The organism is Streptomyces sp. NPDC030840, from assembly GCF_055572015.1.
In genome coordinates, this window is sequence record NZ_JBVIEE010000001.1 from 1 (window position 1) to 56756 (window position 56756).

Below are 56756 nucleotides of genomic sequence, written 5' to 3' on the forward strand. Positions count from 1 at the left end.
GCCGAACTTCTTGCCGCTGTCGTGATCTACGTAGATCAGGATGTTGGGGGTGGTAGTGGACGGGATGATCCCTCCCTGGGGCCCTCCGCCGAAGAGCTCCTTCATCTCGGCGCGCGTGGTCACCAGCCCGGGCTTGATCGAAGATAAGTCCATACTCTGACGTTAGCTGATCGCTCTGACATCAGATGCGGTCAACTAGCTTGCGTTGATGGCGGCATACGACCAGACGTCAGCTGGCAGCTCATGCTCCAGACGCCATGTGATCGCCATCGGCTTGCTGCCCTTGTGGCTGTCGTAGGTGGCGGGTCCCAGAAGCATCCATGGCTGAGACTTCCCGGTGTCGGTGCTCTTGTAGCGGCGCATGAACAGCAGGATGTGGCTGCCTTGTTGCGCGTGGTGCTGGTAGCGCAGCCCCGTCGGTGAGTTCGCCGCGGTCGAGTTCTGAGACTCCCAGTGGAAGAGCGTGGGGCTCAGCGCGTAGTCCTTGTATCGGACGGTGGGCGAGAAGTCCTTCTCGTTCTTCTCCAAGGTCACAAGGAGGGCATCCGTTTGGATGTCGTCGACCCACTGGACGCCCTGGGCGAAGGACCTGGGCATCTGGCCACCGAAACGGGCCACTCCGAGGGCTGCCAGAATCTCCGAGCGGTTGTAGGAGCTGTGGATCTTCAACGGGATGTGGCCGTGGGTGCCTGACAGAGGGATCGGGAAGTGGTCGGCCTGCTCGATGACGTACGAGAGCACCTGCCGGAGTTCATCGCGGACTGCGTGGTGGGCACGGAGCGATTCAAGACCTTGCTGAAAGTTGGTAAATCCGCCAGCGTTGTCCCACAAGTTGAAGAAGAGCATGCGCGCGTATACCTGATCGGCGGGAGCTAGCGCTTCGTAGGGTGGCACGTCGTCTGCGAGGAGCCGCAGGTACGCGCTGGCGCGTTCGGGGTCGTCGACGTGAAGGAAGGCGTGGACGCGCTTGAGAAGGGCCGCTTCTCCATCAGGGACAGCGCCGTTGATGATGCCCGCCCTGCGGAGGACAGCCGTCCAGGAGTTGTCACTCTTGTACAGCTCTTTGATCTCCCTACGGCTCTCACGCAGATAGTCCGCTAGCCGGGGAGTGTCGTAGGCCTTGACTTCGGACACCAAGGTCTTGATGTTCGCGCTCAGTTGGGTACGGATGTTGTCGAGCACGAGGTCCTTGGCTTTTCCTTCCAGGATGATCTGGCATCCGGAGGGAAGCAGCGGGAAGTCATGCTCAAGGTGATCGACGAGTCGGTTCCTGGAGAGGTTCGTCAGGGCTCGGAACTGCTCCTCGAAGCGGAACTCCGCTCGGTGCTGGCCGATGAAATCAAGGACAGTGAGCACGGGTTTGTTCTCAGTGCGACGCAGCCCTCGGCCCAGCTGCTGGAGGAAGACCGTGGCGCTGTTGGTAGGACGCAACAGGAGGAGTGTGTCGACGTCCGGGATGTCAAGGCCTTCGTTGAACAGGTCCACGGAGAAGATGACTTGCAGCTTTCCGTCACGTAGGTCCTTGAGCGCCTGGTCCCGAACTGCGGGTGGCGAATCACTGTCGAGGGCGGTCGCTTGGAAGCCGGCCTGTCGGAAGAAGTCCGCCATGAAATGGGCGTGCGCCTTGGTCACACAGAAGCCCAGCGCGCGCATGGCTCCGGGCTGAGAGACCTTGTCGCGGATCTGCTTGACCACAATGCGGGCTCGCGCGTGGTTGCCGGTGTAGAGGTTGCCGAGTTCCTGGTCTGCGTACGTGCCCTTCTGCCAGCCGAGGCTCGTCAGGTCTGTGCCGTCTGGAATACCGAAGTAGTGGAAGGGGCACAGCAGATCGTTTTCGAGGGCCTCCCAGAGCCGCATCTCAGCCGCGATGCGTCCTTCGAAGAACTCGTCCTGCACATTGAGCCCGTCCATCCGCTCGGGAGTTGCAGTCAGGCCGAGTAGTTCCTTGGGCTTGAAGTGCTCGATGACCCGACGGTAGGTGGCGGCCGTGGCGTGATGGAACTCGTCGATGACGATGATGTCGAAGTGATCCGGGGCCAGCTGTTCCAGGCGCTGCATGTTCAGCGACTGGACGCTGGCGAAAACGTGATTCCCATCGCGCGGGTCCTCACCTCCGTAGAGCAGCTCGCCGAACGAGGCGTCGACCAGCACCTCCTGGTACGTGCGCAGCGACTGCTTGAGGATCTCCTTGCGGTGCGCTACGAACAGCAACTTCGGACGCCCGCTTCCGAGCTTCTTGCTCAAGTTGCGGTAGTCAAGTGCTGCCATCACGGTCTTTCCCGTACCAGTCGCCGCGACGAGTAGGTTGCGGTGGCGCCCCCGGATCTCTCGCTCGACCTGAAGGCGTTCCAACATGTCTCGCTGATAGGGGAAGGGATGTACCTCCAGTCCCGAAAGGTTGATCTTCAGGTCAGCAGTGGAGGAGGTAGAACCGCCTGCCTGGGCCAAGGCTCGGTCTAGGCGGTCACCATGGTGGTCGGGGTCGTAGGTCTCGAAGGCGGAATCGTTCCAGTACGCGTCGAACGTCGCTTCGAACTTGTCCAGCACTGCCGGCGTTGCGATCGACGACAGCCGTACGTTCCACTCCAGGCCGTCGAGAAGTGCAGCCTTCGAAAGATTTGAGCTGCCGACGTAGGCGGTATCGAAGCCCGTGTTGCGCCTGAACAGCCAGGCCTTGGCATGCAGGCGAGTGGAACGAGTTTCGTAGTTGACCTTGACGGTGGCACCGAAGTCGCGGGCGAGGCGGTCGAGCGCATGGCGATCGGTGGCGCCGATGTAGGTCGTCGTAATGACGCGGATTGGCACGCCCCGTTCCTTCGCGGCGCGCAAGGAGTCCTCCAGGACCCGTATGCCGTACCACTTCACGAACGCGCACAGCAGATCGATGCGGTCTGCGGTCGCGAGTTCCGCCCTGAGTTCCGCGCCGAGGCTGAGGTCTTCGGGAGAGTTCGTGATGAGCGATGTCTCGGACAGCGGTGTCAGCGGGCGCAGGGCGTACACACCTTGAGCCTCCTGCTGAGCGAGCGCCAGGAGCTGTCGAGGGCCTTCCACGATGGTGCTGACGGCCTCGGCTTCCCCGGGACCCGGGGCACTGGCAGCCAAGGACGCAAGGATGCGGTTCGCGACCAAGACTCGGTTTTCGGGCGGTAGCTGGCTCAGCCTTTTGCCAACGGCTTCGCCGATGTGACGAGCCAGCACATGGGGGGCGGATTCGGGAGTGACCTCTACGTCGATGGCCTTCCAGCCCGCGGCCTCGAATCGCTCCAGTTCAACATGCACATCGTGCGTGATCAGCTTCTCGTAGACACCCGCGATCGGCTGCGACGGGCCCCCTGGTTCTGCCACGACTGCTCCCCTGATCCCTCGTGGTTCTCGTACACGATCACTCGTGCCGATAGGGATCTGTTGTAACAGCAGCCGCTGACATAGGGAGGCTCTGCGCTGAAGTGATCGCTATCGGCCAGGCGTCCTTCTGGCGGATGAACTGGCGCGCCACAGGGTGAAGTGAGCGGTCAAGTCAGGACGATCGGATTGGTGAGTGCGGCCACGTGCCCGTTGGGATGGCGGACCTCGATGCGGACGAACGCCGCGTCGCCCGCTGTCGTGTCCCACCGGACCGCACCCGTCCCGTCACTGGGCAGAGGCACGCGGTGGACCTTTCCTCGATCGGTGTGGAAGCTGACGGTACCCATGGGCACGCCTTGTACTGCCGCCCGCGTTTCGACCCGCGCGTCACGGGTCGCGAGCCGTTCTCCCACCCCGGCCACGCGACCGTCGGCATGGGCGGTGAACGACACGTGGACATCCGCCGACTCGGCGATCCAGCTGCGACCGGCACGGATTCCGGCCAGGATCGCCTTCGTGCTCAGTTCCTCCGCGAAGACCACCGTGTGGGGGATGCCGATCTGTCCCTCCAAGTGGGTGTCGCTGTTGCCCATCGCCGGCCGCCAGGACCCCGTGGGGATGTCGGCCGCGAGACTCCGCCCCCAGTCCGCCAGAGCGGCCTCGTTGTCGGCGTTCCACGGTCGGTCCGAGGTCCACAGTCCGTTCCAGACCTCCACCACGTCGAAACCCCGGAACGGGAACATGAAGTCGCCCGACGGATAGGGCGCGTGCGGGTGCGCCGCCACGCACAGACCCCCGACCCGATGGACCTGGTCCAGGCACTGATCGATCAGTCCGTCCCTGACCTGGTAGTTCCAGTCGACGACCTGTCCGGGGTTGGTGCCGAGCGCGAGCCAGTGCCCGGTCTTCGTGGTCACTTCCTCACCGAGAATGATCAGGAAGTCATCGGCGGCCAGATGCCCCCACGCGCCGGGAACCGCAGCTGAGTTGTGCTCCGTCGTCGCGATGAAGTCGAGCCCGGCGGCGCGCGCCCGAACGGCCAGCTCCTCGGGAGTGAGTTCGCCGTCCGAGTGGACGGAGTGGACATGGCAGTCCCCGCGGTACCAGGCCGCCCCGCGGCCGACTGCCCGCGTCGGCGGGAAGCTCTGCCTCGACAAGGTTCCCTCCAACAGAGTCCTGCCGATCCAACGCGCTGGCAGATCAACCGGTTCCGTCGCGCCACAGGGCACCATCTCGGCCGAGACCTCAGATCAAGAAACGATCAGTAGGTCACAACCGCCGGCGGCAGCCGGACCGGCGGGGCAGCGGGGCAGCGGTGGGATGGCCGCCTCGGCCCGCATGCCCTGGATCAGCAGCGTGGTGAAGCGCCGTGAGGCGGCCACCGCGGCGGCCGACGAGGCCCAACGGGGCTCAACGGGGTGCAACAGAGTCCAACGGGGCTCCTGGGCCGGCAGCCCGCGCCACCTCACGTGGAGCCGCACAGTCATGGGACCGCATGGCCGTGGAGCCGCATAGCCGTGGGACTGCGGACCCGCACAGCCGCATGCCGCGGAGCCGTAGGCCCGACTACGCCCCGTGGCACCCCTCATAGACCCGCCCCGAGCCGCACCAGCACACCGTCCCCCGCTGGGGAGGCCACGTCACCGCCCGGCCCCGTGCCGCCAGCGTCGTTGCGTACTGCGGGAGCAGGGTGGTGTCGGCGGGGGACGCGCCCTCCGATGCCGCGAACGCCTCGTACGACGGGACCGTCCCCGTCACGATGCCCAGGTTCGGGGTGCCCGAGCTCGCCAGTTCGCGCAGGGAGCCCTCTATCGTCGCCAGGTGCTCCTCGTGCGACGGGTACTCCTCGGCCAGCGTCGGGTACGCCGTCACCAGTTCCGCCAGCTCACCCGTCGGCCAGTGGAGGACCGCCACCGGGAACGGGCGGGAGAGGGCCTGCCGGTAGGCGCCCAGCTCCGCGTGCAGCCGTGAGATCTCCGCTTCGAGTTCCGCCGGGTTGTCCGAGCCCAGGGACCAGACGCGCTTGGGGTCGTGGAGTTCGTCGAGGGAGACAGGGGACGAGTGGAGGGAGTCCGCGAGGGTGTCCCAGTCGTCGTGGGGGACGCCGAGCATGCGGCGTACCCGGTGGCGGCCGAAGAGGAGGGGGTGCGTCGAGTACGGGGGGTCCGTCACGCCGGAGAGGAGGAGGGTCGCGCCCTCCGTGAAAGTCTCCTGCGCCGCCTCCAGCTCGTCGTGGGCCTCCAGGGCCTCCGCCGCGATGACCCACGTGGCCGGGTCGCGGGGGGACGCGGTGCGCAGGCCCTCGATGATGGCCCTCGCCTCCGCCTCGTGGCCGTACTCCCAGAGGTTGGACGCCTTGAGGGCGCGCACGAGGTGGGGGTTCTCGAGGGAGTCGGGGGACGACAGCAGGCGGTCGTAGAGTGCCGACGCGGCGGCGCGCGCGCCGGACAGTTCGAGGTGGGCCGCGGCCTGCAGGAGCAGGTGTTCGGCGTCCTCGGGGTAGAGGCCGGCCGTCCGCTCCAGGCGGGCCGCTTCGGCGTGGTGGTCGACGTTCTCGGCAGCGGTGTCGGGGCGCATGGGGGACACCGTACTGCCGTTGGTTGACGAGCAGCAGATATTCCCAGGCCAGAAGGTGTGCGTGCCTGGCCTTCTTACGCTCGCGAGCTCCCCGGGCCGGTGTGTGGAGTTGGTGGAGTCGGCCCCGGGGAGCGTGGCGCACTCCAGATCCGCCTGTTTCAGCGAGGCGGGGCGCAGCTTCTCTCCTGACCGGCCCCGCCTTCTTCCCGGATCACGTATGCGGCGACACGCTCGGGTCTGTCACGTCGCCGCGGGAAGCAGGGGGAAGCAGGGGGGAAGCAGAGGGGAAGCAGGGGATGCGCGCGTGCGTTGTGCTGTCGCATGAGCCTGCGCTTCTCACTGATGGGTCCGGTACGAGCCTGGCGCGACGACGAGGAGATCCACCTGGGGCCGCGCCAACAGCGGGCGGTGCTGGCGGCGTTGCTGTTGAACAACGGCATCCGGCTGAGCAACGACCAGCTGATCGGCATGGTCTGGGACGACCCGACGCCGAGCGCGGTGATGGCGCTGCGGACGTACATGTACAAGATCCGCAAGGCGCTTCCGGAGCTGAACCTGATGTCCAGAGACGGCGGGTACACGGTCCGCGCGGAGATCGTCGACGACTGCCGCGGCGAGCCCTTGGAGGGCCTCCGGAGTGCCTACTTCGACGCGCAACGGGTACGGCTCGGCGACTACCTGCTCAAGAGGCGGGAGGACTGCCTCGAACGCGAGCTCGACGTGCTGGAGCTGCAGAAGCACGTCGCCGCCTTCCCGCTCAGGGAACGACCGCGAGCCCTCCTGATGCGCGCGCTCTACCTGGAGGGCAGGCAGGGCGAAGCACTTGACCACTTCCACCAGGCGCGCGCGCACCTCAACGAGGAGCTCGGCCTTGAACCAGGGCCGGAGCTGCGCAGGGTCCACGCGCAGATCCTGGGCGGCGACCTCGCCCCGCCGCGCAGGCCGGAGCAGCTGCTGCCGGACCTGATCGACTTCACCGGCCGCGCCGAGGAGATCGCGCAGGCTCTCCGGACCCTGCCGGGCACCGTGGGCATCACCGGTATGCGGGGCAGCGGCAAGACCGCGCTGGCCACCCGGATCGGCCACCTCGTCAGGGGCCGCTTCCCGGACGGGCAGATCTTCGTCAGGGGCAGCGACGTCGCGGGCGAGCTGCTGCGCGCGGTCGGTGTGGAGAACCCCGTCGGCGACAGAGCGGCGCTGTGGCGGGAGAAGGCGCGCGGCAAGCGGTTCCTGGTCGTGGTCGACGACGTGCGGGACGCGGCGAGCGTACGCGATCTCGCCACGCCCGGATCGGCGTTGATCCTCACGAGCGTCCGCCGGTTGAACGAGCTGCCGGGGGTGACCTGGCTGACGATCGCCGGGCTGGCCGAGCCGGAGGCGCGGGAGTTCTTCCGCAGGACCATCGGCCCGGTGCGCGCGGACGCGGAACCCGAGCAGGCCGAGATACTGCTGGAACGCCTTTCGCGACTGCCGAACCCGATCAGGGTGATCGGGGGCCAGCTCAGCTCGCGTCCTCACTGGACGATCGAGATGTTTCTGCGGCAGATGGAGCGGGAGAGCAAGCTCGCCGACGCGATCCCGTCCGACTGCACCGCGATGCTGGCCCCGCTGATCGCGGCCGACAAGCAGCTCAGCGAGCCGGAACGACACATGCTCATGTGCTTCGCGCGCCAGGACACCGAGGTGATCGACATCCACAGGGCGGCGGAGATGTCCGGGGCCGACCCCGGTGAGATCGAGCTGGTGCTGGAGTCGCTCTCGGGCGTGCACCTGATCGAGCCGCTCGTACTCGGCCGCTACCGGCTACCGCAGTTCGTGCGCTTCTACTTCCGGCTGCGCACAGCCGCGCTGACCAGCTGATTGCTGTCCCGCGGGGCGGGGCGGGGCGGTGCGAAGAGGCTGCCGGGACGACGAGCACTCGTCCCCGGCGCGACGTCCGGCATCGGTCGCGCGGTGGCGGTGAAGCCGGCAGGTGCGGGTGCGACCGTCCCGCAGGGCGGTGCGGTGCACGCCCTCACCGGGGCGATCGGCAGGGCGGACGGCGGCTTCCTCGCGACCTGACCAGGCGGTATATACGGAATTTATGTGCTGACGATCTGGCGCGGCCAAGTTGTGCGACATGTCAACCAAGGAACTTCAGGACAAGAAGGCACTCGTCACCGGCGCCACGTCGGGCATCGGCCGCGCGATCGCGGTCAAGCTCGCGGAGGCGGGTGCCACCGTCTACGTGACCGGGCGCAGGGCCGAGCTCGGCAAGGAGACCGTCGAGCTGATCGAACAGGCGGGCGGGACGGGTCACTTCGTCGTCGCGGACGTCGCGGACATCGACGACGTCCGGGGGCTCGCCGAGGAGGTCGGCGAGGTGGACGTGCTCGTGAACAACGCGGGTATCTTCCCGTTCTCGACGACCCCCGAGCAGTCGCTCGACAGCTACGAGCAGGTGTTCGACATCAACGTCCGTGCGTCCTACTTCCTGACGGCCGCGCTCGTGCCGGCCATGGTGGCCAGGAAGAAGGGCGCGATCGTCAACGTGTCGTCGGTCGCCGCGCAGATCGGCACCCCGGTCGGCTCCGTCTACAACGCGTCCAAGGCCGCGATGGACGCGCTGACCCGGTCGTGGGCCGTCGAGTTCGGCGCGGCGGGCGTTCGCGTCAACTCCGTGGCGCCCGGCCCGATCCGGACCGACATGGCCGTCGACACGGTGGGCGAGATGTTCGAGGCGTTCAGCCAGAACACACCGCTCACCCGTGCCGGCGAGCCTGACGAGATCGCCGAGGCCGTGGTGTTCCTGGCCTCCGACAAGGCCAGCTACATCACCGGCGCGGTGCTCACCGCCGACGGCGGCTTGGTCGCGACCTGAGTCGGCACCGTGCGGTGCTCATGGCTGTTCTGTTGCTCCGGGGGCCGTGAACCCCGCCGGCTCGCGGAAACCGAAGGTTCTTCAGCATGAACCCAGGTCCGCGTGAACCCAGGTGCGCGAACTGCCGACGCGGCGGGTGATCGGGCGGGACGTACTCGGACACGACCTGAGAGACCAAGGTCGTGTCCGAGCACCAACCGGGCCAGGGCCGTGGCTGTGGCCGTGGCCGTGAAGACAGCCGCCGGCCAGTCGGCGACGCCTACAGCACCACCCCGTCCACCTGCAGCGTCTGCACCGCCCCCGCCGCGAACGGCACCGCCACCGTCTTGCCGCTCAGGCGGGTGTCCGAGTAGGAGCGGTAGCGGTCGCTGCCGCTGGACGTGTGGGTGTTCCAGCGCGGGACGAGGCCGCCCGAGCCGCCGGTCACCGTGGAGAAGCGGGAGAGGTCGAAGGTCAGGGTCTGGGCCGAGGTCGACTTGTTCACCGCCACGATCACCAGGCGGCGGGACGAGGCGCTGTAGGCCGCCACCGCGTAGTCCACGCCGGTGTTCAGGATCGTCATCCCGGGGCGGATGTGACGGCTGAACTGGGCCATCACGTAGTACTTGGTCTGGATCGTGGTCGGCTGGAGCGTGCTCGCGTCGTAGGCGATCATCGCCCAGCCCGCCGTCGGGTCCATCACCTGCCAGTAGACCCACGCGGTCGGGTGCAGCCAGCGGAAGTCCAGGCAGAGGTTGGAGGCCAGGGTGAGGCCCGTGCCGTCGCCGTCACCCGTCTCGGAGTTCCAGAGTTTCTTGCCCGACGTCGTCACCACGTCCGTGTAGAGCAGGTCGCGGCGGCCGCCCGAGCCCTGGTAGCCGTGCACGTTGACCTGGTTGACCAGGGCCTTGGTGGAGGAGTTGAAGGAACTCCAGGTGCTGCGCGCCGTGTCGTAGTTCGTCTCGTCCGAGGCCGCGATGCGGACGCCGGTCAGGCCGCGCTTGTCCAGTTCGCTGCGCATGTAGGGGAGTACGGCCGCCTGGACCGCCGGGTCCATGTGGCAGCCCTCCTGGGTGCCCGTGGCGGTCCACCAGGTGGAGGCCGGTTCGTTGAAGGGGTCGACCGTCGCGAAGTTCACGCCCCAGTTGTTCCTGGCGTAGAGAGCCACGGCGGCGAGGTGTGAGGCGTGCTGGCGGTAGTTCCAGGACTGGAGGTTGTTGCCGCCGCCGGAGGCGCCCGACGGGTTGTGGTTGAGGCACATCCACCACATGGGGGAGTTGGCGAAAAGCTCGGTCGTCGCGCCGCGCGCCACCGCCTTGGTCAGCATGGACCGTTGCGTCGCGTCCGCCGTCCAGTCCCAGGCCGAGGAGGCGGGGTCCTCGTTGTTCCAGTCCTGCCAGTAGCCCTCGATCTGCTTGAAGGCGGGGATGTTGGGCGAGGCGACCATGGTCTCGCCGCCCACGCTGTTCCAGCTGCACGCGCCGAGGTTGTAGCGGGCGATGTTCATGCCCAGGCCGGGCAGCGATGTGCCGTTGTACGTCACCGAGTTGGTGGTGAAGAAGAGGTCGGCGAAGTCGGTACGGGTGCCGAAGACGTTCGCCCACCAGGCGAGGGAGGTGCCCCAGCCCTCCCAGGTGCCGTACGTCGTCCCGGGGTTGACCGCGATCGTCGCGTCGGCGCGCGCGACGCCCGTACCCAGGGCGCCGCCGAGGACCGCACCGCCCGCGGCGGCCAGCAGGGCCCTGCGGCGGAAGGCGGACGGGCGCCGCCCCGGGCCGGGGGTGGTGTCGTGGGTGCCGTTCGGCTGGTGTGCGTGGTCCTGGCCTTCGGGTCCGGGTCTGTGTGATGCGGTCATGTCAGCTCCGAGGGGCGCGGCGCGGGTGCCGGGAGGTGGTCAGGGTGGCCATGGGGGCATGCGGTGGTGGTCGGGGGAGGTGGTCAGGGGGTGGCCATGGGGGGTGACGGCAGAGCGCCCGGGGAGAGGCGCGTCTGCCGTTCTCCGGAAGAGTCGGGGGTGACAGGTGGTGTTGTCGAGAGGTGCGACAGCGCTTTCTCGGGATTCTCACGGCGTTTCTTCCAATGGTTATGAGAAGGGGGGATAAAAGGCGCCCGCCCTGCTGCCGCTCTGGTGAGTTGGAGGAAGGCGCCCTATCGTGCGGCCCCCGGCAAAGGAGGCGTACGCATGCGGGCTCCCGCCGTCGTCCACCACGGCACCCGGCGCCGCCGTGCCGCGTACCGCCGCCTGCTGTGGACCTCCGCCGAACTCGCCGTCACCCTCGGGGCCGTCCTGCTCCTCCTCGTCGCCCACCAGCTGTGGTGGACCAACCAGCGGGCCCGCGAGGGCGCCGAGCGCCAGGTCGAGGCGCTGGAACGGGAGTGGGGGCAGGGAACGGGTGACGACGACGGTGAGGGCGGTGGCGACGGCGGTGGTGATGCCGGTGGTGGGCCGGGCGCCGACACGCGGGCCGCCCCCGAGCCGGGGCCCCCGGCCGGCGCCGGGGCCGGCGACCGGCGTACGAGCACCGGCCGCGCCCCCACCCGCCCCGGCCTCAGCCAGGCCTACGCCGTCCTCACCATCCCCCGCCTCGGCCTCCGCGTCCCCGTCGCCGAGGGCATCAGCAAGCGGAACGTGCTCAACAAGGGCTACGCCGGCCACTACCCGCGCACGGCCCAGCCGGGCCAGGCCGGGAACTTCGCCCTCGCCGGGCACCGCAACACCCACGGCGAGCCCTTCCGGTACATCAACCGGCTCCGGCGCGGGGACGAGGTGCGCGTCGAGACGCGGGCGGCCGTCTACACGTACGCCGTCGACAGGACGCTCGCGCGCACCACGCCCGGCGACGGCGGTGTCCTGCGGCCCGTCCCGCGCAGCGACGTGAAGCCGTCGTACGGGTACGGCGACCCCGGCCACTACCTCACCCTCACCACCTGCACGCCCGAGTACTCGTCCAGGTACCGCCTTGTCGTGTGGGGGAAGCTGCGCTCCCTGCACGCGAGATGAGGACGTGATGTATATGTGTAGGAACGACCGTGCGGGAACATTCGTGCGGCTACATCCGTGCGGATCGGTCCGCACGGGTACATCTGTACGAGCAGGGCGACCGGAAGGGGGAGCTGACGGTGATCCGTAGCTGGACCACCCTGCGTCCCGCCGCTGCCCTCCTGCTGCTCCTCTTCGAGGTCGCCGTCCTCGACGCGGGCAGCCTCTCCGCCGCCGTCGCCTTCGCCGCGACCGCCGCGGCCGGTTCCGCGCTCGTCGCCTGCGCGCTGATCGCCTCGCGCTGTGCGCCCGCCGTGCCGCCCACCCGCGTACGGACGGCCATCCGCGACCGTGAGCGCCGTACGGCGTTCCTGCCCCAGCGAGATCCCGACGCCTCGGGGCGTACGCGGCCCAGGGCGCCCGGACGGGCCCTCCTGACGGCCGCGTAGGGCACGCACGCCTCTCTCTTCTCCGGGTCCCGCACCTGTCTGTACCTGCCGCGGGTCCCGTGGCCGCGTGCCCCCGCGGCTCGTCATGCCGAAGTCCTCAGGCCCGAGGCATCAAGCCACACGGCCACCTCCCGGCACGACGAGACCCACGGAGGGCTCACCCACCCATGTCCGCTGTCATCGCACTCTTCGCCGACCTGGTCGGCCGGCTCGCCGACCTGCTCCAGCCGCTCTTCCACGGCACCGCTGCGGCCGCCGCCATCGTCCTGTTCACCGCGCTCGTACGACTCCTCGTCCTTCCCCTCTCCCGGGCCGCGGCGCGCGGGCAGCGGGCGCGGGCCGCGCTGCAGCCGCGGATCGCCGAACTGCGGAAGAAGCACGGGAAGAACCCGGAGAGGTTCCAGAAGGCCCTGATGGAACTGCACGCCAAGGAGAAGGTGTCACCGCTCTCCGGCTGCCTGCCCAGCCTGTGCCAGGCGCCGGCGTTCTTCCTGCTCTACCACCTGTTCTCGAACACGACGATCGGCGGTGAGGCGAACGAACTGCTCACCCACGCGCTGTTCGCCGCGCCCCTCGGTGAGCGGTGGGCGGACGCGCTCCACGACGGGGGCGTCCTCGGGGCGGCGGGGCTCGTGTACGTGGGGCTGTTCGTGATCGTCACGGTGGTCGCCGTGTTCAACTTCCGGCGGTCGAAGCGGATGATGGCGAGCGCGTCCGCGTCGGCGGTGACCGCCTCGGGGGAGCAGGTGCCCGGGGTCGCCTCGGTCATGAAGGTCATGCCGTTCGTCTCCTTCATGACCCTCGTCACCGTGGCGGTGGTGCCGCTGGCCGCCGCGCTGTACGTGGTGACCAGCACGACGTGGAGCGCGGTGGAGCGGGCGGTGCTGTACCGGGACGTGTCGGCCCCCGCCGCGGTGCTGTAGGGCTCCTGCGAGGGCAAGGAACGCTGGGGGAAGGGCGAGGCCGGTCCAGTCCGTGAACCGGGTATTGCGGACCGCTCGCCGACCGCGGAGGATCGACCAGTCATCCGATGACTGCACCCCGGGAGATTGTGATCATGAAGCTGCTGCGAGTCGGTACGGCGGGGTCGGAGCGGCCCGCGCTGCTCGATGCCGAGGGGGCCCTGCGGGACCTGTCGGCGGTGATCCAGGACATCGACGGGGCGCTGCTCGCGGACGACGAGGCGCTCGGCCGGATCCGTACGGCGGCCGAGTCCGGCGAACTGCCCGTGCTGGACGCCTCCGGGCTGCGCGTGGGCCCGCCGCTCGCCCGGATCGGCAAGATCGTCTGCATCGGGCTGAACTACCACGACCACGCCCGCGAGACGGGGGCCGAGCCGCCCGCCGAGCCGGTGATCTTCTTCAAGGCGGCGGACACGGTCGTCGGGCCGTACGACACGGTGCTCGTGCCGCGCGGATCCACCAAGACCGACTGGGAGGTCGAACTCGCGGTCGTCATCGGGCGCACCGCCCGCTACGTGGGCTCGGCCCAGGAGGCGCTCGCGCATGTCGCCGGGTACGCGGTGGCGCACGACGTCTCCGAGCGCGAGTTCCAGATCGAGCGCGGTGGCACCTGGGACAAGGGCAAGAACTGCGAGACGTTCAACCCGCTGGGGCCCTGGCTGGTCACCGCCGACGAGGTGCCCGACCCGCAGAACCTGTCGCTGAAGCTGTGGGTGAACGGCGACCTGAAGCAGAACGGCACGACCGCCGAGCAGATCTTCCCGGTCGCGGAAGTCGTGCGGTACGTCAGCCAGTTCATGACCCTGTACCCGGGCGACGTGATCAACACGGGGACGCCGGCGGGGGTGGCGATGGGCGAGCCCGAGCCGAAGCCGTATCTGCGGGCGGGGGATGTGGTGGAGCTGGAGATCGAGGGGCTGGGGAGGCAGAGGCAGGAGTTCAAGGGTGCCTGAGGCACGCCCGCACATCCCGCGACACGCCTCCTGCCCCGCCCCCGCCCGGGCAGCAACCCGGCTCCGGCACGGCCCAACGCAGCCCGCTCCTACGATGAAGCCGCCGCGTTCCTCGACCAGGTCCTGGACCCGCCGCAGGGACTCCTCGCATCGATCGAAGAGTTCTTCGAAGCGGCAGCCATGACGGCCAGGCGTCCGAACGGCACGACGGCTTCGATCCCACCACCGCTACAGCGACGACGAGTCCCCGCTCGACCACGGCGTCCGGGACCCCGGCGGGCCCACTGGACCGTCGGCCGGCGACTCGGCCGGCATGCCGTGCTCGGCGGACCCGACCACCAGCAGCTGTACGTCCTCAACCGGCAGCGCCGCCCGGGCCGGTTCCTGGTCGTCCCGCCCACCCCTGACGGCTTCGAGCCCCACCACTTCCGCCGTGTGGACGAACCAGGCGGCATCGCTGTCCCGGGCGACCCAGCGCGCGCCGCCGCCGATGTCGTACGAGGAGGCCGGTGCCCAGCTGGGACCAGCCGTCGGGCGCCTCGTCGATCAAGTGTCGGCTCAGGGCTTCCAGGTCACCGGCGAAGCGGTACTGGTGGGCGCCGAGGAGGAGGGGGAGATGGTGGCTGGGGTAGCCGTCCCAGTGGACGTGGACGCCGGCATACCCGGTGTCGGTGAGGCGGGCGATGAAGGAACGGGTACCGCATCCCGTCGCTGACCGCCCGTTCCGCCCTGCCGGGAGAACCTCCTGCACTCCATGTCCTCTGCCAAGCCCACGGCCGTCATCGCCACCCGGCTGCGGCCCGACCGGCTCGGCTACCTGACCGCCCTGCATGAAAGCCTCGGCCGACAGAGCGTGCCGTGGGAGTGTTCTTCGCGCTCAGCATGTCTCATGAGACATGTGGGCGGCAGCGCTGCCGCTGCCGTCGCCATGGTCTTCAAGCTCGTCAAGTCCGCCCAGCAGCGGCGGCGGGCAGTGAACGCGCCCCACCTCGTCGCACTCGTCCGAGCCGGAGCCCGCTTCGAACGCGGCCAGTTCCTCGTACGAGCCGAGCACAGCGCCGCCTGAGCCAAGCGTCAGCCAGCGGCGCTACGCTGCTGTGTCGTGAAGGAGACGCGCCTCGACACTGCTCGGATACGGGCGGCTCGCCGGGTAATCGACCCGATCTTCCTCGACACGCCGCTGTACCGCTGCGAGGCGCTGGAGCCCGACCTCGGGTGCACGGTGAGCGTCAAACTCGAAACGGCGAACCCGGTCCGTAGCTTCAAGGCCCGCGGCACCGAGGTCGTCGCGAGCCTGCTCGCCGACCATGGCCCGCGAGCCGTGGTGTGCGCCAGCGCGGGCAACCTTGGCCAAGCTCTCGCTTGGTCCGGTCGCGGCCGGGGGCTCGACGTCACCGTCGTGGCATCCCGCTTCGCGACTGCGGCCAAGCTCGATCGCATCCGCGCACTGGACGCCAGGCTGGAGCTGGTGGACGGCGACCACGAGATGGCGCGCGAGCGGGCCGCGGCCATCGCGCGCTGCGACGGCATCCGGCTGCTGGAGGACAGCCTGGACATCGAGACCTGCGAGGGCGCGGCGACCATCGGCCTGGAACTGGCGGACTCCGCGCCGTCGTTCGACGCCGTCCTGATCGCTCTCGGCGGCGGGGCGCTGGCCACCGGCGTGGGCCACGTGGTGAAGGCGTTGGCGCCCGGAGTCGAGGTGATCTGCGTCCAGCCGCTGGGCGCACCGGCGATGACACACTCGTGGCGCCGGCGGCGCGTCGTCACCACCGACTCGACCAACACCATCGCTGACGGCGTCGCCGGCAGGCGTCCCATCCCGGCCGTCCTGGACGACCTCCTCCTGGTCGCCGACGACGCCGTCCTGGTCCAGGAGGCGTCGATCACCGCCGGTATGCGGATGCTCCTCGACCACGCCGGCCTCGTCGTCGAACCGTCGGCCGCGCTCGGCATCGCGGCGATCCTCGAAGACCGCGACCGCTTCGCCGGCCGACACGTGGTCACCGTAGTGTGCGGCAGCAACGTCGATGTAGACGTCTATCACCGCTGGGTCGGTGCGGCTCCCATCCACAGGAATGACCATTACTCATACGGCGGGGACACATGACCGTCGAGGCCGCCTTGTAGGTGGCCATTAGACTCGACGGCTGTGGCGGACACCCAGTACGAAGACCTGTTGCGGCTGGTACTCACCTCCGGGACAGACAAAGCTGACCGAACGGGCACCGGCACCCGAAGTGTCTTCGGGCACCAACTACGCTACGACCTCTCGCAGGGGTTCCCGCTGGTCACCAGCAAAAAGGTGCACCTCAGGTCCATCGTGTACGAACTGTTGTGGTTCCTGCGCGGCGACTCGAACGTCGACTGGCTGCATGAGCACGGCGTCACCATCTGGGACGAATGGGCCGACGCGAACGGCGAACTCGGCCCGGTTTACGGCGCACAGTGGCGCTCCTGGCCCACCCCGGACGGCAGGCACATCGACCAGATCAGCGACGTTCTCGACACTCTGCACCGCGACCCGGACTCCCGCCGGATGATTGTCACCGCTTGGAACGTCGCCGAGTTGTCCAAGATGGCGCTCGCGCCCTGTCACGCCTTCTTCCAGTTCTACGTTGCCGACGGCAAGCTTTCCTGCCAGCTGTACCAGCGCAGCGCGGACCTGTTCCTCGGCGTCCCGTTCAACATCGCCGGCTACGCCCTGCTCACGCACATGGTTGCCCAGCAGTCCGGCCTCAAGCCGGGTGACTTCATCTGGACCGGCGGTGACTGCCACATCTACGACAACCACGTGGAGCAGGTGACCGAGCAGCTTTCGCGCACTCCATTCGCGTTCCCCAGGCTGCGTTTGCGCCAAGCCGACTCCCTTTTCCACTACGCCTACTCCGATGTGGAAGTGCTCGACTACCAGCACCACCCAGCCATCAAAGCTCCGGTCGCGGTGTGAACGTCGGGCTGATCTGGGCGCAGACCATCGATGGCGTGATCGGCGCGGACAACGCGATTCCGTGGCGGCTGCCTGAGGACATGGCGCATTTCAAGGCAACCACCCTGGGGCATCCAGTGGTGATGGGGCGCAGAACATGGGATTCGCTTCCTCCGCGATTCCGCCCGCTATCCGGCCGGCGCAACATCGTGGTGACTCGCGATCCACAATGGGTGGCCGAAGGCGCGGAACGCGCCGGGTCCATCGCCATGGCCTTGGAACTTGCAGCCGAGTCGTTGGAGCCAGCCGCCTCTGCTGCGGTATGGGTGATCGGCGGCGGGGAGATTTACCGTGCCGCCTTCGGATACGCCACGATGCTCTCGGTGACTGAAGTTGACTCGAAGGCGGACGGCGACACCTACGCGCCGACACCGGACCCGAAGTGGAAAGTCGCTGAGGACAAAGGCTGGCAGTCCTCGACGTCCGGGCTGCGCTACCGCATCCGCAGATACACGCGGTGGCAGTCGACCCCATCCCTGATCAACTTCTGAACCGGCTTGGCGCGGCGGCCGATGCGGGCGCTCCTTGAAAGCCCCCCAAGGGGCGGGGTGCTGCTGTTCGTCGTCGGTCACGGGTCGTGTGTGGCTGGTCGCGCAGTTCCCCGCGCCCCTGGGGCGCTCCGCGCCCTTACGGGGCGCTCGCCAACGTTCCCAGGAGCCCCTCGAGCGCCTCCACCACCAACGCGTGGTCCTGCAGTTGCGGTAGTCCCGACACCACCACCGTGCCGATCACTCCGGCGCCCGCGACGCGGATCGGGAAGGCGCCGCCGTGGGCCGCGTACGTGGCCGGGTCGAGGCGGGAGGACTCCTCGAACGTCGTGCCCTTCTCGCGGTACCGCGTGCCGATCAGCAGGGAGGAGTGGCCGTAGTGCTCGACGACGCGGCGCTTGCGGTCGATCCACGCGTCGTTCTCCGGGGTGGAGCCCTCGAGTGCCGCGTGGAAGAGCTGCTGGTGGCCGCGCCGGATGTCGACGGCCACGGGCGCGCCCCGCTCCCGGGCCAGCTCCACGAGGCGCGTGCCCAGCGTCCAGGCGTCCTCGTACGTGAAGCGGGGAAGCGTCAGACGGCGCTCCTGCTCCTCCAGTTCGGCCACGGTCGGAGCCGTGTCGGGCGCGCTCACAGCGACACCACCACACCCTCCGCGGCCGAGCGGCGGGCGCCCTCCAGCACGTCAAGCGCGGCCGCCGCCTCGTACGCCGTCACCGGATTCGCCGCACCCTCGCGCAACGCCGCCGCCACCGCCCCGTAGTACGCCGGATAGTCGCCCGGGAGTGTCGTCACCGGCTGACCGCCGCCCGTCACCGGGGACTCGCCGGAGCCGATCCGGCCCCACATCGACTCGGGCTCCACGCCCCACTCCGCGCCCGCCGCCGGGCGCTCGCCCTCGCGCAGGGCCGCCTCCTGGGGGTCGAGGCCGTACTTCACGTAACCCGCCTTCGAGCCCAGCACGCGGAAGCGGGGGCCGAGTTGGGCCGTCGTCGCGGAGACGTACAGGTGGGTGCGGACGCCGCTCGCGTGGGTGACGGCGATGAACGTGTCGTCGTCGGCCTCGGCACCCTCACGGCGGACGTCGGACTCCGCGTACACCTGGGCGGCCGGGCCGAAGAGGACCAGGGCCTGGTCGACCACGTGACTGCCCAGGTCGTACAGCAGACCTCCGATCTCTTCCGGGGCGCCGGACTCCCGCCAGCCGCCCTTGAGGTGCGGGCGCCAGCGCTCGAAACGGGACTCGAAGCGCCATACGTCACCCAGCTCGCCCTCGGCGACGAGCCGCTGGAGCGTCAGGAAGTCGTTGTCCCAGCGGCGGTTCTGGAAGACGGAGAGGAACAGTCCGCGTTCGTCGGCGAGGGCGGCCAGTGCGCGGGCCTCGGCCGCCGTGCCCGCGAGGGGCTTGTCGACCACGACCGCGAGGCCCGCCTCCAGGGCGGCCGTCGCCACGGGAACGTGGGTCTTGTTGGGGGACGCGACGACGACCAGGTCAAGCTCGCCGGCCCGGTCCCACAGCTCGTCCGGCGAGTCCGCGAACCGTACCTCCGGGAACTCGGCGCGCGCCTGCTCCCGCCGCTCCGGGTTCCTGGTGACCACTGTGTCGAGGGCCAGCCCTTCGGTGGCGGCGATCAGCGGGGCGTGGAAGACGGAGCCCGCGAGGCCGTAACCGACCAGGGCCACGCGGAGGGGAGCGCCGGGGGCGGAGGCGGAGGCTGTGCCAGTCGTCATGCTCCCACTTAAGCAACGCTGTTGCCAAAGTGCAAGAGGCAGGGAGAATGGAGGGCGTGAGCAGGGCGAGGGGTGCGCAGGGCGGGGACGGCGGCGCGGAGGCGGACGCGGACATGGGCACGGGGGTTGGCGTGGACGCGCATGTGGGCGCGGGCTTGGGCGTCAAGGCGCGGGGCGCGTCGTACGGCGCGCGGGGCGGGGCGTACGGCGGGGCCAATCTCGTCGCGCTGCGCAGTCACAACGCCGCGTTGGTGCTCGACCTGCTCCGTACGGCCGGGGAGTCCGGGATCAGCAGGCTGGAACTCGCCGAGCGGACCGGGCTCACCCCTCAGGCCGTCAGCAAGATCACCGCCCGGCTCCGTACAGACGGTCTCGCGGCGGAGGCGGGACGGCGGGCCTCCACCGGCGGCAAGCCGCGCACGGTGCTCCGCCTGGTTCCGGACGCCGGCCATGCGGTGGGCCTGCACCTGGACCGGGACGCGCTGACCGCGGTGCTCTGCGATCTGACCGGGGCCGTGGTGGCGGAGCGGCGGGCGCCGCTGGATCTGGGCGCCGGGGCGGAGACGGTCGTCGAGGCGGCGGCCCGGGAGGCGGAGGCCCTGCTCGTCCGGGACCTCGGGGCCGGGGACAGGACCGAGGCCGGGAGCGGGGCCGGGCGACTGTCCGTGCTCGGGGCCGGTGTCGCGCTGCCCGGGCCGCTCGACCACACGCGCGGGGTGCTGCGCCGGGTCACCGGATTCCCGGAGTGGGACGGGTTCCCGCTGCGGGACGTGCTGGCGCGGAGGCTGGGGACCACGGTCGTCGTGGACAAGGACACCAACGCCGCCGCGCTCGGCATGGCGGTCGGGGGCGTGGCCGGAACCGGGGCGGATGCCGGGGCCGGGCAGGGTACCGGAGTGGGCGGCGAGGCGAGGTCCTTCGCGTACCTGCACTTCGGCGCGGGGCTCGGTGGCGGGCTGGTGATCGGTGGTGCCGTCCACCGGGGGGCCCGCACGGGTGCCGGGGAGTTCGGGCACCAGGTCATCCATCTGGACGGGCCGCCCTGCGACTGCGGCAGCCGCGGCTGCGTCGAGGCGCTGTGCCGGGCCGCGGTGGCGCGCGGCGACATCGAGGAGGCGGCGCGCGTGCTCGGCACCGGGGCCGCCAACCTGGTCGCGCTGCTTGACGTCGATCTGGTCCTGCTCGGCGGGCGTACGGTCGCCGTCGACCCGGAGCGGTTCGTGCGCGGGGTCTCCACCGTCCTCGACGAACGCGCCCGGCGCGTGGGCGACGACACGGTGCCGGTGCGGATCGCTCCCGGCGGAGGGCGCGAGGTCGCCGAAGGGGCTGCCCAGTTGTTGCTGGCACCGCTGTTCGGGCGGGCGGACGGCTGAGCTCCGCTCGGCTGATCGAGGGGACCTGGGGTGCCGTTCGGGGGACGGGTGCGGCGTGGCGCGGTTCGTTGAGGAAGGCGGGTGGCAGGGGCATGTGGTGATGCGACTTTTCACCGGATGGACCCTCACCACCTTCACCGCTGTCTCCGCTGCCGTCCTCACCGTCGGCTCGGCACCGCAGGCCGTGGCCGCGTCCGCCGCGCCCCCGGTGCGCGCCGATCCACCCGGCCCCACCTGCGCCGCCACCGGCCGCGGTTCCTTCCCGGTCCGTACCCGCATCCGCGGCGGTCCCGACAGCTACGACGCGGGCGGCGGTTACGGCACGTGGACCCTGGAGCTCACCAACACCACCTCCCGCACCTGCCCGAACGTCCACCCCGTGATCGTCCTCGTCGACGAGAAGCGCGCGCTCCGGCCGGCCCAGCCACGCCTGGAGTTCTACGCCGGTGACCGTCCCCGTCCCGTCCCGTTCGAGCGGACCGACGCGGACGAACTCGTCGGTGTCCTCGACCACGACGGCTTCCCCGGATTCACCGTCCGCCCGCACCGCACCCTCACCGTGAGACTCCGCCTCGCCGTCACCTCCGAGGCCGTGCCCAACGACGTCGTGGCGAACGCGGCCGTCGTCCAGCGGCGGGGCGACGACGGCGAGTGGGTGGGGGAGTCGAACGACTACCGGTTCCGGATCGTCGACAGCGACGGCGGCGGCAGCCGCAAGGGCGAGCGCAAGCAGGACCCGGACCGTAAGGAAGGAGGGGGCGGTGACGGCGGCGGCGGAAAGAAGGAAGCGGACGGCACCGCCCCCGGTCACGACCAGAGCGACGGAGCCGGCACCGGCGACGAGACCGGCGGCGACCAAGGCGACGACACCGGCACCGACACCGCCGACGGCACGGGCGGCAACCAAGGCGACGGAACCGGCACCGACACCGCCGACGGCACCGGCACCGACCTACGCGAGGAGCACCTCACGCTCGCCGACGAGCTCGCTCGCACCGGCGGGACCGTAACGCCGTTCGCCATCGGGTCGTTGCTGCTCGCCGTCGGCGCCGTGCTGGTCACCCTCGCCCGCCGGAAGGCCCGCTGACGCGGGCCACTGGTCCCCGGCCGCCCGCCCCGGCCGCCGATCCAACAGCCAAGATCGCCCTCCTGTTTTCCGCCACCGCTCACTAGGGTGGGGTGCCGTCGGTACAGAGACGTCCGGCGCACCAGCACGCACCGCGGACGTACGGCAGGAGATCGCACATGGCAGAGCGCAAGCCCATCGAGTCGTGGCTCACCGACATGGACGGTGTGCTGATTCACGAGGGCGTGCCGATCCCGGGCGCCGACGCCTTCATCAAGAAGCTGCGGGACTCCGGCAAGCCGTTCCTCGTGCTCACCAACAACTCCATCTACACGCCCCGCGACCTGCACGCGCGGCTGTCCCGCATGGGCCTGGACGTGCCCGTCGAGAACATCTGGACCTCCGCCCTCGCCACCGCGCAGTTCCTCGACGACCAGCGGCCCGGCGGCACGGCCTACGTCATCGGCGAGGCGGGCCTGACCACCGCGCTGCACGACATCGGGTACGTGCTGACGGACCACGAACCGGACTACGTCGTCCTCGGCGAGACCCGCACGTACTCCTTCGAGGCCATGACCAAGGCCGTGCGGCTGATCCGGTCCGGGGCGCGCTTCATCGCGACCAACCCCGACGAGACCGGCCCGTCCACCGAGGGCCCGCTGCCCGCCACCGGCGCGATCGCCGCGCTCATCACCAAGGCCACCGGCAGGAGCCCCTACTTCGCGGGCAAGCCGAACCCGCTGATGATGCGGACCGGGCTCAACACGATCGGCGCGCACTCCGAGACCAGCGCGATGATCGGCGACCGCATGGACACCGACGTCCTGGCCGGCATGGAGGCGGGGATGCAGACGTTCCTGGTGCTGACGGGTCTGACGCGGCCGGACGAGGTGGAGAACTTCCCCTACCGCCCCTCCAAGGTCGTCGACTCGATCGCGGACCTGGTCGACCGCGTCTGAGCCGGGAGCAATCCCCTGGCAGCACCGCAAACCTTCCTCCACCCGAACGGAGCAGCCGCGGCCCCTGCCCGGATGCGCGTGAGGGGCAGGAGAGGGAATCTCCAGGTGTTGGAGGTTCACGATGGGTTCAGTGCGACTCACATTCTGTTCCGGTGCGGTGGTCGCGGCCGCGCTGACCCCGGCGGCATGTCCGCCGGCGCACGCGGCCGGTGGCGGGTTGTCGGTGACGCCGTCGCGCCCGGCACCCGGCGGCGACGTCCAGTTGCGCGCCCAGGGGTGCTCGGGGCGGACCGGCACCGCCTCGTCGCGGGCGTTCGTCGCGGACGCCGTGCTCACCGGCCAGGGCGGCGGTGCGCTGGTCGGTGAGACCCGGGTCCGTTCCTCGGTCGGGCCGGGAACGTACCGGGTCGGAGTCACCTGCGACGGCGTCGAGGACAAGGTCGGGGCCCTGCTCACGGTCGCCGCGAAGGAGGCGGGGCACAGTTCGAAACAGGCCGGGCGCGAACCGTCCGCCCCCGCGAGGCCGACCGGGCGCGAACCGGAGCAGCCCGGGCGCGAACCGTCCGGCCCCGCCTCCATCCCGGCCCCCGCCTCCATCCCCGCCCCGACCTCTGCCTCCGCCTCCGCCTCCGCGACGCTCCCGGCTCCCGCTGCCCCGGCGGCCCCTCTCCCCCCGTTCGCCTCCCCGTTCGCCCCCGTGCGCGCCGGTGGTGGCGGGGCCGCGCACGCCGTCGCCGCTCGGGGCGAGGAGCGCGACGCCCGGGACGAGGGCCCGGGCGCCCGTCAGGCCCTGGTCGGCCTCGTCCTCGCGGGTGCCGCCGGGCTGGTCGTCGTCCTCCGCGGCATCCGCGCCGCACGTGGCACGGAGTGACGGGGATGCCCCAACAGGACCACTCGACCGGCGGCGGCCGCCTCGTCACCGGTGCCGCCTGGGCCGTACTGCTGCTCGGCCTGTGGCTGTGGGGCACGGAGGTGACCGACGTACGGCGCGGGCTCTCGGCGCCGACCACCGGGGACATGGCAGCGGTCGGACGGCCCGCCGGGGCCGAACTGCCGCCCGCCGCCGCCCCGTTGGAAGGCGCCCGGCCGCGACGGCTCGACATCCCGTCCCTGGGCGTGCAGGCGCCGGTCATGGCCCGCGGACTGGACGACCGGGGCGCCCTCGACCCGCCGCCCTACGCCCGCTCGGGCGCCGTCGGCTGGTACGCGGCCGGCGCGCGTCCCGGTGCCGCCGGAGCCGCGCTGTTCGTGGGGCACGTCGACACCGGGGACCGGCCCGCCGTCTTCCACCGGCTCGGCGCGGTGCGGATCGGCGAGACGGTGCGGGTGGTCCGCGAGGACGGGACGGTCGCCGAGTTCACCGTGGAGGACGTCCAGGTCGTCGACCGGGACCGCTTCGACGCCCGCCAGGCGTACGGCGTGCGGCGGTCGGGGCGGGCGGAGCTGCGGCTGATCACCTGCGCCGGCACCTTCGACCGGGCCGACGGCACCTACTCGGCGAACGTGATCGTGTCCGCGTACCTCACCGGCACGGGACCGTGAACCACCCTGGCCCGGTCGGCGGCCCGCTCCCCCCGGGGAGCCGCCGACCGGACAGGTCCTCGACCGCGTGCGCTCGGGCGCGGGAGTAACCCGGCACAGGCGCGGGAGGTCTCTGGGTCACCGGCGATACCAGTGATATCCGGATATCGCGTGTGATGTGGCGCATGGCGTGACAAGCGGGGTCTGGGGCTGTCTCGTCCGCACCAACTCTAGAGCGTGGGGAAGCCCGGGCCTAGAGGTCGTTTGACGCCAAGTCGCCCACCGGTGGCTCCGCGTGACGCGCGCGGCCGGCTCCGGCAGACCCTGGCCCACCTGCCGGAGGCGGGAGGTAACAGGTGTCCGACAAGGCATGGACGGCCGTGTGGCGAGGCGGGACGTATGTCAGGATTGGGCCTTACGACGGGTGCACCCAGGGGGGAGTTGGATGTACGGCAAGAGGGGGGCACGGGCGTCCGTGGCCGTGGCGGGGGCGGCTCTGCTCGCGGCCGGCTGTTTCGGGGGAGACGGCGGCGACGAGAAGGACAAGAACTCCGGCGCCCGGATCAGCCAGCAGCCCAAGGGATCGGACCCGTTCTGGGTCAACCCCGAGGGAAACGCGGCGGAGCAGGTGGCCGCGTACGAGAAGGCCGGCAAGAAGGAGGAAGCGGAGCAGATCCGCAAGATCGCCGAGCAGCCGACCGGGGAGTGGGTCGGCCCGGAGAACCCGGAGCAGGAGGCCAAGGGGTTCACCGAGGCCGCCGCGAAGGCGGACCGCGACGCGGTCCTCGTCCTCTACAACATCCCGCACCGCGACTGCGGCCAGTACTCGAGCGGCGGCGCGGCCGACGGCAACGCGTACCGCGCGTGGATCGACGGCGTGGCCAAGGGCATCGGCGACCGGCCCGCGACCGTCGTCCTGGAGCCGGACGCGGTGCTGCACCTGGTGGACGGCTGTACGCCGGACGAGTTCCACGAGGAGCGGTACGACCTGCTCAAGGGCGCGATCGAGAAGCTGAAGGCGCTGAAGAACACGAAGGTGTACCTGGACGCGGGCAACGCGGGCTGGGGGAAGCCCGACCAGATCTTCGAGCCGCTGAAGTGGGCGGGCGTGGAGCAGGCGGACGGGTTCGCGGTCAACGTCTCGAACTTCTACACCACCGAGGACTCCATCAAGTACGGCAAGGAGCTGTCCGCGAAGGTGGGGAACAAGCCGTTCGTCGTCGACACCAGTCGCAACGGCAACGGCCCGTACACCGAGGGCAAGGCCGACGAGCGCTGGTGCAACCCTCCGGGGCGTGCGCTGGGGGAGGCGCCGACCACGAAGACCGCGGACGACCTGGTGGACGCCTACCTGTGGGTCAAGCGGCCCGGCGAGTCCGACGGCGAGTGCAAGGGCGGGCCCAAGGCGGGGCAGTGGTGGCCGGAGTACGCCCTGAAGCTGGCGAAGGCCACCGGCTGAGGGCGGGGGCTTCCCGCTGACGTCGGGAGCTCGTCGCTGGGGTTCCGGTAAAGAAGGTCAATTGTGCGGAACTTTCCTTGACGTGCGCGAGTGAGGGGCGGTTAAGGTCCCTCCGCTCTCGTGTTCGAGAGCACTTCACTGAACTGGAAAGTGCCGTGACATCTGAAGCCGTAAGCAGTGTGCCGCCTTCGGGAGCGTCCGAGACCGGCAGGCCGGTCGTCGATCCCCGGCCGCCGGCCGTCGCCGCACAGGCGCTGATCGCCGCGCAGACCGTCGCCCAGCTCCTGGTCGGCACCGTCGGCGGCGGCATGTCGGCGTCATCCACGTGGTACGCGTCCGTGTCGATGGCTCTCTTCGTCGCGGCCATCGTCGTGTTCCTCTGGTGGTTCCGGTGCTGCCGGCTCAACGCGGAGGTCCTCGCCCCGGGAACGCACAAGTACACGGCCGGCCTCGCTGTCGGGGGCTGGTTCGTTCCGCTGGCGATGTGGTGGATCCCGCGCCGGACGGCGCTGGACATCTGGCGCGCGAGTGGTCCCCCCGGAGGGGAGTGGCTGATCAACGCCTGGTGGGTTGCCTGGCTTGCCAAGACCCTGGGTGCGTCGATCGCCACCCACTTCCAGTCACACCCCAACGGATACTCGCCCTACGACCTGGTCGCGGGCGTCCCCGCCGGTGTGCTGGCGATCGTGGTGATCGGGAGGATCACGGCTCGTCAACGCCCGCAGGAACGCGAGTCCTGACCGTGCGTCCGGAGCGCGCGGGCTCCGAACGCACAGTCATGGGTTCTACGGCACCCGCACCCACTGCGCCTTGCTCGGCGTCCCCTGGTCGTCCGTCACGAACAGCATGTACCAGCCCGACTGGACCAGGTTGCGGTTCTTGGGGACGGTGACCGTGAGCTTGTCGCCGGACGTCTTCACGTCCAGGGCGATGGACTTCTGGTCGACGTCCGTGACGTGGGTGGAGGCGCTGGGCCGGATCAGACGGGCCGTCCTGATGGACGAGGCGTGCTTCGTGGAGAAGGTCGCCGAGTCACCCCGCCGAACCGTCTTGGGCCCACCGGAGAGGGACGGCCGCGCGTCCCCGAACAGGTACGGCGGCGTGTAGATCTCGATGCGCTGCTCGAACTCGCCCGGCTTGGTGTTGGCCTCGTCGGCGTAGAGCGAGTCGGAGCCGAAGAACATCACCCGGCCGTCGGGGAGCAGGATCGACCCCGAGTGGTAGTTGCGGCCCACCAGCGGGTCGGCGACCCGGCGCATGTCGCCGCTCTTCGCGTCGTAGAGCCGCGCCTCCAGGATGTTGGAGTCGCCGCGGCCGCGGTAGTCCTCCGAGCCACCGGAGATGAGGACCGTGTCGTCGGGCAGGATCGAGGCCTGCGGGTAGCGCGTTCCCTTGTCCAGCGACGGGCCGTCCACGAACTTCGGGTCGTCCTCGAGCAGGTCGACGACGCGGGTCTTCTCGCTGGACCGCTCCGACTCGCCGACGCCGCCGCCGCCGATCACCATGTACTTCTCGTCCTGGGCGGGCGGCAGCAGGACCGTGCCGGCGGTCTCCAGCAGCTCCTGGTCGCTCATGCCCGGGACCTTGGTGAACTTGTTCGTCTCCAGGTCCCAGACGCCCGGGTCGCGGCCCACGTCGTCGGGCCCGTACCCGGCGTTGGCGCCCGAGTAGAACAGCTTGCCGTTCTGCATCAGGGAGATCGCCGGGTAGGTCGGGAACTGCCGGATCTTCTTCGTGTACGCCCACGACTTGGTCGCCGGGTCGTAGACCTCGTTCTTGCCCGGCACCAGCTGGCCGATCTCGTCCAGCCCGGACAGGGAGAGGATCCTGCCGTCGGGCAGCGTGGTGAGCGTCGGGTACCAGCGCGCCTCCTTCATCGGGTCGACCTTGATGTACTTCTCGGCGACCGGGTCGAACTCGAAGGCGTCCCTGATGCCCTGGAAGTCCTTCTTGTCGAGGGCGAGCTTCTGCGCGATGCCGTACGTGTTGCGCGCGTCGGCGCCCGACAGGCCCTGGATCCGGTAGTTGTCCTCGGTGCCGGTCTCGTACTTCTTGCCGCTCCTGGCGGCCTCGACGTAGATGCGGCCGAGCCCCGGGTCGTTGCCGAGGAACTTGCCGGTCGCCGGGTCGAACTTCTTCTTGGCGCGCGGGACGAGCACCGGATCCTTGGAGATGAACGTCTTGCCGTTCTCCTTGCCGGTGAACTTGGTGCCCGCGGGCAGGGTGATCGGCTTGTCCGGGTTCTCGTTGTGGACGATCATCAGGCCGCCGGCCTTGGTGACGTCACCCTTGAGCTTCTCGTACCGCTTGGTGCCGCCCGCGATCAGCAGGTTGCCGTTGCCCAGCTGGGTGTGGCCCGTGCAGAACAGGTCGGCGGGCGTCGGGATCTTCTTGATGGTGCCCTTGACCGGGTCCCAGAGCCGGGTGTCGAACTTCTTCGCGTCGAAGTTGTCCTGGTCGTTGCCCGACCCCGCGACCAGCAGCACCTTCCCGGTGCGCAGCAGGGCCGCGTGGATCGTGTTCTGCCGGTACTCCTTGGGGAACTCGACGATCTCCCACTTGCCGTTCTCGGCCTTGTACTCGGGTCTGTTGATCTTGTACTGGTGGTACTGCTCCGTCCCGAAGCGGTACAGCCAGGGCCCGTTCATCCCGGCCAGCGCGAGAACCACCGCCGCGCCTATCGCCAGACGACGAGCGCGACGGCGGCCTGCACGGTCTGTCACTTGAAATCCCCTAGGTGAAGCGAACTACTGAGGGCAACTGCACGGCTTTTCGGCTGGGGCCGGGGGCCCGCTGCGAAGCCGCTAGTAATCGGAGCCCCCGGGGTGATGCCGCCGTCCCCCAAGGGCGATCTGCATGGTCTGGTCGTTGCCCCCGTTCGTGGCCGCCCAGCTCGGCTTGTGCTGCGGTGCGTGCTCCCCGTGCGGTGGGTGACCGGCGTGCGGCGCCTGTCCCGCGTGCGGGGCGGCCTGGGCCGGCAACGGCTGTGCCGACGTCACGGCGCCCTGCGCCCCGGCGGCCGGGGCCGCCTGCTTCTTGGCGTCCTGCCGCATCTGCCAGCGCCAGGCGAACATCGGCGAGGCGGTGATCAGCAGCGCGAACGACGCCCAGATGATCATCGCGGGGTGGGAGTGGCCGAAGTAGAAGCCGGCCCCGATCGAGGCGCCGAAGATCGCGATGAAGTACCAGTGGTAGCGGAAGGTCCCGAACCAGGTGTCCGGGCTCGCCGAGTCGCCCTTGGGGGTGACGACGAACTTGCTCTTGCGGCGCAGTACGGAGTCGATCAGGGCCTTCGCGTAGAGCGGCGCCGACAGCGCGGACATGATCATGCCGGCCACACCGCCGGAGCCCTCCGGCTCGTGCGGCGAGACGTTGTGGCGGCGGTTCCAGATGTACAGGCCGATCTGCAGCGCCGAGGCGTTGCCGTACAGCATCAGCCAGACCGTCGGGTCGATGTTCACACCCGAGGCGCCCAGGCCCAGGAACAGCGCACAACTGAGCGCCGCCAGAATCCAGTTCAGGGCCGACATCGGGTAGAAGATGATCATCATCGTGTAGTTGAAGAGCTTGCTCGGCGGCAGCGAGTACCAGCCCTTCCAGTACTGCTTGAGGATCGTCTCGTACGTACCCCGCGACCAGCGCATCTGCTGGGTGAAGAAGTCCGTCCAGGCGTTGGGGCCCTCACCGACGGCGAGCACGTCCGGGGTGTAGACCGAGCGCCACTTCCGGCCCGTCGCCGGGTTCTTGTGGCGGTGGATCTCGAAGCCCGTGGCCATGTCCTCGGTGATCGAGTCGTACAGCCCGCCGATCTGCTTCAGCGCCTTGATGCGTACGGCGTTGGAGGTGCCCACGAACATCGGGGCGCCGTAGCGGTTGCCCGCGCGCTGGATCAGCGCGTGGAAGAGGAACTGCTGCGACTCGGCGGACTTGGTGATGGGGTTGTCGTAGTTGCCGTACACCTGCGGGCCGATGACGAAGCCCACGTCCGGGTCGCGGAAGAAACCGAGCATCCGCTCCAGGTAGTTGGGCAGCGGCACGTGGTCGGTGTCGACCGAGGCGAAGAAGTCGTAGTCGTCGCCGTGCGCGTCCAGCCAGGCGTTGTAGTTGCCGTGCTTGGTCTTGGCGCGGTGCGGGCCCTTGGGCTGGTTCCACTTCGCGATGCCCTTGCGGGAGAAGTGGTGCACACCGAGGCGCTCGCAGACCGCCTTCACCTCGGGGTCGTCGCCCTCGTCCAGGAGCCAGACGTGCATGAGCCCGCGGTGGCGGATCTTCACCGCGGCCTGAAGCGTCTTCGTCACCATCTCCAGCGGCTCCTTGCCGGGCACGAAGGAGGTGAGGAAGGCGACTCTGGTGCCGACCTCGGGCACCACCGGGACCGGGTCGCGGGCGACCAGGGTGGCGTGCGCGTTCGACAGCACGTTCATGCAGCGGAAGAACTCGATCAGGCCGATCGAGACCAGCATCACGATGTCGAGCGCCGGCAGGAAGTCGTAGGCGGGGTAGTCCCGTTCGGTCCAGTGCTCGGGCTGCAGCAGCCAGAACAGCAGGACCAGGGAGAGCACCGGAGCCGCGGCCAGCATCAGGGCGACCCGGATGCGGTGCGGCTCCTGCGAGATCAGGGAGCGGTACTGCACCGTGTACGGCTTGGTCGGATCCGGTTGCGTGAGGGGGCCCGCGAGCCGGCTGTAGTGCTCGTAGTCGTATCTGGGCAGGGTCTTCTTGATCCTGCGAAAGCTGCCCGTCCGATGTGACGGCACCCTGAGCTGGGTGGTTTCGGACGGGTCGAAGTTCTGCCGGGCGCCCGTCGGCGTCATGAGTCATCCCCCCGCACACACGATCGTGTGTGTTCGTCGGTTCTCCGCCCGGTTCGAGTCCCCCTCGACCGTTCCCGGACGTGTCAGTGGTAGGCCTGCGTCCCCACGTCATCTACACCTTATAGACACGGGAGGTCGACCTTCCGGTTGCATGATGCCCCCTCGGCATCCGTCCTCGAACGGGGGCCCCTACTCCCCGCTGCGGCCGGACCCGGCTCAGCCCCCCAGCTGCCGTGTATCCGCAGTCTCTTACGGCCCAGGGTTCTACGGTGTTCATCTTGATCGCAAGATGCGAAACGCGCTGTTTACTGGTCATACGGGCACATTGGTGTGCGGTAATGCGCACTTTCGGGCGTAACCGCGCTCGATTGGTGACGTCGGCATAGGTGCACCGGGGCGCCCCGTCCACCGTCACGCCCGTCCGCCGGTGAACGACGGAGAGGCCCCTCGCCGCGCGAGGGGCCTCTCCGGTCGGTGCGCCGCCAGGGACTCGAACCCCGGACCCGCTGATTAAGAGTCAGCTGCTCTAACCAACTGAGCTAGCGGCGCCTGCTGACCCGGAGAACTCTACCCGACCCGGAGGGCTGCTTCCGACCCGATGGCCCGCGCGGCCTGTTCCCCGGCGGGCGCCGCCCCGGAACATCGGCCGGCTACCCGCTTCCGGAACCCCGGGAGTCCCTCATTCGGTGGCACGCGTACATCGTTTGGACCGTCAACATGCGACATCCGATGACGGTTGCGAAACTTGCGATCATGCGGCAACGCAGGAACAACCAGCCGGCAGGCGGAAGGGAAGCGCATGGGAACCCCGGTATTCGAGGAATTCGATCCCGCGAGTGACTGCGAATGCCCCGGGTGTGCGCAATGGCGGCGGGCCGTACCGCTTTCCCGGGCGCCGGGCGGTGCCGTCCGTCCGACGGCGCGGCACGCCCTCGTGCTGGCCGCCGCGGCGGGCACGGCACTTGGCACGGGGCACGCCGTACCGGCGGTCGCGGCCACCCACGGGCCCGCCGTCCCGGGCGTTCCCGCAGATGACGGGCCTGACACGCCCCAGGGACCGGAGGCGCCGCTGCACGGTGCGACGGGGCAGCCGACGCCCGAAGACCCGCCCTCGGACACCGCCGGAGTTCCCTCGATCACCCGCGCGGAGATCATCAACCGGGCCAAACGGTGGGTCGCCGCGCAAGTCCCGTACAGCATGACCTCGTACTGGTCGGACGGCTACCGGCAGGACTGCTCGGGTTTTGTCTCCATGGCCTGGAAGCTGGGCCGGAACGAATGGACGGGCAGTCTCGGCAAATACGGCGTGCGCATTTCCAAGCAGGAACTCCAGCCGGGTGACATGCTTCTCTTCCACAATCCGGCCGACCCCCAGAACGGCTCGCACGTGGTCATTTTCGGCGGCTGGACGGACTCCACGCGCGCCTATTACGTGGCCTACGAGTCGACCCGCCCGCACGCCCGCAGGAAGGTGACGCCGTACGCGTACTGGAAGAACTCGAGCCGCTATGTGCCGTACCGCTACAAGGGGGTGGCGGCGGGGAGCGCGGGGGCGGAGCCGCAGGAGGTGGGCGCGGCCGACGAGTACCCCGGAGCGGTGTACTTCGGACCGGGCGCGAACAACCCGTACGTCACCCGGTTGGGGCGCATGCTCGTGACGCGCGGCGCGTCACGCTTCTACACCACCGGTCCCGGGCCCGTCTGGACGGAGGCGGACCGCAGGGCCACCCGCGCGTTCCAGCAGGCGCAGGGGTGGAGCGGTGCGGACGCGGACGGGCTGCCGGGGCCTACGACGTGGGAGTACCTGGTCGGAGGGCTGGGGCGGGACGTTCCGGCGGCGCAGAGCGGGGGCGCGGGCGGGCAACCGCAGGCGCCGGGTCCCACCCCCTCGCACGGAGCCGGCGGCTACCCGGGGCGCGGGATGTTCCGGCCCGGGGCGAACAACCCGTATGTCACCGAGCTGGGGCGGCAGTTGGTGCGGAAGGGGTTCGGCAAGCACTACGCCGTGGGCCCGGGACCGCGCTGGACGGAGGCGGACCGGCGGAACGTGGAGGCGTTCCAGCGGGCCCAGGGATGGCGCGGCGGGGCGGCCGACGGCTATCCGGGGCCGGAGACGTGGCGGCGCCTGTTCTCCTGACGGGGCTCCTCGCCGCACTCGTTGTCCTTCACGGTTCTGTCCGCGGTTCTGTCAGCAGTCCCATCCGCGGTCCCATCCGCAGTCCCATCTGCGGTTCTTCCTGCGGTTCTTCCTGTGATTTTTTTTGCGGTTCTTCCTGCGCGGAGGCATGGAGGCGCACATGACGACGACCATTTCGCAGACGCCGGAGCCCGAGAGGGTCACCCGCCCGGCCCGGCTCATCCAGAACGAGGCCACCACCGAGATCCCCGTGCACCTGCTGTTCCGGGACGACGTCGACCCGGTGGCCGTGCCGCTCGCGCCCACGGTCGTGGGGCGGCGCCGGGGGACCGGGGAGCAGCCGCGGGTCCGGGAGGGCCTGCCCGGAACGGTGCGGCCGCGGCCCGCGCCCGAAGTCGACCCCGACCTGGTCGAGCGGCCCGCACGGGTGCTGCCCGGAGTGGCCGGGGTGCTGGCCGGGACGTGTGGGGTGGCCGGATGTGTCCTCACCTCGTGGTGGGCCGGGGTGCTGCCGAAGGCCGTACTGGCCGCCGCCGGGCTGCCGGAGTCGCCGGACGCCGGGCTCGGTCCGGCGCTGTGGGCCGCGTACACCGGAGCCGGCGCGCTCGGACTGTTCGGGTTCGGCGGGCTGGCGCGGGGCCGGACCGGACGGGCCTGGGTGCTCGGGCTGTTCGGGCGGTACCGGGGGACCGTACGGCGCACGGGGCTCATGTGGATCAACCCGCTGGTGCTGCGCCGCCGGGTCGACGTACGGCTGCGGCACTGGCGCAGCGAGCCGATGCCGGCGGTCGACGCGAACGGGGTCGCGCTGCGGGTCGTCGTCCGCGTCGCCTGGCGGGTCAAGGACACCGCGCGGGCCGTGCTCGGGATCGAGGACCACGAGCAGTACCTGCGCGAGTGCGTGGAGGCCGCGCTGTCCCGGGTGCTCTCCCGGCTCCCGGCCGACGTGCCGCCCACCGCCCTCGTCAAGGACGCGACCCTGCGCAACACCGACGCGGTGAGCGAGTCGCTGACCCGGCTCGTGGCGGCGGAGACGGCGCCCGTGGGCCTGGAGGTGTTCTCCGTCCAGCCGACCCGGATCGAGTACGCCCCCGAGGTGGCCGCCGTCATGCAGCGCCGCCGGATCGCCGCGCTCGACGCCCAGCACCGCGCCACGGTGCTCTCCTCGGTCGTCGACTCGGTCGAGGACACCGTGACCCGGCTGACCATGCGTGGCCTGGTCGACCTGGACGACTACGAGCGCAAGGCGCTGGTGAAGGACCTCACGGTGGCGTTCTGCACGGGACGGCGGGAAGTGTCGCCCTGATTGCCCCCCGAATTGGTATGGACATGTTCAACCGTCGGTCATAATCTGAGACTTGGTCTAGACCTGAAATCCGTACGCGTCCCACACGCGTACACGCACTCCCCACCGCATCGCGATGCGCACGCACGGCTCACGGAACTCCCCACGTCTCCAGGAGCACAGCATGCGTCAGAAGACCAAGTGGTACGCGGCCGCGGTCGGTCTCGCCACGACGGGAGCACTCGTGCTCTCCAGCGGCGGCGCCTCCGGCCACGGCTACACCGACCTCCCCGTCAGCCGGCAGAAGCTCTGCCAGAACGGCACCGTCACGGGCTGCGGCGACATCCAGTGGGAGCCGCAGAGCGTCGAGGGCCCGAAGGGCTTCCCGGCCTCCGGACCGGCCGACGGGCAACTCTGCTCCGGCGGGGTCGGCCGGTTCGGCCAGCTCAACTCGGCCACCAGGCCGGGTGGCGGGGCCTGGCCGACGACCAGGGTGACGGGCGGACAGAACTACACGTTCCGCTGGCAGTTCACCGCCATGCACGCCACCACCGACTTCAAGTACTACGTCACCAAGCAGGGCTGGAACCAGAACCACGCGCTGGCCCGCTCGGACCTCAACCTCACCCCGTTCTTCACGGTCCCGTACAACGGCCAGCGCCCGCCGTCCACGCTCTCCCACACCGGGAGGCTGCCGTCCGGTCTGAGCGGCCACCACGTCATCCTCGCCGTGTGGACCATCGCCGACACGGGCAACGCGTTCTACGCCTGCTCGGACGTCACGTTCTGATCCGGCGCGGGTAGGGCTCGCGTGCGCCGGAACCACGAGCTCCGGCGCACGTGCCCAGTTCTGAGCGTCTCTTGAGGAGATCGCGTACCTGGCGCGGGTACGTTCCCCCACACGCCGCCGATCATGGCGGCACGGAACACCGGGGGACGCACATGGAACTCCTTCTGCTGCTGGTGCCGGCGCTGATGATCGCCCTCGTCGTGTTCGCGGCGGTCAAGGTGATCGGCCGGTCCCGGGAGGTCAGGCGGGCCTGGGACAGCGGGCTGACCGCCGAGGCGCGCTGCCTGCGGACGTACACGACGACCAGCGGCGGGGGAGACACCGCCGTGCGGACGACCCTGCACCACGTCTACGAGTTCATGACGTGGGACGGCCGCGTCATCCGGTTCGACGAGGCGCACGGGCCGTCGACGCGGGTCGAGGGCGACATCGTCATCGTGCACTACACGGCGGACCGTCCGGACCGGGCGACGGCCCACGCGCCGAACCGTGCCCGGAGCGCGGTGGGCACCGGACTGGTGCTGGGCTGCCTGGGTGTCGTGCTCCTCTTCGCCCTCTTCTTCGTCCTGGTCGTTCTCGCCCTCGCCTTCTGACGACCAGTCAGTTACCGTGCGCCTCCATGGAGTCCAGGAGGCGCACGGTCGCGGAACTCGTCGCCGCCCGCTGGGGCGACCATCGGCCGGGACTGTGGTTCGAGGACCGGGTGATCAGCCAGCACGAGATGGCCGCCGGGGCCGCGGCGCGGGCGGCGCTGCTGGCCGATCTGCTGCCACCGGGGGCCGAGCCGCACGTGGGCGTGCTGCTCGACAACACCCCCGAGTACCCGCTGTGGATCGCCGCGGCGGCGCTGTCCGGTGCCGCCGTCGCCGGCATCAACCCCACCCGCAGGGGCCCGGAGCTGGCCCGCGACATCCTGCACACCGACTGCCGGGTCCTCGTCACCGAGCGGACCCACCTCCCGCTGCTCGACGGGCTCGTCCTGCCGGGAGTCCGGCTGCTGGTGACCGGCACGCAGGAGTACGAGGACCTGCTCGCGCCGTACGCCGACGCCGAGCCGGACCCGACCCGGGCCGGACCCGAGGACCGCCTCCTCCTCTACTTCACCTCCGGCTCGACCGGCGCACCCAAGGCCGCGATCTGCTCCCAGGGGCGGCTCGCGGCGGCCGGGCGTTCGCTGGTGGACCACTTCGGGGTGCGACCGGACGACGTGCACTACGTCTGCATGCCGATGTTCCACGGCAACGCGGTGATCGCCGACTGGGCGCCCGCCCTCGCGGCGGGCGCCGGGGTCGCGCTGCGGCGGCGGTTCTCGGCGTCGCGGTTCCTGGACGACGTACGGGTGTACGGGGCGACGTACTTCACCTACGTCGGGCGGGCCGTGCAGTACATCCTGGCCACCGAGCCGCGCCCCGACGACCGGGATCACGCGCTGCGGCTGGGCTTCGGGACGGAGGCGGGCGCGGTGGACGCGGCGGCCTTCGAGGAGCGTTTCGGGGTGCGGCTCGTGGAGGGCTACGGCTCCTCCGAGGGCGGGGCCGCCATCCAGCGGACGCCCGGCACTCCGGCGGGCGCGATCGGGCGGGCGGCACCCGGGGACGACCTGGCGGTGGTGGACCCGGTGACGCGTGCGGAGTGCCCGCCTGCCGTGTTCGACGCGGACGGGCGCCTCCTCAACGGGGACGAGGCGATAGGCGAGCTGGTGAACCGCGGGCCCAACCCCTTCGAGGGCTACTGGCGCAACCCCGAGGCGGACGCTGCACGGACCAGGGACGGCTGGTACTGGACGGGCGACCTCTTCTACCGAGACGCCGCAGGCTTCCTGTACTTCGCCGGCCGCACCGACGACCGCCTCCGCGTCGACAGCGAGAACCTGGCCGCCGCGATGATCGAGAACATCCTCGCCCGGTACGACGGCGCGGACGCGGTCGCCGTGTACGCGGTGCCCGATCCGGTTGCCGGTGACCAGGTGATGGCGACGCTCGCCGGCACCTTCGACCCGCTCGCCTTCGACGCGTTCCTGCGGGCCCAGCCCGACCTCGGGACCAAGATGGCGCCGCGGTTCGTCCGGGTCGTGGAGCGGATGCCCGCCACGGCCACGAACAAGATCCACCGGGTACGGCTGCGGCGCGAGGGCTTCCAGTGCCCGGACCCGGTGTGGTGGCGACCGCCGGGCCAGTCCGCGTACCGGCTGCTGGACGCGGAGGACGTGGCCGGGCTGGTGGCGGAGTACCGGCTGCGGGGGAGGCAGGAGCTGCTGGCCCGGTAACGGAAGGGCCGGGTAACGGAAGACCGGGTAACGGAAGGAGCCCCTCGCTTTCGCGAGGGGCTCGTCAGTGCAGGGGGTGTGGGTGGCGGAGCCCCCACAACGCGCGGCGAAGCCGCGCAGTAACGACGATGGCGAGGTACGTTCGCGCTTTTCGCGAACGTACCTCGCCATCGTCATCGTGCGCCGCCAGGGACTCGAACCCCGGACCCGCTGATTAAGAGTCAGCTGCTCTAACCAACTGAGCTAGCGGCGCAGACTCTGTCGCTTTCCGCTCCCGCGGCTGGCGACAAAAGAAATACTACCTGGTCCGACGGGGTGCTCCTGACCGCTTCCAAACGTGACCTGCGTCTCCTCCCCCTCGGCCCGATTCCTAGAGCGCCAGCGACAGCAGCACCGGTGCCGCGCCCCGGTTCAGGGTGTCCGCCGCCTGCTTCAGCCGGTGTGCGTGCTCGACCGGCAGGGACAGTGCCAGGCAGCCGACGGAGGAGCCCGCGGTGATGGGGACGGCCGCGCAGACCGTGCCCACCGCGTACTCCTGGAGGTCGAGTACCGGCACTGTGGGTGTCTGGGCGTCCAGCTTGCTCAGCAGCACCTTCTCGTTGGTGATCGTGCGGGAGGTGAGGCGGGCGGGCCGGTGCCGGGAGAGGTGGTCCCGGCGGGCGTTCACATCGAGCTGGCCCAGCAGGCTCTTGCCGATCGCGCTGGCGTGGCCGGAGGAACGGAAGTCCACCCACTCGTGGACGGCCGGGGTGGCCGGGCTCTGGGCGCAGCCGGTGATGTCGATCTCGCCGTCGACGTACCGGCTGATGTAGACGGCGGCGCCCAGTGAGTCGCGCAGCCGGTCGAGCGTGTGCTGGAGCTTGTCGCGCAGGGCCCGGTCACGGTCGCGGGCGGAACCGAGGCGGCTCAGGGCCTCCCCGGTCACGTACGCACCGTCGGTGATCTGCTCGATGTATCCCTCACGCCGCAGCATCCGCAGGAGGGAGGTCAGCCGCTCCCTGCCGAGGCCGGTATGGCGTGCGAGTTCGGCGTCGGTGACGCCGGCGGAGCGCCGTGCCACGGTCTCCAGGACGCGCAGGGCGTCCTGGGCCGAGTGGTACGGCGCGGTCGGCTCGTGCTTGAGCGCCACGGTTCCCCCTGCGCTTCTCGGGCCGGTTTCTGGACAGCGAAGCGGCGCTTGCCGTTGTCCACGATACGGCCCAAGAAGCGTGGGCGGAGGGGTTGTTCACGAGAAAGTTTGCGCACCACCGGGGCTCCCAACAGGGCCGCCAGCACTCTGGCATATGCCAGAGTCACGACCCATCCGTTGTGACCTGGGGTGTTGAGTCGCTTACCTCGCGTAATCAGAGAACCGCGCCGAGGAATTCCCGCGTTCGTTCGTGCTCGGGATCGCCGAAGATCTTCTCCGGCGGCCCGGACTCGATCACATGGCCGGAATCGAACATGAGAACCTGATCCGAGATGTCCCGGGCGAAGTTCATCTCGTGGGTCACGCACAGCATCGTGATGTCCGTGGTGCGGGCGATGTCACGGAGCAGGTCGAGCACCCCCGCGACCAGCTCGGGGTCGAGTGCCGAGGTCACCTCGTCGAGCAGCAGGACCTGCGGCCGCATGGCCAGCGCCCGTGCGATCGCCACCCGCTGCTGCTGCCCGCCGGACAGCTGCGTCGGATAGGCGTCGCACTTGTCGGCGAGGCCCACCATCTCCAGCAGCTCGCGGGCCCGCTGCTCGGCCTCGTCCTTGGACAGGCCGAGGACGGTGACCGGGGCCTCGGTGATGTTGCGCAGGACCTTCATGTTCGGGAACAGGTTGAACTGCTGGAAGACCATCCCGATCTTCTTGCGGACCTCACGGACCTGCTTCTCGTCCGCCGGGAAGAGCTGGTCCCCGGCGACCGTGATCGTGCCCTCGTCGGGCTTCAGCAAGGTCATCAGCAGCCGCAGGATCGTGGTCTTGCCCGAGCCCGACGGCCCGATCAGCGTGACGTGCTTGCCCGCGTCCACGGAGAAGTCGAGGTTGTCGAGGACCGTGTTGCTCCCGAACCGCTTGGTGACGTGGTCGAAGCGGATCAACTCACTGCCGTCCACCGGGGGATTGGCGTTGGCGTCGGGTTGCTTCATCAGGGGTGTGTCAGCGGACAAGGCGTCGCTCCAGTGTTCGCAGAAGGACGGAGGCCAGGTAGGAGATGAGGATGAAGGCCACACCGATGACCGTGAGGGGCTCGGTGAACCGGAAGGTCTGCTGGGCGAACAGCCGTGCCTCGCCGAGCATGTCCAGCACCGTGATCGCCATCAGCATCGGGGTGTCCTTGAGCATCGAGATCACGTAGTTGCCGAGCGCGGGCACCACCCGGCGGACCGCCTGGGGCAGGATCACCGCCGTCCACGTGCGCCGCAGCGGCAGGTTCAGTGCCGTGGCCGCCTCCCACTGGCCCGGGGGCACCGCCTCGATGCCGGCCCGGTAGACCTGCATCGTGTACGTCGAGTAGTGCAGCCCGATCGCGACGACACCGGTGGTCAGCGCGGAGAACGTGATGTTCCACTCGGGCAGCACGTAGAAGAGGAAGAACAGCTGCACCAGCAGGGGGGTGTTCCGGACGAACTCGGTGACCACCCCGACCGGCCAGCGCACGAACCGGCTCGGCGTCCGCATCAGCAGCGCCCAGACCAGGCCGAGCACGAAGGAGATGACCGAGCCGAGGGCGAGGGCCTGCAGGGTGACCAGCAGACCGTCCCAGAAGTGCGGCATGAAGTCGGCGACCGCGCCCCAGTCCCACTGCATCACGAACCACCTCCGCTGTCACCGGCGCCGGCGCCCGCGACGGCGCCCGCGCCCTGAGGCACGAGCACCGGCGGCTCGACCTTCTTCTGCGGCGCCTTGCCGACGCCCGCCTTGAGCCGCCGCTCCAGCCCACGCATGCCCCGCGTCAGCAGGAACGCGATCACGAAGTAGATCAGCAGGATGTACGTGTAGATGCCGGCGCTCTCCTGAAGGGCCAGCCGGACCAGGTTGCCGCTGAACGCCAGGTCGCCCATGCCCATGACGGACACCAGCGCGGTGCCCTTGAGCAGCTCGACCAGCAGGTTCGAGAACGGCGGGATCATCTCCGGCACCGCCTGCGGCAGCAGGATCAGCCGCATCCGCTGCCACGGTGTGAAGCTCAGCGCGATGCCGCCCTCACGCTGCGCCGGATCCACCGAGTTCAGGGCGCCGCGCACGATCTCCGCGCCGTACGCCCCGTACGTCAGGCCGAGTGCCAGCGTGCCCGCCCACATCGGCACCAGCTGCCAGCCGAACGCGGGCGGCAGCACGAAGAACACCCAGAAGATCATGATCAGCGCGGAGGTGCCGCGGAACACCTCGGTGTAGAAGCCCGCGAGGAAGCGGACGATCCACAGCCGGTGGGTGCGCGCGATGCCGACGGCGAAGGACACGGCGGTCGCCAGCACGGCGCTGAACACGAGCAGTTGGACGGTGACCCAGATGCCCTTGAGTACGAGTTCCCAGAGTCCCGATGTCATCCGCGACAGAGCTCCTTCGCGGTCAGGTCGGTCATCTCGTCCTTGGTGAAGCCGAAGGGCTTGAGGATGCGGAACAGCTCACCGCTCTCCTTCAGCTTCCGCAGCTCCGCGTTGAAGGCGTCACGCAGCTTCGTCTCGGTCGGCCGGAAGGCGAACCCCCCGCCGTCCACATGCGGCTTCCCGTCGACGAGCGGCGCGAACGGCTCGGTGGCCTCGGCCTTCGAGGACTTCTTCACGACCTCGCGGACGGTGAGCGCCGTACCCGCGAACACGTCGACCCGCCCCGCCTCCACGGCGTTCAGGCCGGCGACCTGGTCGGGCACGATCAGGATGTCGCTCTCCTTGTAGCCCGCCCCGACGGCGTACTCGATCTCGGCGTACCCCGTCCCGGTGGCGAACTTCGCCTTCTTCTCGACGACGTCCTTGTAGTCGTGCAGCCCTTTGGGATTCCCCTTCCGCACGATGAAGGCATCCTTCATCTGGTAGTCCGGATCGGAGAAGATCACCTGCTCGCAGCGCTCCGGGTTGATGTACATCCCGGCCGACACGACGTCGAACTGCTGCGAGTTGAGCCCGGGTATGAGCGAGCCGAACTCGGTGGGCACCGGCTGGACGCTGTCGACGCCGAGCCGCTTGAAGATGACCCTGGCCAACTCGGGCGCCTCGCCCGTCAGCTGACCGTCCGTGTCGATGTAGCCGAAGGGGATCTCGCCCGCGATGCCGAGCCGGGCGACCCCCTGTGCCCGGAGCCGGTCGAGCAGTTCGCCGCCCTCGACACCGGCCGCCGCGGTCGGTACCCGGCTGCATCCGGCGGCGCCCAGCGCGCCGAACGCCGCGACGCCCGCGAGCAGCGACCTCCGGCTCGTCCCTCTTATCTCCGCCCGTTCCTTTGCGCGTTCCCTCGCGCGTCCGTCTGCGTCGTTATCACGTGGTGGAGCCATGGCCGCGCGGCTACCCCCGACCATGCGAATTATGCAGTCCGCTTTCGGCCCCGCTCCGGGGCGAGGCCCCCTTGACGGGGAGCGGCGCACGGCATGCCATGGAGTGCATGGCCGACCGCTACATCGAAGTCTCGCTGGTCAAACGGCAAGTGCACTGCACGGCGAAGCTGCTGGACGATCGGGCGCCGATCACCTGCGCCGCGGTCTGGGACGCGCTTCCGCTGGCCAATGACGTCTACCACGCCAAGTACGCGCGAAACGAGATCTATGCCCTCTTCCCGGCGTTCGCGGAAGCGGAGCCACCACTGGAGAACCCGACGGTGACCCCGATCCCCGGGGACCTGTGCTACTTCGCCTTCTCCGGCACCGAACTGGGCACCCAGGCCTACGGCTACGACCGCGACGTCCGGCCCGGTACGACGGTCGTGGACCTCGCCCTCTTCTACGAGCGCAACAACCTGCTCCTCAACGGGGACGTGGGGTGGGTGCCCGGGATCGTGTGGGGGCAGGTGGTCGAGGGGCTGGACGCGATGGCGGACGCGTGCAACGACCTGTGGAGGGCGGGGGCGCTGGGGGAGAGTCTCAGCTTCCGCCGCCTGGAGTAAGGCCCGGGTTTTCTTCGCCCCCGCCGCCCCTACCCGTCCCATCCCGGGGGCCAGCCCCCGGACCCCCGCTCCTCAAACGCCGGAGGGGCTGGATAGTGCGGGGCCGCGCCCCGCGAGGGGCGCGGGGAACTGCGCGACCAGCCCCCCACCCACCCGCACACGACTCACCTACCCCAACCGCCCCCCGGGGGGTCTGGGGGCGGAGCCCCCAGGGACAGGATGGGACGGGTAGGGGCGGCGGGGGCGAAACACCCCTTGCCGCACTACACAGACGCCCGCTCCACCCCACCCACCCCCGCCTCGTACAACGCGTGCGCCACCCGCAGCACGAGATCATCCCGATGCCGGGCGGCCACCACCTGCAACCCCACCGGCAGCCCGTCCCCGTCCACCCCCACCGGCACGGACGCCGCCGGCTGCTGCGTCATGTTGAAGGGGTACGTGAACGGAGTCCACCCGGTCCACCGCCGATGCCCCGACCCCTTCGGCACCTCCACCCCCGCCTCGAACGCGGTGATCGGCAACGTGGGCGTCACCAGCACGTCGTACGACTCGTGGAACCGCCCCATCCGCCGCCCCAGCTCCATCCGCACATCCACCGCGGCCAGATACTCCAGCGCGCTGTACCGCGCCCCGAGCGCGCAGATCTCCCTGAGCCCCGGATCCAGCAGCTCCTTCTGATGCGGCCCGAAGGGCTGGGTCACCCGCGCCGCCCCGCTGAACCACAGCACGTGGAAGGCGTCCACGGGCTCCGTCAGATCGGGATCCGTCTCCGAGACGTACGCCCCCAGCCCGGCCAGGCCCTCCACGGCCCGCCGCACCACCGCAGCGACGTCGGACCGCACGGCCACCTGCCCGCCGAGCGAGGGGGAGTACGCGACCCGCAGCCCGTGCACCCCGCCCCGCAGCCCGTCCGTGAAGGAGCCGGTCACGGGCCCGAGACCGGACCAGTCGCGCGCGTCCGGCCCGCTGATCACGTCCATCAGCAGCGCCGCGTCGGCGGCGTCCCGCGCCAGCGGCCCCACATGCGCGAGCGTGCCGAACGCGCTCGCGGGATACAGCGGCACCCGCCCGTACGTCGGCTTCAGCCCGAAGGTCCCGCAGAAGGAGGCCGGGATGCGCACGCTGCCGCCGCCGTCCGTGCCGAGCGCCAGCGGCCCGGCCCCGAGTGCCACGGCGGCCGCCGCGCCCCCGCTCGAACCACCCGCCGTGCGCGACACGTCGTACGGGTTGCGCGTCACCCCCGACAGCGGTGAGTCCGTGACGCCCTTCCAGCCGAACTCCGGGGTCGTCGTCTTGCCGAGGAACACCGCGCCGTGCTCGCGCAGCCGGGCCACGGACGGCGCGTCCTCGTCCCAGGTGCCGCCCGGGGAGATCGCTTTGGAGCCCTTCAGTGTGGGCGCGCCGCGCTGCAGCAGGATGTCCTTCACCGTCACCGGCACCCCGTCCAGCAGCCCGGCGGGCTCCCCGCGCCGCCAGCGCTCCTCCGACTCGCGCGCCCGGACGAGCGCGTCGTCCGGGTCCAGGCGCACGAAGGCGTTCACGGCGGCCTGTACGGAACGCGCCCGTTCGAGTGTCGCCCTGGCCGCTTCCACGGGGCTGAATTCGCCCTTGCGGTAGCCGTCGAGGAGTTGTACCGCGGTCAGTTCGGTGAGCTCGGTCATCCGCCCGCCCTCCGGGGAACTCGGCAGTTCAGTGTCCTGGTACGTACCCACGCTGCTTGTCGACCACGTTCAGCAGCGGTTTCCCCGCCTCCCAGAGGTCGTACAACTCGACGAACTGCGCCCCCAGCGCGTCCCGCCAGCCCACCGTGTCCCCGCTCATGTGGGGCGAGACGACCAGGCCCGGGACCTCCCACAGCGGGTCGTCCGGTGGCAGGGGCTCGCGCTCGAAGACGTCAAGGGCCGCGCCCGCGATCCACTGCTTCGACAGCGCCTCCACCAGCGCCTCCTCCACGACGAGCGGCCCCCGCCCGACGTTGACGAACCGCGCCGAGGGCTGCATGACCCCGAAGCGGCGGGCGTCGAACATGCCGTACGTCGACTCCGTCAGCGGGGCGGCCGCGATCACCCAGTCGGCGCGGGACAGCAGCCGGTCCAGGTCCTCGGGGCCGTGGATGCCGGGGCGCGCGGCCCGCCCGACCAGCGCGGCGGTGACCCCGAGGGCCTTGAGCGTGGCCGCGATGGCCTGTCCGATCGGTCCCGAGCCCACGACGACGGCTCGCGTCCCGGCCACCCGCTGCGTCTCCCGGTGCCGCCACTCGTGGGCGCGCTGGAGCTCCCCGGTGCGCGGCAGGTCCTTCGCCCAGGTCAGCACCAGCGCGGCGACGTACTCGGCGATCGGCTGGTCGAAGACGCCGCGCGCGTTGGTCACCACCGTGTCGGAGGCGGCGAGCTCCGGGCACATGAGGTGGTCCACGCCCGCGCTCGCCGTGTGCACCCAGCGCGGCCTCGGACCCGCGCCGGGCCAGGCCTCGCGCACGGCACGCGAGGTGAAGTCCCAGACGAGCAGGACATCGGCGTGCGGCAGGAGCTCGGGCAGCGCGGACTCGTCCGTGTGCACGATCCGGGTGCGCCCGGTGAGCCGGCCGAGGCGGGGTGGGGGATCGGCATCCAGGACAAGAAGGGTTTTATCGGACATCGTGGGGAAACCGTTTCGCAACGCGGGTTCGCTTCTGTTGGAGGAGGTGGGTCGCCGACGGTTCTTCGAGTGGTTCCGGCCGATTTCGGGGACGACGTTCCGGTGGGCTCCGATTGATTTCTGGTTTCGTCCGGTGCTTTCGGTGGGGCTCACGGGTGGTGAAGCGGGGGATCAAGCCGTCTGAGATGCGCGGATTGACCACGCTCGCACCCGAACCTACCTTCGTCAACACGGTCGCGGACACGGACCGTTGACCCATCGTCTCTATTCGTGAGGCCGGTGCCTGCCATGAACGTCTCCTTTCTCGGCGGACCGCGCCCCCAGCGCGGTGTCGGTGTCGTGGCCCCCTTCGACTTCGCCCTCGACCGCGAGCTGTGGCGATGGATGCCCGACGACGTCTCGCTGCATCTCACCCGCACCCCGTACGTGCCCGTCGAGGTCAGCCTCGACCTGGCGCGGCTGGTCAGCGAGCACGAGACACTCGGTGACGCGGTCCGCACGATCAACGCGATCGCGCCCGAGGTCGTCGCGTACGCCTGCGCGTCCGGCAGTTTCGTCGGCGGTGTCGCGGGCGAGCGGGCGATGTGCGAGGCGATGACGCGGGCGGGAGCGGTGCCCTCGGTCACCACCTCGGGCGCGCTCCTGGAGGCCCTGCACGAGCTGGGCGTACGCCGGCTGGCCCTGGTGACCCCGTACACCGTCTCGGTGACCCTGGCGCTGGAGGAGTACCTCGCCGAGGCGGGCATCACCGTCACCGGCCGCGCCTTCATGGGCCTGACCAGGCACATCTGGAAGGTCCCGTACCGGGCCGTGGTCGACATGGCCCGCAGGGCGGTACGCGCCCCCGCGGACGCCCTGTTCATCAGCTGTACGAACCTCCCCACCTACGACGTCATCCCGCAACTGGAGGCCGAGCTGCGCATGCCGGTGATCTCGGCCAACCAGGTGACGATGTGGGCGGCGCTGCGCCACCTGGGTACCCGAGCCGTGGGGCCCTATCAGCAGCTGCTGGACGAGTCGGCACGCCGGGGCCCCGTACTGCCGGAAGAAGAACAGCAGGAGCAGCAGGAAGGCTGGACATGACCGCACTCGGTTTCCTCTACCCGGGCCACTCCGCCGAGGACGACTACCCGCGCATCGAACAGCTCCTGGCCAGTGACATCCGCCTTCCCCTGGTCCACACGGACATCGGCGAGGACGCGCACCGCGAGGACGCGCTGCGCGAGATGGGCTCGCCGCAGCGGCTCGCCGCGGGCGTGGAGGAACTGCGCCTGTCCGGCGCCGAGGCCGTCGTCTGGGCGTGCACCTCCGGCAGCTTCGTGTACGGCTGGGAGGGCGCCCACGAGCAGGTCCGCACCCTCGCCCGTACGGCCGGTATGCCCGCGTCCTCGACCTCCTTCGCCTTCGCGCACGCGGTGGGCGAGCTGGGCGCCCGCCGGGTGGCGATCGCGGCGACGTACCCGGAGGACGTGGCGGAGCTCTTCGCGGCCTTCCTGAAGGACGCCGGGGTGGAGGTCGTCTCGGTCCGCTCCTCCGGGATCATCACGGCGGCGGAGGTCGGTACGTGGGGTGAGGAGGAGGTCCTGGCGCTGGCCCGCGCGGGCGATCACCCCGAGGCGGAGGTGGTCCTCCTTCCGGACACCGCCCTCCATACGGCGTCCCACATCCAGGCCCTGGAGGCCGCCCTGTCGAAGCCGGTCCTCACGGCGAACCAGGTCACCGTGTGGGAGGCGCTGCGGTTGGCCGACCGCCGGGTGAACGCGCCGGAACTCGGCACGCTCTTCACCAAGGAGCCGATCGTGCAGGTGTGAGATCAACCGGCGGCGATCCGCGTACGGCGGTACCAGTCGGCCGCCTCCGCGAAGTCGGTGCGGAAGCCCGTGCCGGGGGTCAGGCGCAGGTCGTGCCACAGGGGCGTGCCGTCGAACCAGTGGTCCGTGCTCAGCATGGCGAGGGCATGTGCCGTCCGGCCGCCCGGCGTCAGCGGTGCCCGGCCCCCGGACACCGGGAGATCCCGTTCCGGCCAGGGGAGAGAGGCACAGTCGGCCACCGCGTGCAGCAGGGTCCCCGCGGTTTCGGGTACGGGGTGCACCGCGTGGTACGTGGCGCACCTCAGGTCGGCCGCGGGCGCGAGACCGGTGCCGACCACGAGGCGGGCCAGCTCCCGCACGGAGATCAGGGACAGTCGGGCGGCCCAGCGCTCGACCCTGCCGGGCAGGGTCGGCAGGAGCCTGACGAGTCCCGGTAGCAGCCACGAGTCTCCCGGGCCGTGGACGAGATGGGGGCGCAGCACGATCCCACCCGCGTCGAGGACGGCGTCCTCGGCCGCCGCCCGGCTCCGCGAGGTGGGCGACCTGGGGTCCCGCGTCAGCTCCTCGGGAACGGCGTGCCGGAAGACACCCCGGCCGTAGACGGACGCCGTGCTCACGTACACGATCCGGGACACCCCGGCGCGGCGGGCCTCGGTGACCAGGTTCCGCGTGCCCCGGGCATTGACGGCGTCGTTCGCCTCGGCCGACGGGCCGATGTACGAGGCGCAGTGCAGCAGGACGTCCACGCTCTCGCACACCCCGTGCAGCGAGGCCGGATCGGTGAGGTCCGCCGGCACGATCCGGTGACCCGACCCGGCGGCGTGCACCGGCCGACGGTGCGACAGCAGTACGGGGGCCACGTCGTGGCGCGCGGCCTCGTCGGCCACATGGCCGCCGACGAAGCCCGCGGCGCCGGAAATCAGAACGGTGCGCATGGTCAGCTCTTCAGTAGGGCGGCGGTCGTGATCAGGGGGCCGTGCGCTCGAGGACCAGGTCGGCCGCGAAGAGCTGCTCCCCGCTCTGCGTGCCGCGCACATGAACCCGGAGCCCGTCGGCCGACGTCTCGTCCGTGACCCGGGCCTCTATCCAGCACGGGGCGTCGAGTTCGGCGTACCGCGTGAACTCGCTCTCCAGGCCGATCAGCAGCGCATGGGGCTGCCCGGCCGTGGCGCGGGCCGCCTGCCGGGCGGCCTCCAGCAGCACCATGCCGGGGACGTGGTCCACCGGGTGGTCGAAGTAGACGGCATGGTCGGTGTCGACGCGCAGCTCCCAGCGGGCCTCGCCGGGAACCGCCGGAGCCGCGAGCACCACGTTCCGCGGGTCCATGTGCCCCACCGCAGCCGGGTGGAGCGGCTCCGGCAGGGCGCGGCCCGTCGTGGTGGGGCGCCCGGCCCTCAGCCGCTGGTGGGCGGCCGGGCTGACGCAGCTGAACCGGGCCCCGCCGATCGCCACGGGTACGCCGTCACGGTGCACGGAGACCTCGTAGCGCATGCCCGCGAAGGTGCGGCCTCGGCGGACGATGTCCCGGCACACGGTGTGGAGTTCGACCTCGGTCGGGACGGAGCCGGCGGCGAAGGCGTGCGGGACGGCGCTGAAGGACATGTCCCACATCAGGAACTGATGGCCGAGAGGGACGCCGTACTCGGCGTGCGCCAGCAGGCTGCCGGTCTGCCGGATCGACTCCACCAGCAGCTGTGGATCCTGCAGGCCGCCCGCCGGGGCGAAGAGCGCGTGACTGCGTGGCCACTGGGCACGGACCACGAAGGAGTCGGCCGACTCGGTCTCCCAGCCGGTGAGGAACACCTCCGCCACGGAGGCACGATGCACGTATCCACGGGGGACTGTGGTGGTGAGGTAATGCATGGCCAGTGAACATACAGACATGTCGGCTTGTTTCTCAAACTCACTCCGGGGAAGCACGGACGGGCATATGCCTTGAAAAGGGAAAGTCGGCCCCAACGGAGCTCCAAGATCCAATATTCTGCTTTGACAAACCGACACACCTGTCTGTTACCTTCCGTGAAGGTGAGCGCTCAATAGTTCGATGTGGCGTTGCCTGGGAGGGTGTTGGATGAGTGAACAGGAGCTGCGAGTGCTGGTCGTCGAGAGCGACGGCCCGTCCGCACAGACTCTGGTGGGGGAGCTCGGACGGCACGGCTACCTGGCCGAGAGCGTGGCCACCGCCACCGAGGCGCTGCAGGACCATCACGGCGCGGACCTGGTCCTGCTCGACCTGGATCTGCCCGATCTGGACGGTCTTGAGGTGTGCCGCCGGATGCGGGCGGCCGGCGACGTTCCGATCATCACCGTGACCACCCGCGGGGCCGAACTCGACCGGGTGCTCGGCCTCCAGGCCGGCTCGGACGACTATGTCGTCAAGCCGTACGGCCTGCGTGAACTGCTCGCCCGGATGGAAGCGGTGCTGCGCCGGGTCCGCCCGCGGTCGCAGGCGCCGGTCATCACGCACGGGCCGCTGCGGATCGACGCGGAGGCCCGCGAGATCCGGCTGGAGGGGCGGCGGGTGGAGCTGACTCCCAAGGAGTTCGACCTGCTCCACCTGCTCGCCTCGCGGCCGGGCACGACCCTCTCCCGCCGTCAGCTGATGAGTCAGGTGTGGGACGACGAGTGGTCCCACCGGGGCCGCACCATCGACACGCACGTCAGCAGCCTGCGCGGCAAGCTCGGCGCGAGTAGCTGGATCGTCACGGTCCGCGGCGTTGGTTTTCGGCTCGGCCGCGTATGAGTGGAAAGAGCGAGCCGCAGGTCAGCGCCCTTCTGACCCCGAATAGAATGCAGGCAAGTTGGTATGTTTCAGAGCCTGAGAAGCGAGGACCGGCGCATGGCCCAGCAGGAGCGAGGTATCAGGTCGAGGCGCCAGATCCTGGAGGCCGCTGCCGAGGTGTTCGACGAGCGGGGGTACGACGCGGCGAGCACGAACGAGATCCTGGCCAGAGCGGGCCTCACCCGGGGCGCCCTGTACCACCACTTCCCGTCGAAGGAGGCGATCGCCGCGGCCCTGGTGGAGGCTCAGAGCGAGGCTCTGCTGGTGCCGGAACAGGCGGTGAGGCTCCAGGCCGTCATCGACCTCACCATGCAGTTCGCCCGCCGACTCCAGACGGACGCGGTCCTGCGGGCCAGCGTGCGGCTGGCCGTCGAGCAGTCGTCCTTCTCCTTCTCGGCCCAGAAGCCCTACAACCAGGCGATCACGGCGGTCGAGGGCCTGCTGAAACAGGCCGAGGGGCAGGGGGAGCTGCTGCCGGGGACGGATCTGCCGCAGGTGGCCGCGACTCTGGTCGGCGCGTTCACCGGTCTGCAGGTGATGTCCCAGGCGTACAGCGACCGGCGGGACCTGCCCGAGCGGGTCGCCGCGCTGTGGCGGCTGGTGCTGCCCGGGCTCGCCGCGCCGGGAATGCTGCCGCGGCTCGTGGTCGCGCCGGGGGACTGACCCGGGGGGCGGACGGACGGCAGGCCCGGGTCGCCGTGGCGGCCCAGGCCCGTGGTGTCACGAAGGCAGGAGTCCCGTCAGGCGGTCGTCGCCCACCCCGCGCCGGAGTTCCTCCATGAGCCGGTTGATGCGTTCCTCGTCGCGCCGGTAGTGCGTCCACTTGCCGACGCGCGTGGAGCGTACGAGACCCGCGCGTTCCAGTGCCGCCATATAGGCGGAGACGGTGGACTGCGCGAGTCCCGTCTTGGCCTGGATGTGGCTGACGCAGACGCCGACCGCGCGTGGGTCGGTGATTTCCGGGTTGACCGGGAAGTGCTGCTCGGGTTCGCGCAGCCACTGGAGGACCTGGAGCCGCACGGGGTTGGCGAGCGCCTTGAGCGGTTCGAGCAGAGGGGCGAGATCGCCCGTCACGGACGTGTCGTGTGTCGTCATGGGGCCTTCCCGGCGGGTGTGCAGCCGTCTTGGATGCATCGAGGATAGACGATGCGTTCCTCATCAGGCAGGTTGACAGAACGCATCGACGTTCTGCGATACTTCGATATGTAAGCGTTTCGCACGGCACGGTCCCGTACCGCATGCCACTGCTACGGAGGGTTTTTCACATGCCTATCGGGCTCATCGCCCTGGCGCTGGGGGGCTTCGGAATCGGCCTCACGGAGTTCGGGATCGTAGGTCTGCTGCCGGAGGTCGCGAGCGACTTCGGCGTGTCCGAGTCGGCCGCCGGGTACCTGGTCTCCGGCTACGCGCTCAGCGTGGCCGTCGGCGCCCTCGCCCTGACCGCGGCCATCACCCGCTTCGACCGCAAGAAGGTCCTGGTCGGCCTGATGACGCTGTTCATCGCGGGCAACCTGATCTCGGCCGTCGCCCCCACCTACGAGCTGCTGATGGTCGGCCGGATCGTCGCGGCCCTGTGCCACGGAGCCTTCTTCAGCGTCGGCGCCGTCGTCGCCTCCGACATGGTCGCCGAGAACAAGAAGGGCAGCGCCATCGCGCTCATGTTCGGCGGGCTCACCGCGGCCAACGTGCTGGGCGTGCCGCTCGGCACCTTCCTCGGCCAGCAGCTCGGCTGGCGCTCCACCTTCTGGGCCATCACCATCATCGGTGTCGTCACGCTGATCGGCATCCAGGTCCTGGTGCCGCAGACCACGGGGGCCGCGCAGACCAACCTGCGCGCCGAGCTCGCCGTCTTCCGCCGCGGCCAGGTCTGGGTCTCCGTCGCGCTCAGCATCCTCGCCTTCGGCAGCGTGATCGGTGGGTACACCTACATCGCCTTCACCCTGACCGACGTCAGCGGATTCGCCACCAGCACGGTGCCGTGGCTGCTGGTGCTGTTCGGCGCGGGCACGTTCATCGGTAACTTCGTCGGCGGCAAGACGGCCGACAAGTCCCTCAACGGCAGCCTGATCGCCATCATGGCCGCCCTCGCCGTCGTCATGGGCGTCTTCGCCCTCACCGCCGAGAACAAGATCGCCACGGTCGTCGCCCTGCTGCTGATGGGCACCATCGGCCTCGCGACCGCGCCCGGCCTTCAGGTGCGGACCATGAAGTACGCCGACGACGCGCCCACCATGGCCTCTGGCGCCAACATCGCGGCCTTCAACGTCGGCAATGCGCTCGGCGCCTGGCTCGGCGGCCTGGCCATCGCCGCCGGCTACGGCTTCGTCTCCCCGCTGTGGGTCGGTGCCGCGCTCGCGCTCGCCGGACTCGCCGTCGTGGCCGGGGGCTCCCTCGGCCGTGGGTCCGGCGCGTCCCGGACTGTCGCCGGAAGTGCGGCGCAGCCCGCGGAAGCGGTCGAGGCCGGAGTTCGGTAACAATTCCAAAAAAGCAGGGCCGAAAACCCGGGAGGGTTTTCGGCCCTGCTTTTTTGGTGAGCGGCTCTGACGTTTCTCTGACATTTCCTGAAGAACCTTGTATCGGCCTGTGTTGAAATGGGGCGCGCGGTCGGAAAAACTTGTCCTGTAGTCCTGGAAATGCGCCCAAAGGCGAGCGCGTGACGAAGAAAAAAGAAAAGGCGATATCCGTGCCCCGCTCACTTTTACGCGATCTCTCACCGGCCCTCTCCACCCCCGCTGAGGGTGTCCTCGGCTCCAAGGACCGTGTCCGGGTGGCCGGGTTCTTCCCCGGCCTCGGCAGCCGGGCCTTCTACCGGAACCTCGGCCGGTTCCTGCTGGACTCGGGTACTCCGGAGATCACCCTCATCTACCGGGAGGCCGCCCGCGCTCTCGGTTTCCCCGCCCGGCCCGACCTTCTCCTGCTGGACCCCGAACGTCTTCCGGAGGGGAAGATGGAGCGGCAGGGTTTCATCGGGGCGGCGCTGCTCGTGCACAGCCTCGCTCTCGACGCCTATCTGCGGGACCGGATCGAGAAGAACGGCACGCCGGTCCGATTCGTCGCCTACACCGGCGAGAGTTTCGGCATTCTGACGGCGGCGGTGGCGAGCGGATCCCTTTCCGTCCATGACGGCGTCAAGATCGCCCAGGCGTTCACCCCGCTCATGCTCCAGGCTGCCGGCGCCCACAGCACCGATGAGGCGTTCGCCCGGAACATCGCTTCCTACCTGGACGAATCCGTCCGGGACAGCCCCCTCGTGGCGGAGCCGTCCCACGTGGTCGCGGTGAAGGCCAAGACCCCGGAAGACCTCGCGGCCGCCCTGAGGGCGATCGGGGTGTCGTACGCGAGGACGGATGTCGAACTGCACAAGACCTACGCGCCGACGCAGGCCAACCTCTACGTCCGTGCCGGGGTGAAGGCAGGCTTCGACCGGCTCGTGTCCGCCTTCCCGCACGTGACCGCGTGGGAGCTGAAGGACCCGACCGTCTTCCTCGCCCACTCCGCGCGGATGCGTCCCGCCCGTGAGGCGCTGGAACGTTTCCTCCGCACCCACCGGATCCGCTTCGGCAAGCCCGGCGTCCCTGTGGTGTCCAACCACGACATGTCCCTGCTGACCACCGCGGACGCCGTCCGTCAGGGGGTCCTGGCGATGACCGACCAGGTCATGGCCTCCCGGGACACCTGCGAGACCCTGAGCGGCCTCGACGCGGACATCGTGCTGGAGCTGGGCCTGGGCGCGAAGTCCGTACGCCTTCTCCAGGACAACGACGTCCCCGCTGCCGTCATGGCCTACACGGGCAGCCACGAGGACACCGCGAAGTTCCTCGGGGCCGTCAACGTGATGGGTGACCTGCTGGCCCGGCTGGAGGAGCTGTACACCACTGGGGACCAGCCGGTGGACGGGGACCACCACCTCCTGCGGGAGCTGTTCCGCCTCGCCGCCGAGAGCGACTTCTGCGACGCGTACTTCTCCCGCACCCTCGGGCGCGTCATCACCGCGGAGATGCTCCGCGCCGACCGGGAGGGATCGCCCGCCTTCCACCGGTTCCTGGAGGTCTTCCAGCACACCCGCAACTACCGCGACCACATCGCCGTCGACCAGGGCGAGCTGGTCACCCGGGCCCGGCTGAAGAAGCGGATCACCGCCGGGGACTCCACGCAGCTGGGCCAGGCCCACGTCGAGCTCAGCGTGCTCGACCGCGTCGGCGACACCCGGACGCGGACCGTCCACACCAGCCGTCCGGAGGTCCTCGTCCTCCACTTCGACGCGCTGTCGGGCCTCGACGACGAGGGACTGGCGCGCCGGACCCGGCTGCTGCTGGACACCCAGCCGACGGCGCTGGAGATCCACGACCGGATGCTCAGGGCGCTGCGTCCAGCGGGCGGCATCCCCGCGTCGGGTCGACGCATCGTCCACCAGTACCTGCTCTTCCACACCCTGGTCCAGCACCGGCCCGCGCTGTTCGCGCAGACCGACCACTACCTCGAAGGAGGCGACACGGTGGGCTGGCTGGCCGCCCTGGCCGCCGCCGGGGCGGTCTCCCTGGCCGACGCGGTCGCCCTGAGCGGGGCCGCCGACGAGGCGCTCCTCGAAGGGCTGGTGGACGCGGAGATTCCGCTCGTCTCGCCCGACGGCGTGCCGATCCAGTCGAGGAAGGACCTGGCCGACGCCACCCGAGCCGTCCTGCGCGGCGGGACTCCCCTCGGCACCGGCCCGCGGCGGATCCACCTCAACGGCAACTGCCAGATCGTCGCGCTCGGTTCGGACCTCGCCGCCGACGGCGTCGACGCCGGCCCGTACACCACGCACGTCGTGCGGGTCACCGAGCCGGCCGACGCATGGAAGAAGTGCATCAACCCGGCCCTGGACGCCTTCGAGTACGCCTGTGTCCTGGCCCTGACCGAGGAGAACGAGCGCGTCCTGGAGAACGCCCGCAGCCGCCGGGTCCTCTCCAGCACGGTCTGTGCCTACATCGGCATCGACGAGGAGGTCGTCAGCTTCGGCAAGGGTGGCAGCGAGTCCATGACGATCTTCGTCCGCGAGGACGGCGAGCCCCACGTCAAGGTCCGGAAGATCCTCAGCGAGGCCCTGACGACCGCCCGCTGGAACCCGGAGGGCGACGGCGTCATGCTGCCGCCGTTCGCCAAGGCCAGGATGCAGGCCGAGTTCCTGCTGTCCCTGCCCGAACCGGTCCGCGGCTACTTCCCCGAGGTCCACACCGTCCTTGAGCGGGAGGTCCCCGTCCCGCGGCACCTGCGGCGCGACGGCCGTACGGTCCACCGCGAGGTCATCTACGAGATGAGCTACGTCGCCGGTGACGAGGTCAGCCGGTTCATCGAGAAGCACACCCCGCCGCCCGCGGTGGTCGCCCGCCTCTACGAGCAGATCATCCGTGTGCTGAACGAGGACGTGCACACCGTGGGCCGGGTGCCGGCGAGCGGCGAGACGCTGGACGTCTCCTACTTCCGTAAGATCGAGGACCGCTTGGACCTCTGCCGCCGCACCGCCCCGCGCACGTTCAACGAGCAGCTCCTGGACACTGAGCTGATCGTCGTCAACGGCGTCTCCTACCTCAACTCCGCGGCTCTGCTGAAGCGGTTCCGCAGCAGCCCGGAATACGCGGCGATCCTCGAACCGGCCTGCCACTCGCTCGTCATGGGCGACACGAACACCGAGAACATCAAGATCACCGACAGCGGTCCGCTGCTGCGAGCCCAGCGGCTGATCGAGTCGGGCGCGCCCCATGAGGACGTCGAGACAGCCCTGCGCGAGATCACCCCTGCCTCGCTGGGGATCAAGTTCCTCGACCCGCGGGCCATCGGCTTCAAGAGCGAGGGCAAGGACACCCGCGACGACGCGATGTACGACAACAAGCCCTGGCACAACTCCATCGGCCACTACGACGAGATCCACTTCGAGCAGTTCACGATGAGCGTGGAGGCCGGTGAGCAGCGGACACCCCGCGTGGACATCGCGTTCCTGGAGGGCAACCCGTACCAGAGGGCGTACCGGGTGCGGGACGTGGTGGCGAACGGGGGTTCGGTCGACACCGCGACACCCAGGAGCATGGAGGACCACTTCCGCCCCGTCATGACGGCCGCGCTCGGGCTCGACGACCCCGAGTCGGCCTACCTGCGGGACGACCCCTACTGGCTGATCCGGTTCGTCTTCATGATGGGCCAGCACTTCACGGCCATGCCGCCGTTCCACTTCCAGAAGGAACTCGACGGCACCCTGGTGGACACCTACCAGACCCAGCGCCGCCCGGTCGCCATCTACTGCGAGGGCATCAAGTGGCTCAACTGGGCTCTTCAGATGCTGGAGGGCACCAGGACGGAGTTCCTGGGCTTCGAGGTGCCTGCGCTGCCCCACCTGTAGTCCGCCTGCCGCGGGGCGGGGCATGACCGTGCCCCGCCCCGCGGCCGCCGCCCGCTTCCCGCACAAGGAGCCCGAGGAGGCCCCGCATGACAACCGCAACCACCCCCGCCACCCCCCTCGTGCCGCCGGTCGACGGCCTGCGCCACCTCTCCAACGAGACCCGGGTGATCGCCACTCCGTGGAGCCGCATGGTGCGCGGCACAGGACTGGGCCAGTACCCCGTCGCCTACGACCCCGACGCCGCCGCCCGGATCCGGCACACGTTCGGTCTGCTGGCCGCGAAGGGAGCCGAGGACAGCGCTTACACCCGCTTCTCCCGGCTGCTTGCCGACTTCGTCCTCGACGTCGTGGACCCCGCGAAGGATCTGAGCCGGGCCGCCGTGGAACGGGATCTGGGCCCGGTCCTGGACGCCGTGCGTGCCGAGGAGAACCCGTACTTCCGGGTCATGGCGGGCTGCATCCTGATGGACGCCTTCGCCAAGCTGGGCCTGGACCGGAGCCTGCTGGTCAACGCGGAGACGGACTTCCCGGCGGAGATCCTGGCCGTGGCGGACACGATCGAACCGGATCGCATCAAGGACGAGAACGCCGGCCGTCACGGCCACTACGAGAAACTGTCCGCCTGCTCCGCGGTCTTCCTCGCCCTCGGCCAACTGGGCTTGAAGGACCGCCTGGTGACCGGCCGCCGCAATCACGTTCGGGAGGCGCTGCACCTGCTGGAGAAGATCCCGGCCCCGTTCTTCCGTGGCCGCGGCGGCTCCATGCTCCTGTCGGTGATCCTGCTGCTCGGCTTCGAGCGGTACGTCGCCGAGGACGGCCGGGACTTCATCAAGGAGGTCCTCACCTACCTCGACCGTGCGGACGAGCTGAACCTGCCGCCGGCCTTCCCACAGCCCATGTCGGACGCGTTTCCCCGCATCTACCCGCTGTTGACCATGCTCAACGCCATCGCCCTGACCAGCCGGCCGGAGGAGTACCTGACCCACGGCCGCGACCGGCTGGCGGAGGCGAAGGACCTGCTGGCCAGGATCACCCCGGTCGAGCGCACTCACATGGGGCTCTACTACATCGTCGCCCTGCACAACCTGGGCCGCCTCGACGAG

The 56756-nt window shown here is 70.0% G+C and carries 49 protein-coding genes, 2 tRNA genes and 1 pseudogene (1 of these 52 running past the window's edge); 31 read left to right on the forward strand and 21 right to left on the reverse strand.

Annotated features, from left to right (window positions below; genetic code table 11):
• Window positions 1-195: 195 nt before the first annotated feature.
• The 3 genes from ACZ49J_RS00005 to ACZ49J_RS00015 form a co-directional block, all read right to left on the reverse strand.
• Window positions 196-3345 (reverse strand): DEAD/DEAH box helicase, encoded by a 3150-nt coding sequence (locus ACZ49J_RS00005; protein ID WP_467450438.1) that lies wholly within the window; start codon window positions 3343-3345, stop codon window positions 196-198.
• A 167-nt stretch (window positions 3346-3512) separates the two neighbouring features.
• Complete coding sequence (locus ACZ49J_RS00010; protein WP_467450440.1) at window positions 3513-4502, reverse strand: CehA/McbA family metallohydrolase; 990 nt, start codon at window positions 4500-4502, stop codon at window positions 3513-3515.
• A gap of 409 nt (window positions 4503-4911) precedes the next feature.
• On the reverse strand, window positions 4912-5922 hold the full coding sequence (locus ACZ49J_RS00015; protein ID WP_467450441.1) for a hypothetical protein: 1011 nt from the start codon (window positions 5920-5922) through the stop codon (window positions 4912-4914).
• 321 nt (window positions 5923-6243) lie between these two features.
• Between ACZ49J_RS00015 and ACZ49J_RS00020 the strand changes: the two genes are divergently transcribed.
• A complete protein-coding gene (locus tag ACZ49J_RS00020) occupies window positions 6244-7782 on the forward strand; it encodes a BTAD domain-containing putative transcriptional regulator (RefSeq protein ID WP_467450442.1) in 1539 nt (512 codons plus the stop codon).
• Between the two features lie 259 nt (window positions 7783-8041).
• The gene (locus ACZ49J_RS00025) at window positions 8042-8782 is read left to right on the forward strand and encodes an SDR family NAD(P)-dependent oxidoreductase (protein WP_467450443.1); all 741 of its coding nucleotides are present in this window, start codon (window positions 8042-8044) and stop codon (window positions 8780-8782) included.
• A gap of 259 nt (window positions 8783-9041) precedes the next feature.
• Here ACZ49J_RS00025 and ACZ49J_RS00030 read toward each other — a convergent pair whose 3' ends face one another.
• Entirely contained in the window at window positions 9042-10616 is a 1575-nt protein-coding gene (locus ACZ49J_RS00030) for a glycoside hydrolase (protein ID WP_467450444.1), read from the reverse strand.
• 327 nt (window positions 10617-10943) lie between these two features.
• On the opposite strand from ACZ49J_RS00030, the gene ACZ49J_RS00035 reads away from it, so the two are divergent.
• From ACZ49J_RS00035 to ACZ49J_RS00050, 4 genes are all read left to right on the forward strand, one after another.
• Window positions 10944-11762 carry a class E sortase gene (locus ACZ49J_RS00035; protein WP_467450445.1) on the forward strand — a complete coding sequence of 273 codons (819 nt, stop codon included), beginning with the start codon at window positions 10944-10946 and terminating at the stop codon, window positions 11760-11762.
• Window positions 11763-11881: 119 nt separating this feature from the next.
• Window positions 11882-12190 (forward strand): DUF6412 domain-containing protein, encoded by a 309-nt coding sequence (locus ACZ49J_RS00040; RefSeq protein WP_467450635.1) that lies wholly within the window; start codon window positions 11882-11884, stop codon window positions 12188-12190.
• Window positions 12191-12369: 179 nt separating this feature from the next.
• Window positions 12370-13113 carry a YidC/Oxa1 family membrane protein insertase gene (locus ACZ49J_RS00045; protein WP_467450636.1) on the forward strand — a complete coding sequence of 248 codons (744 nt, stop codon included), beginning with the start codon at window positions 12370-12372 and terminating at the stop codon, window positions 13111-13113.
• 134 nt (window positions 13114-13247) lie between these two features.
• Window positions 13248-14105, forward strand: coding sequence for a fumarylacetoacetate hydrolase family protein (locus ACZ49J_RS00050; RefSeq protein WP_467450446.1), 858 nt, complete (start codon window positions 13248-13250; stop codon window positions 14103-14105).
• A 228-nt stretch (window positions 14106-14333) separates the two neighbouring features.
• On the opposite strand, the gene ACZ49J_RS00055 is transcribed toward ACZ49J_RS00050, so the two are convergent.
• Window positions 14334-14528, reverse strand: a complete 195-nt coding sequence (locus ACZ49J_RS00055) for a hypothetical protein (protein WP_467450447.1) — start codon at window positions 14526-14528, stop codon at window positions 14334-14336.
• A gap of 10 nt (window positions 14529-14538) precedes the next feature.
• Between ACZ49J_RS00055 and ACZ49J_RS00060 the strand changes: the two genes are divergently transcribed.
• From ACZ49J_RS00060 to ACZ49J_RS00080, 5 genes and pseudogenes are all read left to right on the forward strand, one after another.
• The gene (locus tag ACZ49J_RS00060; RefSeq protein WP_467450448.1) at window positions 14539-14820 is read left to right on the forward strand and encodes a hypothetical protein; all 282 of its coding nucleotides are present in this window, start codon (window positions 14539-14541) and stop codon (window positions 14818-14820) included.
• A 189-nt stretch (window positions 14821-15009) separates the two neighbouring features.
• Window positions 15010-15171 (forward strand): annotated as a pseudogene (locus ACZ49J_RS00065) (IS256 family transposase); the annotation flags it as partial.
• Between the two features lie 36 nt (window positions 15172-15207).
• Window positions 15208-16215 (forward strand): threonine ammonia-lyase, encoded by a 1008-nt coding sequence (locus ACZ49J_RS00070; RefSeq protein WP_467450449.1) that lies wholly within the window; start codon window positions 15208-15210, stop codon window positions 16213-16215.
• A gap of 42 nt (window positions 16216-16257) precedes the next feature.
• The gene (locus tag ACZ49J_RS00075) at window positions 16258-17055 is read left to right on the forward strand and encodes a thymidylate synthase (RefSeq protein ID WP_467450450.1); all 798 of its coding nucleotides are present in this window, start codon (window positions 16258-16260) and stop codon (window positions 17053-17055) included.
• A complete protein-coding gene (locus tag ACZ49J_RS00080) occupies window positions 17052-17585 on the forward strand; it encodes a dihydrofolate reductase (protein ID WP_467450451.1) in 534 nt (177 codons plus the stop codon). Before ACZ49J_RS00075 ends, ACZ49J_RS00080 begins: the two co-directional genes overlap by 4 nt.
• 136 nt (window positions 17586-17721) lie before the next feature.
• Here ACZ49J_RS00080 and ACZ49J_RS00085 read toward each other — a convergent pair whose 3' ends face one another.
• On the reverse strand, window positions 17722-18213 hold the full coding sequence (locus tag ACZ49J_RS00085) for a heme-degrading domain-containing protein (protein WP_467450453.1): 492 nt from the start codon (window positions 18211-18213) through the stop codon (window positions 17722-17724).
• The gene (locus tag ACZ49J_RS00090; RefSeq protein WP_467450454.1) at window positions 18210-19310 is read right to left on the reverse strand and encodes a Gfo/Idh/MocA family protein; all 1101 of its coding nucleotides are present in this window, start codon (window positions 19308-19310) and stop codon (window positions 18210-18212) included. Before ACZ49J_RS00090 ends, ACZ49J_RS00085 begins: the two co-directional genes overlap by 4 nt.
• Before the next feature lie 113 nt (window positions 19311-19423).
• On the opposite strand from ACZ49J_RS00090, the gene ACZ49J_RS00095 reads away from it, so the two are divergent.
• The 7 genes from ACZ49J_RS00095 (at window position 19424) to ACZ49J_RS00125 (ending at window position 26428) form a co-directional block, all read left to right on the forward strand.
• Window positions 19424-20683 (forward strand): ROK family transcriptional regulator, encoded by a 1260-nt coding sequence (locus tag ACZ49J_RS00095; protein WP_467450637.1) that lies wholly within the window; start codon window positions 19424-19426, stop codon window positions 20681-20683.
• A gap of 100 nt (window positions 20684-20783) precedes the next feature.
• Entirely contained in the window at window positions 20784-21770 is a 987-nt protein-coding gene (locus ACZ49J_RS00100; RefSeq protein WP_467450456.1) for a cell wall protein, read from the forward strand.
• Window positions 21771-21928: 158 nt separating this feature from the next.
• Window positions 21929-22708: an HAD-IIA family hydrolase gene (locus tag ACZ49J_RS00105; RefSeq protein WP_467450458.1), complete on the forward strand. Its 780-nt coding sequence runs from the start codon at window positions 21929-21931 to the stop codon at window positions 22706-22708.
• A 121-nt stretch (window positions 22709-22829) separates the two neighbouring features.
• On the forward strand, window positions 22830-23579 hold the full coding sequence (locus ACZ49J_RS00110) for a hypothetical protein (protein ID WP_467450460.1): 750 nt from the start codon (window positions 22830-22832) through the stop codon (window positions 23577-23579).
• A 5-nt stretch (window positions 23580-23584) separates the two neighbouring features.
• Window positions 23585-24250: a class F sortase gene (locus tag ACZ49J_RS00115; RefSeq protein ID WP_467450462.1), complete on the forward strand. Its 666-nt coding sequence runs from the start codon at window positions 23585-23587 to the stop codon at window positions 24248-24250.
• Between the two features lie 424 nt (window positions 24251-24674).
• Entirely contained in the window at window positions 24675-25688 is a 1014-nt protein-coding gene (locus ACZ49J_RS00120; protein WP_467450463.1) for a glycoside hydrolase family 6 protein, read from the forward strand.
• 155 nt (window positions 25689-25843) lie between these two features.
• Window positions 25844-26428: a DUF4328 domain-containing protein gene (locus tag ACZ49J_RS00125; RefSeq protein WP_467450465.1), complete on the forward strand. Its 585-nt coding sequence runs from the start codon at window positions 25844-25846 to the stop codon at window positions 26426-26428.
• A 45-nt stretch (window positions 26429-26473) separates the two neighbouring features.
• Here the strand turns inward: ACZ49J_RS00125 and glxA are convergent, their stop codons facing one another.
• The 3 genes from glxA to ACZ49J_RS00140 form a co-directional block, all read right to left on the reverse strand.
• Window positions 26474-28411 (reverse strand): radical copper oxidase GlxA, encoded by a 1938-nt coding sequence (gene glxA, locus ACZ49J_RS00130; RefSeq protein WP_467450468.1) that lies wholly within the window; start codon window positions 28409-28411, stop codon window positions 26474-26476.
• Window positions 28412-28492: 81 nt separating this feature from the next.
• Window positions 28493-30502, reverse strand: a complete 2010-nt coding sequence (locus ACZ49J_RS00135; protein ID WP_467450472.1) for a glycosyltransferase family 2 protein — start codon at window positions 30500-30502, stop codon at window positions 28493-28495.
• 475 nt (window positions 30503-30977) lie between these two features.
• A tRNA-Lys gene (locus tag ACZ49J_RS00140) sits at window positions 30978-31051 on the reverse strand.
• Window positions 31052-31301: 250 nt separating this feature from the next.
• On the opposite strand from ACZ49J_RS00140, the gene ACZ49J_RS00145 reads away from it, so the two are divergent.
• The 5 genes from ACZ49J_RS00145 (at window position 31302) to ACZ49J_RS00165 (ending at window position 36980) form a co-directional block, all read left to right on the forward strand.
• The gene (locus ACZ49J_RS00145; RefSeq protein ID WP_467450474.1) at window positions 31302-32639 is read left to right on the forward strand and encodes a peptidoglycan-binding protein; all 1338 of its coding nucleotides are present in this window, start codon (window positions 31302-31304) and stop codon (window positions 32637-32639) included.
• 160 nt (window positions 32640-32799) lie between these two features.
• Entirely contained in the window at window positions 32800-33945 is a 1146-nt protein-coding gene (locus ACZ49J_RS00150; protein WP_467450476.1) for an SPFH domain-containing protein, read from the forward strand.
• 163 nt (window positions 33946-34108) lie between these two features.
• Window positions 34109-34714, forward strand: a complete 606-nt coding sequence (locus tag ACZ49J_RS00155) for a lytic polysaccharide monooxygenase auxiliary activity family 9 protein (RefSeq protein WP_467450479.1) — start codon at window positions 34109-34111, stop codon at window positions 34712-34714.
• A gap of 152 nt (window positions 34715-34866) precedes the next feature.
• Window positions 34867-35307, forward strand: a complete 441-nt coding sequence (locus ACZ49J_RS00160; protein ID WP_467450480.1) for a hypothetical protein — start codon at window positions 34867-34869, stop codon at window positions 35305-35307.
• Between the two features lie 26 nt (window positions 35308-35333).
• The gene (locus ACZ49J_RS00165) at window positions 35334-36980 is read left to right on the forward strand and encodes a long-chain-fatty-acid--CoA ligase (RefSeq protein ID WP_467450483.1); all 1647 of its coding nucleotides are present in this window, start codon (window positions 35334-35336) and stop codon (window positions 36978-36980) included.
• A gap of 179 nt (window positions 36981-37159) precedes the next feature.
• On the opposite strand, the gene ACZ49J_RS00170 is transcribed toward ACZ49J_RS00165, so the two are convergent.
• The 6 genes from ACZ49J_RS00170 to ehuB form a co-directional block, all read right to left on the reverse strand.
• Window positions 37160-37233 (reverse strand) — tRNA-Lys (locus tag ACZ49J_RS00170).
• Between the two features lie 117 nt (window positions 37234-37350).
• Window positions 37351-38109, reverse strand: a complete 759-nt coding sequence (locus ACZ49J_RS00175; RefSeq protein ID WP_467450484.1) for an IclR family transcriptional regulator — start codon at window positions 38107-38109, stop codon at window positions 37351-37353.
• Between the two features lie 214 nt (window positions 38110-38323).
• The gene (gene ehuA / locus ACZ49J_RS00180; RefSeq protein WP_467450485.1) at window positions 38324-39100 is read right to left on the reverse strand and encodes an ectoine/hydroxyectoine ABC transporter ATP-binding protein EhuA; all 777 of its coding nucleotides are present in this window, start codon (window positions 39098-39100) and stop codon (window positions 38324-38326) included.
• 10 nt (window positions 39101-39110) lie between these two features.
• Window positions 39111-39761 (reverse strand): ectoine/hydroxyectoine ABC transporter permease subunit EhuD, encoded by a 651-nt coding sequence (ehuD, locus tag ACZ49J_RS00185; RefSeq protein WP_467450486.1) that lies wholly within the window; start codon window positions 39759-39761, stop codon window positions 39111-39113.
• Entirely contained in the window at window positions 39761-40501 is a 741-nt protein-coding gene (gene ehuC, locus ACZ49J_RS00190) for an ectoine/hydroxyectoine ABC transporter permease subunit EhuC (RefSeq protein WP_467450487.1), read from the reverse strand. Before ehuC ends, ehuD begins: the two co-directional genes overlap by 1 nt.
• Window positions 40498-41442: an ectoine/hydroxyectoine ABC transporter substrate-binding protein EhuB gene (gene ehuB / locus ACZ49J_RS00195; RefSeq protein ID WP_467450490.1), complete on the reverse strand. Its 945-nt coding sequence runs from the start codon at window positions 41440-41442 to the stop codon at window positions 40498-40500. Before ehuB ends, ehuC begins: the two co-directional genes overlap by 4 nt.
• A gap of 107 nt (window positions 41443-41549) precedes the next feature.
• Between ehuB and ACZ49J_RS00200 the strand changes: the two genes are divergently transcribed.
• Complete coding sequence (locus ACZ49J_RS00200; protein WP_467450492.1) at window positions 41550-42047, forward strand: DUF3830 family protein; 498 nt, start codon at window positions 41550-41552, stop codon at window positions 42045-42047.
• Window positions 42048-42310: 263 nt separating this feature from the next.
• Here the strand turns inward: ACZ49J_RS00200 and ACZ49J_RS00205 are convergent, their stop codons facing one another.
• Together ACZ49J_RS00205 and ACZ49J_RS00210 are read right to left on the reverse strand one after the other, a co-directional pair.
• Window positions 42311-43711: an amidase gene (locus ACZ49J_RS00205; RefSeq protein ID WP_467450495.1), complete on the reverse strand. Its 1401-nt coding sequence runs from the start codon at window positions 43709-43711 to the stop codon at window positions 42311-42313.
• Window positions 43712-43739: 28 nt separating this feature from the next.
• A complete protein-coding gene (locus ACZ49J_RS00210) occupies window positions 43740-44687 on the reverse strand; it encodes a D-2-hydroxyacid dehydrogenase (protein ID WP_467450496.1) in 948 nt (315 codons plus the stop codon).
• A 288-nt stretch (window positions 44688-44975) separates the two neighbouring features.
• On the opposite strand from ACZ49J_RS00210, the gene ACZ49J_RS00215 reads away from it, so the two are divergent.
• On the forward strand, window positions 44976-45770 hold the full coding sequence (locus ACZ49J_RS00215) for a maleate cis-trans isomerase family protein (protein ID WP_467450500.1): 795 nt from the start codon (window positions 44976-44978) through the stop codon (window positions 45768-45770).
• Window positions 45767-46498 (forward strand): maleate cis-trans isomerase family protein, encoded by a 732-nt coding sequence (locus tag ACZ49J_RS00220; protein WP_467450501.1) that lies wholly within the window; start codon window positions 45767-45769, stop codon window positions 46496-46498. The genes ACZ49J_RS00215 and ACZ49J_RS00220 overlap by 4 nt, the downstream gene beginning before the upstream one ends.
• 2 nt (window positions 46499-46500) lie before the next feature.
• Here the strand turns inward: ACZ49J_RS00220 and ACZ49J_RS00225 are convergent, their stop codons facing one another.
• A complete protein-coding gene (locus ACZ49J_RS00225) occupies window positions 46501-47433 on the reverse strand; it encodes an NAD-dependent epimerase/dehydratase family protein (RefSeq protein WP_467450502.1) in 933 nt (310 codons plus the stop codon).
• Between the two features lie 31 nt (window positions 47434-47464).
• Window positions 47465-48382, reverse strand: a complete 918-nt coding sequence (locus tag ACZ49J_RS00230) for a ScbA/BarX family gamma-butyrolactone biosynthesis protein (protein WP_467450503.1) — start codon at window positions 48380-48382, stop codon at window positions 47465-47467.
• 187 nt (window positions 48383-48569) lie between these two features.
• Between ACZ49J_RS00230 and ACZ49J_RS00235 the strand changes: the two genes are divergently transcribed.
• Both ACZ49J_RS00235 and ACZ49J_RS00240 read left to right on the forward strand, forming a co-directional pair.
• A complete protein-coding gene (locus ACZ49J_RS00235) occupies window positions 48570-49241 on the forward strand; it encodes a response regulator transcription factor (RefSeq protein ID WP_467450504.1) in 672 nt (223 codons plus the stop codon).
• A gap of 96 nt (window positions 49242-49337) precedes the next feature.
• On the forward strand, window positions 49338-49943 hold the full coding sequence (locus ACZ49J_RS00240; protein ID WP_467450506.1) for a ScbR family autoregulator-binding transcription factor: 606 nt from the start codon (window positions 49338-49340) through the stop codon (window positions 49941-49943).
• A 57-nt stretch (window positions 49944-50000) separates the two neighbouring features.
• Here the strand turns inward: ACZ49J_RS00240 and ACZ49J_RS00245 are convergent, their stop codons facing one another.
• A complete protein-coding gene (locus ACZ49J_RS00245) occupies window positions 50001-50375 on the reverse strand; it encodes an ArsR/SmtB family transcription factor (RefSeq protein ID WP_467450507.1) in 375 nt (124 codons plus the stop codon).
• A gap of 170 nt (window positions 50376-50545) precedes the next feature.
• Between ACZ49J_RS00245 and ACZ49J_RS00250 the strand changes: the two genes are divergently transcribed.
• From ACZ49J_RS00250 to ACZ49J_RS00260, 3 genes are all read left to right on the forward strand, one after another.
• Window positions 50546-51754, forward strand: a complete 1209-nt coding sequence (locus ACZ49J_RS00250; RefSeq protein WP_467450509.1) for an MFS transporter — start codon at window positions 50546-50548, stop codon at window positions 51752-51754.
• A 209-nt stretch (window positions 51755-51963) separates the two neighbouring features.
• A complete protein-coding gene (locus ACZ49J_RS00255; protein WP_467450511.1) occupies window positions 51964-55653 on the forward strand; it encodes an ACP S-malonyltransferase in 3690 nt (1229 codons plus the stop codon).
• Window positions 55654-55739: 86 nt separating this feature from the next.
• Window positions 55740-56756 carry the 5' portion of a hypothetical protein gene (locus ACZ49J_RS00260; RefSeq protein WP_467454838.1) on the forward strand. 486 nt of this gene lie beyond the right edge of the window, so 1017 of the gene's 1503 nt are visible here — the first part of the coding sequence; its start codon is at window positions 55740-55742; its stop codon lies beyond the right edge, outside the window.

What these genes read in the sequence shown, in the direction of transcription:
- ACZ49J_RS00015 (WP_467450441.1), bottom strand. Translation starts at nt 5,922, where the DNA reads ATGCGCCCCGACACCGCTGCCGAGAACGTCGACCACCACGCCGAAGCG.
- ACZ49J_RS00020 (WP_467450442.1), top strand. Translation starts at nt 6,244, where the DNA reads ATGAGCCTGCGCTTCTCACTGATGGGTCCGGTACGAGCCTGGCGCGAC.
- ACZ49J_RS00025 (WP_467450443.1), top strand. Translation starts at nt 8,042, where the DNA reads ATGTCAACCAAGGAACTTCAGGACAAGAAGGCACTCGTCACCGGCGCC.
- ACZ49J_RS00030 (WP_467450444.1), bottom strand. Translation starts at nt 10,616, where the DNA reads ATGACCGCATCACACAGACCCGGACCCGAAGGCCAGGACCACGCACAC.
- ACZ49J_RS00035 (WP_467450445.1), top strand. Translation starts at nt 10,944, where the DNA reads ATGCGGGCTCCCGCCGTCGTCCACCACGGCACCCGGCGCCGCCGTGCC.
- ACZ49J_RS00050 (WP_467450446.1), top strand. Translation starts at nt 13,248, where the DNA reads ATGAAGCTGCTGCGAGTCGGTACGGCGGGGTCGGAGCGGCCCGCGCTG.
- ACZ49J_RS00090 (WP_467450454.1), bottom strand. Translation starts at nt 19,310, where the DNA reads ATGACGACTGGCACAGCCTCCGCCTCCGCCCCCGGCGCTCCCCTCCGC.
- ACZ49J_RS00095 (WP_467450637.1), top strand. Translation starts at nt 19,424, where the DNA reads ATGGGCACGGGGGTTGGCGTGGACGCGCATGTGGGCGCGGGCTTGGGC.
- ACZ49J_RS00100 (WP_467450456.1), top strand. Translation starts at nt 20,784, where the DNA reads ATGCGACTTTTCACCGGATGGACCCTCACCACCTTCACCGCTGTCTCC.
- ACZ49J_RS00105 (WP_467450458.1), top strand. Translation starts at nt 21,929, where the DNA reads ATGGCAGAGCGCAAGCCCATCGAGTCGTGGCTCACCGACATGGACGGT.
- ACZ49J_RS00110 (WP_467450460.1), top strand. Translation starts at nt 22,830, where the DNA reads ATGGGTTCAGTGCGACTCACATTCTGTTCCGGTGCGGTGGTCGCGGCC.
- ACZ49J_RS00115 (WP_467450462.1), top strand. Translation starts at nt 23,585, where the DNA reads ATGCCCCAACAGGACCACTCGACCGGCGGCGGCCGCCTCGTCACCGGT.
- ACZ49J_RS00120 (WP_467450463.1), top strand. Translation starts at nt 24,675, where the DNA reads ATGTACGGCAAGAGGGGGGCACGGGCGTCCGTGGCCGTGGCGGGGGCG.
- ACZ49J_RS00135 (WP_467450472.1), bottom strand. Translation starts at nt 30,502, where the DNA reads ATGACGCCGACGGGCGCCCGGCAGAACTTCGACCCGTCCGAAACCACC.
- ACZ49J_RS00145 (WP_467450474.1), top strand. Translation starts at nt 31,302, where the DNA reads ATGGGAACCCCGGTATTCGAGGAATTCGATCCCGCGAGTGACTGCGAA.
- ACZ49J_RS00150 (WP_467450476.1), top strand. Translation starts at nt 32,800, where the DNA reads ATGACGACGACCATTTCGCAGACGCCGGAGCCCGAGAGGGTCACCCGC.
- ACZ49J_RS00155 (WP_467450479.1), top strand. Translation starts at nt 34,109, where the DNA reads ATGCGTCAGAAGACCAAGTGGTACGCGGCCGCGGTCGGTCTCGCCACG.
- ACZ49J_RS00160 (WP_467450480.1), top strand. Translation starts at nt 34,867, where the DNA reads ATGGAACTCCTTCTGCTGCTGGTGCCGGCGCTGATGATCGCCCTCGTC.
- ACZ49J_RS00165 (WP_467450483.1), top strand. Translation starts at nt 35,334, where the DNA reads ATGGAGTCCAGGAGGCGCACGGTCGCGGAACTCGTCGCCGCCCGCTGG.
- ehuA (WP_467450485.1), bottom strand. Translation starts at nt 39,100, where the DNA reads ATGAAGCAACCCGACGCCAACGCCAATCCCCCGGTGGACGGCAGTGAG.
- ehuD (WP_467450486.1), bottom strand. Translation starts at nt 39,761, where the DNA reads ATGCAGTGGGACTGGGGCGCGGTCGCCGACTTCATGCCGCACTTCTGG.
- ehuC (WP_467450487.1), bottom strand. Translation starts at nt 40,501, where the DNA reads ATGACATCGGGACTCTGGGAACTCGTACTCAAGGGCATCTGGGTCACC.
- ehuB (WP_467450490.1), bottom strand. Translation starts at nt 41,442, where the DNA reads ATGGCTCCACCACGTGATAACGACGCAGACGGACGCGCGAGGGAACGC.
- ACZ49J_RS00200 (WP_467450492.1), top strand. Translation starts at nt 41,550, where the DNA reads ATGGCCGACCGCTACATCGAAGTCTCGCTGGTCAAACGGCAAGTGCAC.
- ACZ49J_RS00205 (WP_467450495.1), bottom strand. Translation starts at nt 43,711, where the DNA reads ATGACCGAGCTCACCGAACTGACCGCGGTACAACTCCTCGACGGCTAC.
- ACZ49J_RS00210 (WP_467450496.1), bottom strand. Translation starts at nt 44,687, where the DNA reads ATGTCCGATAAAACCCTTCTTGTCCTGGATGCCGATCCCCCACCCCGC.
- ACZ49J_RS00215 (WP_467450500.1), top strand. Translation starts at nt 44,976, where the DNA reads ATGAACGTCTCCTTTCTCGGCGGACCGCGCCCCCAGCGCGGTGTCGGT.
- ACZ49J_RS00220 (WP_467450501.1), top strand. Translation starts at nt 45,767, where the DNA reads ATGACCGCACTCGGTTTCCTCTACCCGGGCCACTCCGCCGAGGACGAC.
- ACZ49J_RS00225 (WP_467450502.1), bottom strand. Translation starts at nt 47,433, where the DNA reads ATGCGCACCGTTCTGATTTCCGGCGCCGCGGGCTTCGTCGGCGGCCAT.
- ACZ49J_RS00230 (WP_467450503.1), bottom strand. Translation starts at nt 48,382, where the DNA reads ATGTCTGTATGTTCACTGGCCATGCATTACCTCACCACCACAGTCCCC.
- ACZ49J_RS00235 (WP_467450504.1), top strand. Translation starts at nt 48,570, where the DNA reads ATGAGTGAACAGGAGCTGCGAGTGCTGGTCGTCGAGAGCGACGGCCCG.
- ACZ49J_RS00240 (WP_467450506.1), top strand. Translation starts at nt 49,338, where the DNA reads ATGGCCCAGCAGGAGCGAGGTATCAGGTCGAGGCGCCAGATCCTGGAG.
- ACZ49J_RS00245 (WP_467450507.1), bottom strand. Translation starts at nt 50,375, where the DNA reads ATGACGACACACGACACGTCCGTGACGGGCGATCTCGCCCCTCTGCTC.
- ACZ49J_RS00250 (WP_467450509.1), top strand. Translation starts at nt 50,546, where the DNA reads ATGCCTATCGGGCTCATCGCCCTGGCGCTGGGGGGCTTCGGAATCGGC.